This window comes from Stenotrophomonas africana (genome assembly GCF_013004645.1).
Classification (GTDB): domain Bacteria; phylum Pseudomonadota; class Gammaproteobacteria; order Xanthomonadales; family Xanthomonadaceae; genus Stenotrophomonas; species Stenotrophomonas africana.
This window is the reverse complement of record NZ_JABEME010000002.1, coordinates 343,579-401,249: the sequence shown is the minus strand read 5'-3', so window position 1 is coordinate 401,249 and position 57,671 is coordinate 343,579. Positions and strand designations below refer to the sequence as shown.

Sequence of the window (57,671 nt, the reverse complement as noted above, 5' to 3'; positions counted from 1 at the left end):
AAACAGGCGCGCGCCTTCGACCATGGCCGGTTCGATCTCCACCGTGTCCACCCGGCCAACGCGACCATCGCCCAGCAGCGTGTGCGTGCTGAGCCCGGAACCGAAGCCGATCACGCCGACGCGCTGGTAGTCCTCGCGCAGTGCCAGCGGCAGTGCCGCCAGCAGGATCATCGTCGACTCGTCGCTGGTCGGCACCTGCTGCATCGACACCGACATGGCCGCGTCCACCTTGCCGTTGGTGGCAATGGCGCGCATCTGGCCGCCCGCATGCGGATTCTCGTAGACCGCCACGGTCGCGGTCTGCCCATCTCGGGAGAACAGCATCCGCGCGGTATCGGCCAAGCGTACATTACCGTGCCGGTAAACGGAGGAATTCAGCACCAAGGGATCAAACCGTACCAGCAGCACCGCCGCGATCACTCCGGCGACGCCCAACGCACCGGCCCGCAGCAGCGGCGAACTCAACCCGCGCTCGTCCGCTGCACGCATACGATGCAGCAGCACCCAGCCCAATGCGATATCCACCAGTGCAGCCACCAGCAGGGCGTACTTCAAGCCTAACAGCGGCATCAACAAATGGATGGCTGCCAGCACGCCCACGATCGCGCCCAGTGTGTTGAAGGCGTAGGCCTGGCCGATCGAGCGTTCGCCGTGGCCACTGCGCAGCAGGGCCAGGGTCAGCAGCGGCAGCGTCATGCCAGCGAAGAATGCGGCCGGGAACATCACCAGCCCGGCAATCACCGCACTGGCCAGGTTGTACAGCACGTATCCGTCGGTGCTGCGCACGATGACCCGCATCAACCAGCCCACCCAGTCAAAAGCCTGGGCGTACACGAACATCGAGGCCAGCGCGGCCAGCCCCATCCAGACCTGCACCCAGCCGGCCACCCGCAGCGGTGATTGCATGTGGTCAGCACGGCGGCGCAGCCACAGCCCACCGAAGGCGATACCGAGGATGAAGGCCGCCAGCATCAGTTCGAAGGAATGCAGCGTGGTGCCCAGCGCCAGCGACAACATGCGCACCCAGGTGATCTCATAGACGAACGACGATGCACCTGTACCGGCGGCCACAAGTAGCACCAGCAGCACCGGCACCGCACTGCGGCGCAAGCCATCGGATCCCGGTGTGATCGCCGGACTGGCGATTACCGCCGGGGCACTGGCGTCACGGGCCAGGGGATAGACGAGGATGGCGACGACGATGTTGAGCAGGCCGGCACTGAGTACGGTGCCGGGCAGACCAACTGCGGGAAGCAGCAGGTAGGTGGCCACCAGCGCACCGGCCGCCGCGCCCAGACTGTTGGAGAAATACAGCCCGGCAAGCACTTCACCCTGCGCCATCGGCTGCAGGCGCATGTAGCCGGCGCTCATCAGCGGGAAGGTCGCCCCCAGCAGGATGCACTGAGGCAGCACCAGCGCGGTGGCCAACGCCCAGCGCAGCGCCGTTGAGGACGCCCCCTCCATGCCGGGCATCAAGTGCGTGTAGGCCCAGCCGGTCACGCCCTGGAACAGACCGTCGAAGCCGATGCCGAGTACACCGATCACCAGTTCGATGACCGCATAGGCCAACAGGGGGCGCTGCAGTAGTGCGCTGCGCCGGCTCACCAGCCACGCGCCCAGCGCCATGCCGCCCATGAACAGGATCAGCACCAGGGATTGTGCATGCGAGGAATGCCCGAGGAACAGCCCCAGGTACTGCGTCCAGATAGACTGGTAGATCAGCCCGGCGATCCCGGACAGGATGAAGATCAGCAGCAGCCATGGGCCATGGCTGTTGGATGGACGGTTCATTGCGGCTCCCCAGTCGCACGGTCAATCGTCAACAAAACACCAACGCTGCGCAACGTGCAAGTCCCGGATGGGTCAACGACGTGGGTCGCTTCCTTGCGCAGGCCTTGGCGCAGCCTTGAAACTTGGCTGTATCACTCCTCGATGCGCGGCCGCTCCTGCCGCCCCATCGGAATGGTCCGCAGCGCCGCGGCCGCTTTCATGAAGGGGCTGCACACCTGCATCAGGAACGCATTGTGCCCGGGCTCGTCCAGCCCGGTCGGCTCGCGGCACGCGCTGGGCACGTAGTACGTACCGAACGTCTGGTCGAACACCGAAAAGACCGTCGCGAAGTTCTTGCCGACTCCTTCGCCCTGGCGCACATGATGCCATCGGTGCATCGCCGGCGAGACCAGCACCCGCCCCAGCCACCCAAGTGTCCATGGCACGTTGGCATGGGTCAGCAGACCGTAGTAGTGCCTGACCAGTGCGTTGGCGTAGATCGCCCAGAGCGGCACGCCCAACAGCAGCAGGATGCCGATGTCGATCAGCGCAGCGTTGAGCCGGTTCAACGGGTGCTGGCGATATGCCGAGAACCAGGTCAGCTCGCGATCGCTGTGGTGCATGGCATGGATTGGCCAGAACCAGCGGGTGTGTTCGAGGCGGTGCCGGACATAGCTGATACCGTCGGCCACGAACACCACGATCAGCAATACGCCCCAGGCCGGCAGTGAACCCCACAGCTCCGCCGCCCAGGTCATTTGCCAGCCCCGACTGGTGCGGTACATCCAGATCAGCAGCATCCCCAGAAGCGGCATCAGCAGCACCACCTCCAGTGCCAGACACAGCAAGTTCACGCGGGCGCCCTGCGGCCACAGACGCCGCACCAGGCCCGCAAGGTTGCGGCGCTGCAGGATCAACGCGAGCAGCAGGAAGGCCCCGGCCTCGACGCTGACCGAGGCATAGGCTTCATGCAGTTGAGTGCCCAGGTCGAACTCCATTTTCGGCACAAGAACAGCCAATGCACCCACGGAGCTCCTCCACTTCAGATTTCCACGCATTCAACAACCAACAAATAAAAAGGCCCCGTTCTCACGGGGCCTTCTTCAATCACACTCAGCCGCAGCGCTTACAGGGAAGCGGCCGGCTTGCCCTGGCAGGAACCCGGGCGGAACTTGGTGTCGATCGAGCCTTCGCAGGTCCATTCCGGGATCACGCCATTGGCCACCTTGGTGGCGTCCGGGGTCAGGGTGATGGTCTTGCCATCAATGTTGGTGTCACCGATCGCCTGCGCGGTAGCAACAATGGCAGTACCGTTCCAAGCCAGCGACTTGACGTACTTGGTTTCCTGGAAGTCCGGCTGCCACTTGTTGTCCGGCAGCTTGTTGTTGCTGGCCACGTATTCCGACAGGTCGGTACGCAGGGAAGAAGCAGCCAGGATCACTTCCGAGACCTTGGCCTTCTTGGTGTAGTTCGAGTAAGCCGGCAGCGCGATGGCGGCCAGGATGGCGATGATCGCAACGACGATCATCAGTTCGATCAGGGTGAAGCCCTTCTGGTTCTTCATGGTGGTACATCCCCAAGATAAGTGGTGGTTGATGTCGGGGGTGGCGGCCGGCCGGCCAGATGACCGGATGAGCAGGCTGCCCGTCCCCGCGGGTGGATCAACGCAGGTTACGTGCCAATCTCCCATGGCAGCGTCTCCCCGATTTCCCCGCGCCAATGATGGCAGCAATTTCGCGGATGGGAACCCCCCAGAAGCGAATCTGCGATGGACGCGGCAATGTGACGCGGTACGTCACCTTTCGTCTCGTCAGGTCGAAAACCCTGCGCGGCGTCACGCCAGCAGGCTCCCCGGATGGCCGTGAACCGGCTACCATCGCCGGTCATGATGCCCGTCTGGGGATGGCGGGCCTTGGGGAGCCAACATGTCTGTCAGTCGCAGTGCGATCAAGAAAGAGCCCGTGGCGCGTAGCACCATGGAGCTGCAGCCGTTTGTCTGGGAGGGGACCGACAAGCGGGGAATCAAGATGAAGGGCGAGCAGTTGGCCAAGAACGCCAATCTGCTGCGCGCCGAACTACGCAAGCAGGGGATCAACCCCGGCCAGGTCAAGCCGAAGCCTAAGCCGTTGTTCGGCGCGGCCGGCAAGCCGGTGAATGCCAAGGACATCGCCTTCTTCAGCCGGCAGATGGCCACGATGATGAAATCCGGCGTACCGATCGTCTCGGCATTGGAAATCATCGGCAGCGGGCACAAGAACCCGCGCATGAAGAAGATGGTGGACGCAGTTCGCACCGACATCGAAGGCGGCTCATCGCTGCACGAAGCGATCAGCCGCCACCCTGTCCAGTTCGACGAGCTCTACCGCAACCTGGTACGGGCTGGTGAAAGTGCCGGTGTGCTGGAAACGGTGCTGGATACCATCGCCACCTATAAAGAGAACATCGAGGCGTTGAAGGGCAAGATCAAGAAGGCCCTTTTCTACCCGGCCATGGTGCTGGTGGTGGCCTTCCTGGTAAGCACCATCCTGCTGGTCTGGGTGGTGCCGCAGTTCGAGGAGGTCTTCAAGAGCTTTGGTGCAGACCTCCCGGCCTTCACCCAGATGGTGGTCAACCTTTCCCGGTTCATGGTGTCCTGGTGGTGGCTGATGGCCATCGTCCTGATCGGATCGGTGGTCGCCATCGCAATGACCTACCGGCGCTCGGAGAAGATGCAGCACACGGTCGACCGGCTGGTGCTGAAGGTGCCGGTAATCGGGCAGATCATGCATAACAGCGCCATCGCCCGTTTCGCCCGGACCACGGCGGTGACCTTCAAGGCCGGCGTGCCACTGGTAGAGGCCCTGGGCATCGTGGCCGGCGCCACCGGCAACAAGGTCTATGGCGAGGGGGTGCTGCGGATGCGCGACGACGTCTCGGTCGGCTATCCGGTCAACATGGCCATGAAGCAGCTGAACCTGTTCCCGCACATGGTCATCCAGATGACCGGCATCGGCGAAGAGGCCGGCGCCCTGGATGCCATGCTGTTCAAGGTGGCTGAATACTACGAGCAGGAAGTGAACAATGCAGTGGATGCCTTGAGCAGCCTGCTGGAACCGATGATCATGGTGTTCATTGGTACCATTGTCGGTGGCTTGGTCATCGCGATGTACCTGCCCATCTTCAAACTCGGCGCCGTCGTCGGCTAAAGGTATCAATGGCATTTCTCGACCAGCATCCCGGCCTCGGCTACCCCGCCGCGGCCGCCCTGGGACTGCTGCTGGGCAGTTTCCTGAACGTCGTCATCCTGCGGCTGCCCAAGCGGCTGGAGTGGCAGTGGAAGCGCGATGCGCGCGAGGTCCTGGAGGAACCGGACTTCTATGAACCACCCCCACCGGGGATCGTGGTCGAGCCGTCGCACTGCCCGCACTGTAAGCACAAGCTGAGCTGGTACGAGAACATCCCGCTGTTCAGCTGGATCATCCAGGGCGGCAAGTGCCGCCACTGCAAGGCGCCGATCTCGCTGCAGTACCCGCTGGTGGAGGCGCTGACCTCGGTGCTGGTGCTGGCCTGCGTCTGGCAGTTCGGCTTCGGCTGGCAGGGCTTCGGCGCCATCGTGCTGACCTGCTTCCTGATTGCCCTGTCCGGCATCGACCTGCGCACGCAGCTGCTACCCGACCAGCTCACCCTGCCGCTGATGTGGCTGGGGCTGATAGGCAGCATCGACAACCTGTACATGCCGGCCAAGCCTGCCCTGGTAGGCGCGGCGGTGGGCTACCTGTCGCTTTGGACGGTCTGGTGGCTGTTCAAGCAGTTGACCGGCAAGGAAGGCATGGGCCACGGAGACTTCAAGCTGCTGGCGGCGCTGGGTGCCTGGTGCGGCCTGAAGGGCATCCTGCCGATCATCCTGCTGTCGTCGGTGCTGGGCGCCATCATCGGCTCGATCTGGCTGTACAGCCGGGGCCGTGACCGCGCCACGCCCATCCCGTTCGGCCCCTACCTGGCCGTTGCCGGCTGGCTGTACTTCATGTGGGGTGCGCCGCTGGTGGAGCAGTACATGGTGATGAGCGGGCTGCGCTGAGGGGAGTCCCCATGAGCCGCTATGTGGTTGGCCTGACCGGTGGCATCGCCTCGGGCAAGAGTGAAGTAACCCGGCGCTTCGAGGCGCTGGGCATCGTGGTGGCCGACGCCGATCTGGCCGCCCGCGCCGTGGTGGCCGCCGGCAGCCCGGCGCTGGCCCGCATTGCCGAGCGTTTCGGCGCCGACATGCTGCTGGCCGATGGCGGCCTGGACCGGGCCCGCCTGCGCGCCCATGTGTTTGCCGACCCGGCCGAGCGGACGGCACTGGAAGCCATTACCCACCCGGCCATCCGCCTGCTGATGCAGCAGCAGTGCGAGCAGGCTGAGAGCCCCTATGCGATTGCGGCCATTCCGCTGCTGACCGAGGTGGGTGGACGGAAGGCCTACCCGTGGCTGGACCGGGTGCTGCTGGTGGATGCGCCGGAGGCCGTGCAGCACGCCCGGCTGATGCAGCGCGATGGCATTGATGCCGCACTGGCCGACCGGATGATTGCGGCGCAGGCCAGCCGCGCACAGCGGTTGGCGCTGGCCGACGATGTGGTGGTCAATGATGGGCAGCCGGAGGACCTGCAGGTGCAGGTGGAACAGTTGCATGCGCGGTATCTGGGGTTGGCCAGGGGTTGAGGCCTGGTTGCCGGCCAGCGGCCAGCACTACCGAAGCGTATCCACGCGTGGATCTGGGGATCTGCTGTAGAGCCGAGGCCATGCTCGGCTGCGACCATCAAGCCCAAGTGCGGCGCGGGCTTGCCAATGCGTGCGCGGGAACACGCGCGGGGCGCGGCAGCGATCACGGTGGTGTCGTGTTGGGCCAGTGATGCGATGCTCGCTTGCGGGGGATTCAGTGGCAGAAGCGACACAGGGCGCGATGCAAGGTCGGCAGGGTTCGTGCCGACCAAGGTCGGCACCCACCAAAGCAGGTGCCCTTTACAAGGGCTTCGGCGAGAACGTCAGGGTGGCGATCACGCCACGCTCGCCACCGGGGCGCACGCTCACCTGCCAGCCGTACAGATCGCACAGGCGGCTGACGATCGACAGGCCGATACCGCCGCCCTGCGAGTGCCCGGCATGGGTGCCGCGGTACCCGCGCTGGAACAGCTTGGCTGCATCTTCCTCGCTCAGGCCCGGGCCACTGTCGGTTACCGACACCGAATTGGTGCCGACGAACACGCGTACCTCGCCATCCTGCGAGTACTTCACGGCGTTGCCGATCAGGTTGCCCAGTGCCACCGACAGCGCCGCCTCGGGCGCATCGATCACCAGGTTGCGCTCGCCTTCCAGCGCCAGCTCAAGCGGCTTGCCGCCCAGCTGCGCGCGGTGCGCGTCCAGCAGCTGCTCGGCCACGCGGGCGACGTTGCTGGTGCCCTGCCCGCGCTCGTTGCGCGACAGCAGCAGCAGCGCGCCGATCAGATCGCTGCATTGCTGCTCGGCACGCTGGATGCGCTGCAGGCGCTGCAGCACCTTTTCGTCCAGGCCGGGCCGGGTCAGCAGCAGCTCGGTGGCGCCCCGGATCACCGCCAGCGGCGTGCGCAGCTCGTGGCTGACGTCTGCATTGAACTCGCGGTCGCGCTGCACCACCTCGGTCAGCCGCGACGAATAGTCGTCCAGTGCCTGTGCCAGCTGCCCCACTTCGTCGTCGGGGAAGCGCGGCGCCAAGGGTTCCGGATCGCTGGTGCCGCCGCGGTAGGCGCGCAGCCGCGCGGCCAGATCCGACACAGGCTTCATCACCTTCGATGCCGACCACCAGCCCAGCACCAGCGACAGCACGCTGAACACCAGCACCGACAGCACCAGCGCGCGGTTGAGCTGCTTGCCGCCGCGCACGCTGTCGGTCATGTCATAGGCGAGGAAGAACCAGGCGTCGTCAGCCTTGCGCACCGCCAGCTTGTAGGCGTACGGCTGCCCCTGCTCGTCGGTGCCGCTCAGGTTGTAGTTGCCATTCTGCAGGTCAGCCCACTGCGGCCAGGATTCGCGGGCCTTGTCGAACTTGTCCGCCGAGTAGGCGTACGCCCGGATCTGCTGCACGGGCACCGCCGGATTGCGCCCCGGATGCTCGTAGAAGCGGCGCGCGTACTCTTCGATGTTGTGGTTGATCACGTCTTCCACCAACTGGTTTTCCACCCGCATGCGGGCCCAGTTGGTGGCAAACGCGAACAGTGTTGTCAGGCAGAAGCCCAACAACACGAACGACACGATGATGCGGCTGCGCAGGCGCCGCCGATAGGGCGTGCGCCGGCGCTCCCCCTTGGTTGCCACCGAATCAGGCTTCCGGGGTGGCGATGCGGTATCCGATGCCATGGCGGGTCTGGATCAGCGGCACTTCAAACGGCTTGTCGACCACCGCACGCAAGCCATGGATGTGCACGCGCAGCGAGTCCGAGTCGGGCAGTTCTTCGCCCCACACGCGGGTTTCCAGTTCCTGGCGGGTCACCACGGCGGGCGCCGCTTCCATCAGTGCCTGCAGGATCTTCAGCGCGGTCGGGTTGAGCTGCAGCAGCTTGCCCTGGCGGCGCACTTCCAGCGTATCCAGGTTGTATTCCAGATCGCCGGTTTCCAGCACGCGGGTCTGCACGCCCTTGCCGCGACGCGACAGGGCGTTCAGACGCACTTCCACTTCCTGCAGCGCGAACGGCTTGATCAGGTAGTCGTCCGCGCCGGAATCGAAGCCGGCCAGCTTGTTGTCCAGCGAATCGCGGGCGGTCAGCATCAGTACCGGGGTCTGCTTGCGCGCTTCATTGCGCAGCTTGCGGCAGACTTCGATGCCGTCCATGCCGGGCAGGTTGAGATCCAGCACGATCGCGTCGAACTCGTGCACCACGGCCAGATGCAGACCGGTAACCCCGTCAGCCGCGAAGTCTACGGTGTGCCCCCGGTCTTCCAGGTAGTCGCCCAGGTTGGCCGCAATGTCGCTGTTGTCTTCGATTACCAGGATTCTCACTGTCACCTCTAATTGACGAATTTGCCAACGCGCTGGGCCTGGCCCATATCACGCTGTGCCTTGTCCTTCCGCCGGGCGCGCTCGGCAACGGTCATGCACTGCGTCGTAGCCCGGTTCGAACCCGTGGCCTTTTCACGTTGGCATATTAGACGACTATCTTCACGTGCCTGTGTCAAAACCGTGTTCACGATCTGCTGGTCGTTGAAGACATCGGTTCGTACCTGTTCAGGCATCGAATCACGGTTCGGATGCTGCTCGACGGCCGTACGCATGCGCACCAGCGCTTCGCGCACCCGGCTGCGGTCGGTCTGCTTCAGTTCGCTGTAGGTCTCGCCATCGTTGAGTTCGATTTCGATGCGCTCGATCTGCTGCTGCAGCGGCTTGCCCGGGATAAAGACCTCACCGGCCTGGTTCGATGCGGAGGCGGCGGTGGCCAGGGTCAGGCCCGAGATCAGGACCGCCGACATCAGAAGGGACTTCATGACAAACGAATCCTTGTTTGAGTTGAGTGCTGACTGTATTCGCACCACCTTCACGCCAGCAAGTGCCATGCGCAGGGGCGTCGGCCGGCCTAGTGGTTGGTGGCGGGGTTGAAGTTGTTGAAGGTGCGCTGGTCGTTCAGCAGTGCCTTGCCCTTTTCCTCGATCCGACGGCGCTCGGCCACGGTCAGGCAGCGGCTTTTAGGCATGTTGCTACCGGTGGTGCGGGTGTGCTGGCAGATCTGGCGGCTGTCTTCGTGCGCCCGGACAAGAACGGTGTTGATCCGCTCCTGGTCGTTGAAGACCTCCGCCTGGACCTGCGGCGGAAGCTCCTGAAGCGTGCGGTGGTCCCCCATGCGCTGGGTGATGCGCGCCAGGGCCTGCTGCACCTGGGCACGGTCGTCAGCGGAAATCTCGCTGTATTCGCCGTCATCGAGGGCCTTCTCAACCCGCCGGACCTGCTCGGCCACCGGTGCCTGCCCGTCCATCTGTATGGCGGTCTTCTCCGGCTTGGCGGAGGCAGCACCGGACAACCCCAGCAACAACGCGATCATCGTGATGCGGTACATCGCCAGCCTCCGGATCCATCCAGGAACGATGGGCGCCACTCTACGATCGTCACGTTGCCTCCACAAGGGGCCCGCGGCGGGCATAAAAAAGACCCAGGCGGTGCCCCCGCCTGGGTCTGAAGTTGTATCCCGATACCGATCCTGCTGAGAGGCAGAGCTGCGGTTCGCTGAAGGCTACGCCGGGGCCGATTAAAGGCGTGTTAAACTAGGCCTCATTCGCCCGTGAGAATCGCAAGCGATTGAACAATCAGGGCTTTTTAAGCTTCTCGACGTGCTCGATGATGCGTGTCGCCACGTCCACCCCACAGGCGGCTTCGATCCCTTCCAGCCCCGGCGTGGAGTTGACCTCCAGCACCAGCGGGCCACGGGCGGAGCGGATCAGGTCCACCCCGCATACCGACAGGCCCAGCGCCTTGGCCGAACGCACCGCCACCTGCTGCTCGGCACGGCTGGCCTTGGCGGCCACCGCCGTGCCGCCGGCGTGCAGGTTGGAGCGGAAGTCACCTTCCGGCGCCTGCCGCTGCATCGAGGCCACCACCTGGTCACCGACCACGAAGCAGCGCAGGTCGGCGCCCTTGGCCTCGCCGATGAACTCCTGCATCAGGAAATTGGCATACAGCCCGCGCAGGGCCTCGACGATGCCACGTGAAGCACTGGCCTTCTCGGTGAGGATCACGCCACGCCCCTGGGTACCCTCGTTGAGCTTCACCACGTGCGGCGGCGGGCCCAGCATGGAGAGCAGGTCGACGGTGTCATCGGGGTTGTCGCCAAACACCGTGACCGGCATGTCGATCCCCTTGGCCGCCAGCAACTGGTGCGCGCGCAGCTTGTCGCGCGAACGCAGGATCGCATCGGACGGGTTGGGCGTGCGCGCGCCCATCAATTCGAACTGACGCAGCACCGCGGTGCCATAGCGGGTGATGGAAGCACCGATGCGCGGAATGACCATGTCCACGCCGGTCATCGGCCGCCCCTTGTAGTGCATCGAGAAACCATCGGCGGCGATGCGCATGTAGCAGCGCAGCGGATCCAGGATGCGTACGGTGTGGCCGCGCGCGCGCGCCGCCTCGACCAGCCGGCGGGTGGAATACAGGGAGCTGTTGCGGGACAGGATGGCGAGCTTCATCGCGGCAGGATCGGGCGGCAGGCGCGCAGCATAGCGCGGGCGTGTGGCGGGTGGATGATGCCCGTCGCCGACGATCACGACCATTGTGGATGAAACTTCAGCTGTTCCGTTCAGCACTGGTCTGTAAGCCACGGGCCGCTTCGCCCAGCGCCGCGATGCAGGCGATCCGGATCGCCGATCCACTGAATTCCTCCTGATAGATCTACCCGATCAACTGCGCCGCTTGCGGGCCACCGGCGCGCCCGAGTGCTCGAACCGCTTCAACCTGTTCGGCCGAGCCGATGCCGGTGAAAAGAAAGATCCGGTGCAGCGCGGGACCACGTCATCCCTGCGATCCATGCCTCCGGACTCCCTGAAATGAGAGCAATTCGCTGGCGGAGGCCACAGCGGCGGGACATGCGGATTGTCTGAATCCGCGCGCCGTGCGCAAGCGAAAAACCCCGGAAACAACAATGCCGCCTCCGGGGCTTGGTCACCGCCGGCAGCCACCGAGGCTCCAGCGCTTCCTGGACGCGCTCCAGCTTCTTGCTTCCCGCTGCAGCCGAGCGGCGGGCCTGCTACAACTGCTCGATAGCTAGAGGCAATGCCGGCACCAGCGGCGGCAGTTCGGTCGGTGCACTGTCCTCCAGACGTGTTACCGCTTTCGGTCGCCTCAGCTCGGATTAGGGTCTGGCCGCGCACCACCGCTCGGCGTGGCGCTTGTTCTTCCCGATGATCGATCTTCAAGCGTGTAGAGCTTTCTTCTCCATCTCAGCCCTGCTCAACGCCGCCACGAAGGAATTCCCTACATTCCCATTGGACGAACGCCCATTGCCGAACCTTGCTCGTCATTGCGATAGTCGGTCTACAAAGAAGTGGCCAGCCACCGATCATGCAAACAAGAAGAGGCATCGATGGCTCAATTCCTTCCAGGAACCGAGTTTCAACCACCACCGATTGGATTGCATTCGATCCGAATATTGAGCGGCAAGTGTCAGCAAAGAAGCGCAATTCTCCATGGAGATTCCAATGTCACCCTCCACTCCAAAATACGGCTTTCGCTGCAGGCACATGCGCCTAGCCACGATTACACTCATCGCTGGGATGGCCACGGCCTGCTCGCTGCAGAACAACGATGCTCAACCGGGCAGTAGTGGATCATCGGCTGGAGAACCCGCCGCAAGCGCAGACACTCACGGCGTCAAGCCAACACTGATCGCAGTTCAGGCCGACCTCGAATCTGCCCAGCGACTGCCAGATGTTCCAGTGGCGGACCTATATGCGTCGCTTAGAAACAGAGCAGATGCAGGGGACTTGGAAGCGAAGCGACAACTTTTCCTGGTACTGAACGAGTGCCGCGTTGCAATGCAGCCTGACAGACCAATCGATTACTCCAGCAGCCAGGTTTCCCCGGATTTACTCAAGGCCAGCGGGAAAACGCGAGAGCAATTCCTGGCCGATCAGCAACTGAAATCCCTCAGTTCCGCAGAAGAAAAACTAAAGCGTTGCGAGGCCATTCCAAGAGATGCGCTGAAGGACACAGCCAGATGGCTGAAAGAAGCGGCCGAAGGGGGTGATACCTACGCTCGACTGGCCTACTACAATTACCTGGATCTTGTTGTTGGAGATCAACGAACGCAAGAAGCCTCACCCGAAAAAGTTGAAGAATTCAATACCGACTCCTTCCGCTACTTAAAAAGTGTAGCGGATGCTGGCAGTGCAGACGGCCTTTTCTCGCTCGGAACGGCGTATCAGCGCGGCATCATTACGCCGAAGGATCCTGTCCGCGCCTACGCCTACAAAAAGGCTGCGGGAGAACTGACGCCCATTGGTGGAAACGCTCAGGCACTGGATCTGATGGCTAGGTCCATGACTCCGTCTGAGCTTGAGCAAGCCAATGAACTAGCCATCTTGCTGGCACAAAGGAGCGGCAAATGGAGGCCTGGTTGACCGCAAGCATTCTGTTTACTTTCCTATCGGCGGCGACTGCGTATGTGCACGCGCAGGTGCCTGGCTCGAGAAAAATAGGCACTTATCCATGCACCAACTGCATGCTCGGCTACCCGAGAGTTGATCCTGCTACTGCCAATGAGCTACTGCTCGCTCAAGACAGCTTCAACCGGCTCGTTTCCATACAGCCTCTGTGGATCGTCCCCGGCGACGTTATAACAATGTGCAACGGAGCTGCCTGCGTTGACTACCAAGTGACCGTGGGCGGCGACGGTTACGTCGGAATCAAGTACGAGACCCAGACCAGCACCACCCCGGTGGCAAAGCAGGGGGGCTTTTGGCAAAGCTATTGGGGTTTAAGGAAATGCTTGTGCACGCTTTTCCCGTTTTCGAAAAGCAGATCGGGCGAAATTTTTTCCCCAAGTTCCGCTTTCACCCGCCCGCCCCTTGAGCCATGCAGCTCGGCTGAGCGTGGCCTGCGATCTCTTGCGCGGAGAAGCAAACCGCTGACACCTCAGCCAAGACGGTGACGACTGTAACGAACGGCAGTGCACGCTCACGCGCTGGACCTCACTCGCCTGGAACGCGCCGTGACACTGCACTACATTCCTCCTCCCCTGATCCGATCAGCGGGCGAAGCACAGATCTGGGGCACCCACGGCGTCGTGGTCTCGCAACCCCAACCACTGCGCTCCGAAGCATTTGAGCTGCGGCAGGCCTACGAGCCAAAGCTCCTGGAGCCGGACCTTCACCCGCTCCTGCTGCTTTCGTCACGACTGAATCGGGTTCACTCCCAAGCTTACAACGGGGACTTCCTGCTGCCCGTCAGCGCCGGCGAAAAAGCCCACAAGGCAATCGCGCCCCTGAGCCCAGCGGATCTGCGCACAACCGACGCCTTGATCGCCTCACTGACGTCTGCAGCAGGACTACAGGCACCTTCGCTTCGATCAGATCGTGCCTGGGTTGCAGGACGAGGCCCCAAGGAGGCGGTGCTCGTGCTGCCACCGGTCGCGGTCGTCGATCCGCTGCTCGCCAATCTCCTGGCCACCCTCTCCCAGCACCAATCCAACTGCAACGAGCACCTCGACGAGGCTCTGGCGCATCAACTGCTGACGATCCACCCATTGGCCGATGGAAACGGACGGATCACACGTTCCTTGCTGATCAAGCTCGCCGCTCGCAAACGCAGTTTGTTCCCGCTCTACATTTGCTGGCTGCTGATGTTTGACAAGTTGGCAACCGTTGCTTCGTGGAACGACGCCTCCCTCACCGGGCAGCACACGCCCGAGCCCGCAAGGATGGAGCGGTGGCTGGCAGCGGCGCGCGCCCTAGTCTCCGTGTGGCAAGAAGCACGAAAAGAATTAGACGTCAGGGCAACTGACGCCCTGCTGTTCACAGGAGCCGTGACCGAAGACGCCGTGCAGGCCGTCAGCGAGAACTGTTCCCCACCGCTGGCCCGGCGAATTGCCTCGACCTACGCCGCATCCTCCCTCCCCTCCCAAAGAGACCTCGAAGAAGCCATTCAAACATGCATTGGAACGTGCAAGAAGCTCGCATCGCCCGCTTTGAAGCCCCCAAGGACTGATGGTGATTCATGAAGAACAAACCGACGTTAACTCCCGAAGACATCTCCACATCGCAGAACCTCAAACGCCAGATCCGCGACATTCTTCGCATATCGCTGATCGTGGGCGGGTCGTTGCTCGCAGCCCAATCAGGCATGGCCGACACCACCAACGATCGAGGAACGACCAACCTTCCTCCGGTTGATGCGATACCGCCTCCTTACGTCCCCCCCATGGATCCCCCCTCACTTCCCGGAGTTGGGGGCTACGACCCAGGCGAAGGAGGTGGTGGTGGGGGCAACTCTTCTCCCCCCTCAGCAGACACTTGGAAACAGCGGGTTTGTGCAGAACACATTGCCAGGAAGCCCGCCTCCTGCCCTGCGCGCATCCCGTTCCCATCGGGGGCCAGCTACGCAAAAGATCGCTTACCTGGCGCTTCTTGGGGGGCAAAGTCCACTGTCCTGATGGCGATTTCCTTCAGCGAAGGCCGAACGCACGGGTTTGGTCGAACCGTGCCGCCTGATCCGAACGCTCAGGCTTCTATGAAGGACGCCCTGGAACGCCAGACCCAGAATTACGCCAACCTGACAAAGGACTTCGACAGCGCGACCGGGGAGTTTCGCTACGCGGTTATGCATGCATGCGAACAGCAGCTTCAAGCATCGAGTGCGACCAGGGCTGGCATCAACATCACCATTCCTGAGTCATACTGTCTCAGCATCCTTAAGGCGATAGACGATGAGGTGGGGGCTCCCGGTCTCGTTGAGACCTTCGTAGAGTGGGCACGTCGCTACGGCGTGCCCGTGGAGGAATACATCACGCCGCAAGGGGCAGGTGCGGTTGAGCTGGAGAAATCCCTGAAAGAGAAATGGAAATATGTCTCTGAAGATGCCCAGTGCTCAACATGGTGGACGCAACTGGACCAACAGCAATGTTCAATTCCTTGACAGGTGAGCGCATGAAAAACTTCGCAATCGTGGCCATGCTTGCCTGCGCACTTTCCGCTTGCGCGGACAAGTCCTCCCCCGCAGCGGACGTTCAAACGACTGAACAGAAAGCCCAGCAGGGCGACCAGACACCAAAAGGCGAGACGTCACGGCCCACGCCATCCTCCAACGCCGGCGTAAACGCGGCCGATCGATCTGCCGAAATTCAGCAGAGGCTGTGCCCTGCGGTGGATCCGTCCTGTGCGAGCGCCGGCCCACTGAGCGCCCGCTCTCCAGCCGAGGCCCAGTGGTTGATTCAGCATGGCTATCCCTCTGAACAGGAGAACGCCAAGTTGCATGCCGCCAGCCTGCAATCCCTCCAAGAGATGGCAGCGTCCGGCAATAGGCCGGCCGCCGTTGTCTACGCGGAGAGAATTGCTCTGGAAGCCGGGAAGTTCACGGAAGGCTCCGTGCTTCTCTATGAGCAAGCCAAATCAGGCAACCTGTTCGCCTACTACGGGCTTTCCAAGATCTACTATGACGACCCCAGCCACGGCTCCTTGGTGGATAGCGCCGCGTATCTCAAGGTTGCCTACCTGCTGGGTGACTCAAGGGCCTCGGAACTGCTGGATCGTCCGAAACTTGGCACCGCTGAACTGTTGTCAGCAGACAGGCGAGCGGCAGGGCTGCTGGAGACGTTCTCAGGCGGCGTGGAGCGCTCTCCTCGCCCGCTGGAGTAAGCATGGGCTTGTAGAGCGGTAACCGCTCTGCTCAACGCCAGCGCCAGCAAGTGAGTAGAAGTTCCAGTTCAGCTTCAGGAAGGCCCCCGCTCAGCTGGGGGCCTTTTTCTTTCCTCCACGCCGACCAACTTCCCGCAGCTTCTGCTCGGCCGAGCGCAACGCCAAGTCAAACTGCCCCGGTTGATAGCGCGGCAACACAACCGGAGGCGAGAACCTGCCCAACGTCGCCACGCGGTCCGGCAGGGTGGAGCGGTGAATGTAGTGCTTCTCCAAAACCGTCTGCCCCGCAGCATGTCCGGTGACCGCGCCGATGGCCGCTGGCGACGCACCTGCGGCGTCGAGGCGATCGGCCAAGGTGTGGCGAAAACCGTGAAAGCCCTGCCCCTTTTCCTCGACGCCTTGCCGCTTGATGTAGGTGGAAAACTGGCGTGACAGCTGCCTGCCAAATCCCAGACCGGTGCTGTTCGGGAGATTGGGGAACAACTGCACATGGCCTGCGGCCTTGGCCTCCTGCACGTAGTCCAGGAACCCGGCCCTCCAGCACGGGTTGCGCCAAGGGAATAAAACGGCGCGAATGCTTGCCCTTGATCCGTTGGCCCCTGGCCACCACCCGGACGTAGAATCCGGGAACGCCATCGACCGTTGCGATGTCATCCACTTGCAACTGAGCCACTTCGTTGACCCGAGCACCGCTGTAGAGCCCGAGCATCGGACCAAACCACCGATGCGGATACTTCGACGCCCAGGGAACAAACGCGCTTCCAAAAATGGCGCCCAACTCGCTGTCGGTGAAGGGAGATCCCCTGTCTTCTTCGTCTGGGGTCGCCACCGCTCGAACGCCTGCCAATGGATTGACCTCCACTCGCTTGGCCTCGACCAAGGAGATAAAGAACACCGACAGACGCTGGCGGTGCTTTTTGATGGTCCAGGCGGCCGGCTCGGGCTCATCGTTGGCCTTTGCCAAGGCCATCACCTCCAGCACCGGCATTCCTCGGTAAGCAGGCCGCTTGGATGCATTCGAAGGCCACCATCGAATTGCGCTGAAGAACTCGCGCACGTGATCTTGCGCAAGCTCGGACACAGGCAGATCTTCCCCTACCACGCCAGCAAACAACCGCAACGTGTGACGGCTCTCCAGAATCGTCTTTGGCTGCAACTTCGCGTTGGTCAGATCCGTCAGGTGGTTTTCGATGGCCTTAGACAGTGACAGTCCAACCGAACGACCTGTCGCCTCCCTCTTCGCATGCGTCTCCTGCTGCTTGAGCAGAAAATGCTCAGGAAGCAGGCCGATGCTTTCTACTGGATCGGCGCTGGCCATCTTTTCGAGGGTCTCGCGCCAGAACGCCATGTCTTCCGGCGTTTTGATCTCCACCTCGGTCACGCCCGCGCCGTTGGGGAACGTGATCCCTTTCAAGATCAGCTGTTGAACGCCATTCCGCCGCACCCTGCGTAACACCTCGTCGATGTCCACCGCCTGCCCCTGTCTCAATGCTTGGAATGCATGAGAGAGTGCCATGCCCATGCGGGCAGCGACCAGCCTGGCCACGTCTCCGAAGGGAGCGTGCAACGGACGAACGAGGAAGCGCGAGCCGACCAATGCTCGCAAGTCTTTCGGGACGAGAAAACGGGCATAAACCCCGCTTGGCCTGGCCAAAAGCAATGGCTTTGGCATGTTTGGCGATACCTCAAACGATACCCAGGAAGGTCGTTTGAGAGGCCGTTATCCAACCCCAAAATTCTCGCGCCTCCAGACACTTAGCGCGGATCTCGGTGCTGATTGGAGCGGGCGAAGGGAATCGAACCCTCGTCAGTAGCTTGGGAAGCTACAGCTCTACCATTGAGCTACGCCCGCGTTGCGGTGGAAAGTCTATGCGCTGGGGGCGGTGTTGCGCAATGGTGCCCCCGCATCAGAGCGGGGCCGGATCCCTTTCGGCAACGAAAGGGATCCGACCCCGCCTGGTTTCTGCTTAGAAGCTGCCGCTGAAGTTGGCGAACAGCGTCGCGTCCTGGGCACGCTTCTGCCCGGCCGAAGCGCTCAGGCCGAAGTTGCTCTGCAGGCCGAACAGCTCGGTACGGGCACCCAGCACCACGGTGGCGTAGTTCTTGTCGAAGTTCAGGCCCGGCACGCGATAGCTGCCCAGTTCCGGCAGGGTCTGCAGCCAGGCACTGGCCTGCTTGGTGTCTTCGAACTCGTGGTCGTAGGTCACCTGCGCGTAAGGCTTGACGGTGCCGCCATCGAAGCGGGCCTGCCAGCCGATGCGACCGACGGTCGAATCGACGTTCTGGCGGTCGTAGCCCAGTGCGGTGGCCAGCGTGCCGGCGGCAGCGCTTTCGGTGTAACCGTCGATCTTCACCTTCTGCCAGATCACCGAAGCAATCGGACCGTGGCGGAAGCCGCCTTCGGTGCCGAACTCGTAACCGGCGTTCAGGGCAGCGGTCAGGTTGCTGCCGTCCGGCGAACCACCGTGCTCGCGGGTGGCCGGACCCAACTGGACCTTGCGGTTCACGTCATAGGACAACCAGGTGTAGCTGACCTGGCCATTGACCCAGATGCGGTCGTGGTACCAGCCCGCGAACAGACCAGCGGTGGTGTCCTTCTGGGTGAAGTCGCCACGGCTGTTGCCGAAGTCGGCGTTGAGACGGCCGAAGCCGGCGAAGCCGCCGAACACCATGCCGTCGCGTGCCCAGTCGATACCGAACAGGCCGGCGGGCGCCAGGCCGTCGTACAGGTCGGCATGGTCATAACGCTGCAGGTCACCGCGCACGCCGCCCCACCAGGACAGGCCATCGGCCGGGCGACCCCCCAGGTGCATGCTGACCTGATCGGCACGCGAACGGCCGATGGTCTGTGCCGAGTGGCTCAGCACCTGCTGCAGACGCGGGCCTTCCAGCACGGAGACCGCATACTGGCCCAGCAGCTGATGGCCGGCGGTGGTCGGATGCACGCCGTCGGCGAACAGGTAGGTGTTGGCCGCATCCGGGCTGACGTAGCTGGTCGGGTTGCAGCCGATGATGCTCGCAGTGGAGTTGTTCGGATCGATCTTGCAGGCCGTACCGGTGACGTTGGTGAAGCCGTACATGCCCGGGTTGGCAGCGACTTCAGCCAGCACGGTGAAGGTATCGAGCGGGATGAACTCGATGCCGGCCTGCTTCAGGCCACCGTACAGGGCCTTGTTGTAGCCGGCCGACAGCGCCGTGGCGGTAGCGGCATTCGGGCCGCGGAAGGCCGGGGTCAGACCGACGTTGGGCAGGTTCGGCACCAGCACGTACTGCGCACCGGCCTGCTTCAGCGCGCCGACCAAAGCGATCTGATCGGTGACGGCCGCACCGATGATGGCCTGCGCCTGGGCCGGCGCAGCGGCGGCGGCAAACAGGTCATTGGCACCGCCCCAGACGGTGTACAGGGCATTGGCGTCAGCCTTGCCGCCATTTGCGGCGAGGTAGCGGGCGGCCTGCGACTTCAGCGAAGGGATGGTGCCCATCGCGCTCGGCACGTCCACGCCGACGCGGGCGCCGCCAGCAGCGTAGTTGTCGCCGTTCTGGCCATTGCCGTTGGGCGTGCCGTCGAGGCCGTAGTAATTGGCCACCTGTTGCGACCACACCCAACCCGGGTTGGTAGTGAACTGGCCGGTGACCGGACGTACGCCCGGATCCAGCAGCGGGCGGAAATAGCCGGCATCGGTGAGGCTGTCACCGAAGAACACGGCTCTGGAATACGGGGATTCGCCTGCCATGGCCGGTAGCGCGGCCAGCGCGATCGCGGCCGCCATCAGGGAGCGGATCGGGCGTTTGCTGAGCAGCATGTAAAGAACTCCTGTGGGGAAATCGTTGAGGACCCGGCGGACGTACGCCGGCGCACGGTGAATGGTTTCACCGCGCTGCCATTTGCTCACGCTGCGCCGCCGCATGGATTGTCGCCCGAGCACGGCAAAGCCCGCTGTGCCGGAGCTGGCGCCCGGTTCAATTTGCAAACGTTCCGATCCCGGCGGGCTATCAGCGACAATGTGCGGATGAACATCCAGCTCAACGGCGAACCCCGCACCCTGCCCGCTTCGGCGACCCTCCACGACCTGCTCGAGGCCGAGCAGCTGCTGCAGCGCCGGGTGGCGGTGGAGGTCAACGGCGAGATCGTCAGCCGCAGCCGCCATGGCGCGCATGTCCTGTCCGAAGGCGACGTGGTGGAGATCGTGCACGCACTGGGCGGCGGCTGAGACCTGTCCGGCTTTGCCGGCCTGCCGCCGGCAGTATCCACACCGATCCACGGCCTGCACGCCATTGCGTGATCCCATCTTCAGGCGGATAAGCGATAATCGCGCCATGAACGTTCATGTCTCCCCCGATTCGCTGGTGATCGCCGGCAAGACCTATGGCTCGCGGCTGCTGACCGGCACCGGCAAGTTCAAGGATCTGGAAGAAACCCGCCTGGCCACCGAGGCTGCTGGCGCCCAGATCGTCACCGTGGCCATCCGCCGCACCAACATCGGGCAGAACCCGGGCGAACCGAACCTGCTGGACGTGCTGCCGCCGGAGCGCTTCACCATCCTGCCCAATACCGCTGGCTGCTACACCGCCGAAGACGCCGTGCGTACCTGCCGCCTGGCCCGTGAGCTGCTGGACGGCCACAACCTGACCAAGCTGGAAGTGCTGGGCGACCAGAAGTCGCTGTACCCGGACGTGGTGCAGACCCTCAAGGCTGCCGAGCAGCTGGTCAAGGACGGCTTCGAAGTGATGGTCTACACCTCCGATGACCCGATCCTGGCCAAGCGCCTGGAAGAGATCGGCTGCGCTGCGGTGATGCCGTTGGCCGCGCCGATCGGTTCGGGCCTGGGCATCCAGAACAAGTACAACCTGCTGCAGATCATCGAGGACGCCAAGGTGCCGATCATCGTCGACGCCGGCGTGGGCACCGCGTCGGATGCGGCAATCGCGATGGAGCTGGGCTGCGACGGCGTGCTGATGAATACCGCCATTGCCGGTGCACGCAGCCCGGTGCTGATGGCCAGCGCCATGCGCAAGGCGGTCGAGGCCGGCCGCGAGGCCTTCCTGGCCGGGCGCATCCCGCGCAAGCGCTACGCCAGCGCCTCCTCCCCGGTGGATGGATTGATCGGCTGATGACCAATCCTTTCGACAGCGCCGGTTCCAAGGCCCCGCCCAAGCCCTTCACCGTGAGCGAGGGTCGCCGTGAAGTACGCAGCTTCGTGTTGCGCCAGGGACGTTTCACCCCCGCCCAGCAGCGCGCGTTCGACGAACGCTGGCCGCGCTTCGGCCTCGACTACACCGGCCAGCCGCGTGACCTGGACGCCACTTTCGGGCGCCCGGCACACAAGGTGCTGGAAATCGGCTTCGGCAACGGTGCCGCGCTGCGCTTCGCCGCCCAGCACGACCCGTCGCGCGACTACATCGGCATCGAAGTGCACGCGCCCGGCGTGGGTCGCCTGCTGAACGCGCTGGCCGACGACAACGCCGACCACGTGCGCCTGTACCACCACGATGCGGTGGAAGTGCTGCAGAACGAGATCGCCGACGGCGCGCTGGATGAAGTGCGCATCTACTTCCCGGACCCGTGGCACAAGAAGCGCCACAACAAGCGCCGCCTGCTGCAGCCGGCGTTCGCCGAGCTGCTGGTGCGCAAGCTGCGCCCGGGTGGCCGCCTGCACTGCGCCACCGACTGGGAAGACTACGCCGAGCAGATGTGGGACGTGCTTGATGCCACCGCCGGGCTGGTCAACCGCGCCGGCCCGCGTGGCAGCGTGCCGCGCCCGGACTGGCGCCCGCAGACGCACTTCGAGACCCGCGGCCAGAAGCTCGGCCACGGTGTCTGGGACCTGTTGTACGACCGCACCTGACGATCGCCTGAGGACGCCGCGCCCCACATGGATACCGCGCTGACGCTGACCAACGACATGAAGCTCGTGCTCGGGCTGGTCGGCTTCACGATGGCGATGTTCCTGTTCGAGCGCATCCGCGCCGACGTGGTCGCGCTGGTGGTGCTGGTGGTGCTCGGTGTCACCGGCCTGATCGCGCCGGAGGAAATCTTCGGCGGTTTCTCCGGTAACGCGGTGATGAGCATCATCGCCACCACCATCCTCGGTGCGGGCCTGGACCGCACCGGGGCGCTGAACCGGCTGGCGGCCTGGCTGCTGCGGCGCGGCCACGGTGTCGAGCAGCGGCTGCTGATGATGACCACCGCCATCGCCGGCCTGAACTCGTCCTTCATGCAGAACCCGTCGGTGATGGCGCTGTACCTGCCGGTCGCCTCGCGACTGGCGGCGCGCACCGGGCTGACGATGCAGCGCCTGCTGCTGCCGATCTCGGCGGCGATCGTGATGGGCGGCGCGCTGACCATGGTCGGCAATTCGCCGCTGATCCTGCTGAACGATCTGCTGGCCTCGGCCAACAACAACCTGCCCTCGGGCCTGGCCACCATCGAGCCGCTGCGCATGTTCGCGCCGCTGCCGATCGGCGTGGCCCTGCTGATCGCCTCGCTGCTGTACTTCCGCTACTACGGCGACCGCAAGCTGGTGGAAGAGGAAAGCCTGGTCAACGACGGCGTCACCCCGGCACGCACCGAGAGCTATTTCGCCAAGACCTATGGCATCGAAGGCGATGTGTTCGAGCTGGTGGTGACCGCCGAAAGCCCGCTGGTGGGCATGACCCTGGGCGAGGCCGAAAACCTGCACGATGCGCCGCTGCTGCTGGCCCTGAAAACCGGCAACGACACCCGCCTGGCGCCGCCGGCGGAGATGCGCATCTGGGTCGGCAGCGTGCTCGGTGCGATGGGCCCGCGCGAGCAGATCAACGACTTCGCGCAGAACCAGTTCCTGCGCATGTCATCGCGCCTGAAGCACCTGGGTGACCTGTTCAACCCCAGCCGTGCCGGCATTTCCGAGGCGGTGGTGCCGCCGACCTCGAACGTGATCGGCAAGAGCGCGGCCGACCTGCGCCTGCGCAAGGAGCGCGGCATCAGCCTGCTGGCGATCAACCGCGACAAGCAGGTGATCCGCGAGGACGCGCGCGACGTGCAGCTGCGCGCGGGCGACATGCTGGTCTTCCACAGCATCTGGACCGACCTGGCGCAGGCCGCCAAGAGCCGCGACTTCGTGGTGGTGACCGACTACCCGACCGGCGAACAACGCCCGCACAAGTTCAAGATCGCGATGGCGATCTTCGCGCTGACCATCCTGATCGCACTGACCAGCAAGCTGCCGGTGGCGCTGACACTGATGACCGGCGTGGCCGGCATGCTGCTGACCGGCGTGCTGCGCATGGACGAGGCCTATGCCTCGATCAACTGGAAGACGGTGTTCATGATGGCCGGGCTGATTCCGCTCGGCTGGGCGATGGATTCCAGCGGCGCGGCGGCGTGGGTGGCCGGCCATACCATCGACAAGCTGCCCACCGGCATCCCGGTGTGGGTGCTGGAGGTGGCGCTGGCGCTGCTGACCACGGCGTTCTCGCTGGTGATCAGCCATGTGGGCGCGACCATCGTGATGGTGCCGATCGCGGTGAACCTGGCGTTGGCAGCGGGCGGCAACCCGACCGCGTTCGCGCTGATCGTGGCGTTGTCCGCCTCCAACAACCTGATGACGGCCTCCAACCCGGTGATCTCGATGATCACCGGCCCGGCCAACTACACCCCGCGCGAGATGTGGCGGGTCGGCGGCCCGCTGTCGCTGATCTACACCTGCGTGGTGGTGCTGATGATCAACCTGATGTTCTGAGGGGCTTGATCGGCAGGGCTGCGCCCTGCACCTGCAGAAGCCGAAGCAACAGCAACAGCAACAGCGGGCATTCCGTGGGATGGCGGGGCACTGTGGGTTTGCGGGGACGCCGTAAACCCATCCATGGGGGCTTGGTCGCGGCATCCATGCCGCTCACACCCCGCAAACCCACAGTGCGCCGCCTTCGACAGTTTCACGCGGCGGGTGGTGGGTGCCGACCGTTGGTCGGCACGGATCTCGCTCTGTTAGCTGTCGACCTTGGTCGACACGGCTTTTATAGAGTCGAGCCGTGCTCGACTGCTTCTGGCCTCAAGCCAGACAGACCTGCCCATCGCGGATATCGACCGGCACCGCACGCAGGCGGTCCCCCTTGCACGGGCCAGCGATGCAGTCGCCGCTGTCCAGCGCGAACGAAGCGCCATGCGCGGCGCAGACCAGGTGGCCTTCGCGGCTCTTCAGGAACTGGCCCGGGGCCCAGTCCAGGCGGCGGCCGGCGTGCGGGCAGATGTTCAGGAACGCACGCACCTGCGCACCGTCGCGGTACAGCACCAGCGACTCGGCATCGCCATCAACCACCGCTTCGACCTCAGCAAACGCGCCATCGGCAATGGCATCAAGGGCGATCAGGGCAGCAGCGGCAGTCATGGCGAAGGCTCGGACAGTAAACCCGCATTGTCGCACGCCCACTCAGGTGACTGGCTGCAACATGAACACAAGTCATTGATTCGTAATAAGCACAGGCTATATTTAACGAGTTTTTCACTCAATGACAGTGGCGCGTCCCGATACTCTGGTTTCGCTGATCCCAGCCTATCGAGCCGCCATGTTCAATCGCGCATCCGCCTTCAACCAGTTCCGCACCCTGTTCGCGCCGCGCAAGCCGCGTCACCCGCTGGTGCGCGTGGCCGTGGGCCTGCTCGGCCTGGCGATCCTGGCCGCGATGGTGTTCATCGGCGTATTCGTCGGTGCGGCGATGATCCTGGTCGGCCTGGCGTGGAAGCTGCTGGCTTCGCGTAAGCCGGGTGTCGCCCGTCCGGTCGACCCGACCGTGGTCGAGGGCGAGTACCGCGTGGTGCGCAAGCCGGTGCTGCCGGCCTCGCGCTGACCTGCGCCATCCGCGCCCGCTGACGGCGGGCGCCATGCGTTCTAGACTGCGGGCACGCCCTTCCTGGATGCCCGCATGTCCGATGTCTCCGATGTGATCCCTGCCGTAACCCTGCCGCGTGTGCCGGTAGCCGGTGGCGGCAGTTTTCCCGTGCACCGCATCTACTGCGTCGGCCGCAACTTCGCCGACCACGCCCGCGAAATGGGCGCGGCGGTGCCGGCAGCCGATGATCGCGGCCGACCGATGTTCTTCAGCAAGCCGGCCGATGCGATCGTGGTCGGCCACGACGATGCCATCCCCTACCCACCGGCGACCGCCAACCTGCACCACGAAGTGGAACTGGTGGTGGCGATCGGCCGCGACGCGCCCGCAGGCGAACTGGCCGTGGCCGACGCCGACGCGCTGATCTACGGCTACGCCGTTGGCCTGGACCTGACCCGCCGCGACCTGCAGGCCGCGGCCAAGGACAAGGGCCACCCGTGGGATGCAGCCAAGGGCTTCGATGCCTCCGCGCCGATCAGCGAGATCGTGCACGCTGAGGAAGTGGGCGACCTGGCCGCGCTGAACCTGTCGCTGGAGGTCAACGGCGAGGTGCGCCAGCAGGCGCTGCTCGACCAGATGATCTGGACCGTGCCGGAGATCCTGCATGAGCTGTCCAAGCTCTGGCAGCTGCGCGCGGGCGATCTGGTGTTCATGGGCACGCCGTCCGGGGTCGCCGCCTTGAAGCCGGGCGATCGCTTCAGTGCGCGCCTGGAAAACGTGGCCGAGCGCCACGGCGTGATCGCCGGCTGACATCACCTGCGCTACCCTGCGCGCTGTCCACTTCCCCACCGGAGAAAAACAACAATGGGAATGCTCACCGAGTTCAAGGAATTCGCGATGCGCGGCAACGTCATCGACCTCGCCGTCGGCGTGGTGATCGGCGCGGCCTTCGGCAAGATCGTGACCGCGCTGGTCGAGAAGATCATCATGCCGCCGCTGGGCCTGCTGATCGGCAAGGTGGATTTCTCGCAGCTGGCGTGGACGCTGTCGCCGGCCCGCATCGGGCCGGACGGCAAGGAGATTCCGGCGGTGGTGATCGGCTACGGTGACTTCATCAACACGCTGATCCAGTTCGTGATCGTGGCCTTCGCCATTTTCCTGGTGATCAAGGTGATCAACCGCCTGTCGCGCAAGAAGGAAGCCGCTCCCGCTGCGCCGGCCGAGGAAGTGGTGCTGCTGCGCGAGATCCGCGACAGCCTGAAGAAATAAGGTATCGGGCGCCTACGGGCGCCCCGAATACCTGTAGAGCGGAGCCCACGCTCGGCTGCCTTCGTGCGTAGAGTCGAGCTTGCTCGACTGCCCGGAAAAATCAGTCGAGTAGGGCTCGACTCTACAGAAGCACACGAAAGCCCCGCCCCGGCGGGGCTTTCGCTTTGCCGGACGTGGCGGAAAACAGCGTTCGCGCCAGCCATGACCTCCCGCCCATGCGCGCGGCTGAACGACTGTTAAGCTCCAAGGCTTAGGTCCCTTCCCGGAGTTGTCCATGCGTCGCCGCGTCCTTGCCATCGCATCCTCCCTCGCCCTGCTGGCCGCCCCGGCCTTCGCGGCGCCACGCATCACCACCCTGCCCCCGGCCTCGCTGGCCACCGCCGCACAGCTGCGCGACCAGGCGCTGGCCGATGACACCGGCTGGAAGGTGGTCGAATCGCTTACCACCGAAATCGGTCCGCGCATTGCCGGCAGCGAAGCCGACGCCCGTGCGGTGGCCTGGGCCGAAGCCAAGTTCAAGGCGCTGGGCTTCGACAAGGTGTGGAAAGAACCGGTGACCTTCCCGAAGTGGGAGCGCCGCAGCGAACACGCCGCCGTGACCGGCAGGAACCCGCAGCCGCTGCAGATCACCGCACTGGGCGGCAGCCCGGGCGGCACCGTGGAAGCCGAAGTGGTGCGCTTCGCCGACCTGGCCGCGCTGCAGGCCGCACCGGCCGGTTCGCTGAAGGGCAAGATCGCCTTCGTCGATTACCAGATGCTGCCGTTCCGCGATGGCCGCGACTACGGCCGTGGCGGCGCGATCCGCAGCAAGGGCCCGTCCGAGGCGATCCGCAAGGGCGCGGTGGGCTTCCTGATGCGCTCGGCCGGTACCGACTCGCACCGCGTGCCACATACCGGCATCACCCGTTTCGATGAGGGCCTGACCCCGGTGCCGTCGGCGGCGCTGTCGGTGCCCGATGCCGACCAGCTGGCGCGCCTGCTGGCCCGTGGCAGTACCACGGTGAAGGTGGCGCTGGACTGCGGCTGGGATGGCACTGCCACCTCGTACAACGTGATCGGCGAGATCACCGGCCGCAGCCTGCCGAAGGAAGTGGTGGTGATCGGTGGTCACCTGGATTCGTGGGACCTGGGCACCGGCGCGGTCGATGACGGCGCAGGCGTGGGCATCACCATGGCTGCTGGTCACCTGATCGGCCTGCTGAAGCAGGCACCGAAGCGAACCATCCGCGTGGTTGCCTTCGCCAACGAAGAACAGGGCCTGTACGGCGGCAAGGCCTACGCCGAAGCGCATGCAAAGGACGTGGCCCTGCACCAGCTGGCTGCCGAGAGCGACTTCGGCGCAGGCCGCATCTACGCCTTCAATACCGGTTCGCCGAACCCGGAAGGCTCGCGCGAAGCGACCAGGCAGATTGCCGAAGTGATGAAGCCGCTGGGCATCGAGTACCAGGCCGACAAGGGTGGCCCGGGCCCGGACGTCGGCCCGCTGGCCGCCAGGGGCGGTGCGTGGGCGTGGCTGGCGCAGGATGGCTCGGACTACTTCCACCTGCACCACACCGCCGACGACACGCTGGACAAGATCGACCCGAAGGCGCTGGCACAGAACGTGGCCGCCTACACTGTGTTCGCCTACCTGGCCGCGGAAGCCGATGGCAGCTTCGGCAGCGAGGCCAAGGCGACCACGCCTCCGAACGAGTGATGCGGTAGTGCCGGGCCATGCCCGGCGAGCGCAACTGGAAGCGCGGTGCGAACCAAGGTTCGCACCCACCAAGGCGGGTCCTGAATCAGGAACCCTGCAGGATCAGAGCCCTCGCCTGCGGCGAGGGATCCAACCCCGATCATGCGACCCCGGATACGGGATCAGCCGCGTCGACTGGCCCACTGCGCCAGCAGCACGGCCGTGGCCGAGGCCACGTTCAGGCTCTCCACCGCGCCGCTGCCGGGAATCGAGACCCGCATGTCGCATTCGCTGGCCAGGCCGCGGTCCATGCCCTCGCCTTCAGCGCCCATCACATACACAAGGCGCGACGGCAGCGACGCGCGGAACACGTCATCACCGCCCTCGACCAGGGTTGCGGCCAGGCCGAAACCGGCACTGCGCAGCTGCGCCATCGCCTCTGCAGTCTCCGGCAGCTGCACCAGCGGCACCGACTCCGCCCCGCCTTCAGCCACGCGTGCGGCGGCACCGGACAGCGCCAGTGTGCTGCCAGCCGGCAGCAGCAGCGCCTTGACGCCGAAGTGCGCGGCCGAGCGCAGGATCGCACCGAAGTTGTGCGGATTGCCGACGCCGTCCAGCCACAACGCCAGCGCCGGGCCTTCGCCGAGATCCTCCAGCCACTGCGCCAGCGGCACGACCGGCGCGCGCAGCACGTCGGCCACCAGGCCTTCGTGGTGCGTGGTAGCGGCCAGCTTGTTGAGGTCACCCTCCTCCACCACGCGATAGCCCACGCGGTTGGCCACGCACCACTTCAGCACCGGCTGCATGCGCGGAATCAGCGCGTCCACCAGGTACAACTTGCGCAACGCCTGCGGCCGCTTGGCGAACAGGGCCTGCACGGCGTTCCAGCCATACAGGCGCAATTCGTCGTTGCCGCGCCCCGGTGGCGGCGGGGTGCCGCCCTCACGCGGTGGCAGCGGGGTGGCCCGCGGCGGTCGCGACGACGGGCGGCGGGCGTTCTTCCAGGGATCATTCACTACGGGACAACTCCAGCTTGCGTTGACGCCAGAAATCGGCGTTCTTGATGCCCAGGGCATCGGGGTCGAAGGTCGGATCGAGGCCGAGCTTCTTCTGTCGTTCGTAATCACGCAGGGCCAGCATGGCCGGCTTCTGGATGATGAGGATGGCAATGATGTTCAGCCAGGCCATCAGGCCCACGCCGATGTCACCCAGCGCCCAGGCCAGGGTTGCATTATGGAACGCGCCGAACACCACCATGCCGATGATGCCCAGGCGCAGCAGCAGCACGGTCAGCGGGCGCTTCTTGTTGTGGTTCACATAGCTCAGATTGGTCTCGGCCATGTAGTAGTACGCCATGATGGTGGTGAAGGCGAAGAAGAAGATCGCGATCGATACGAACGCCGAACCCCAGCCCGGCAGCACCGCTTCCACGCCGGCCTGCGCGTAGCCCGCGCCTTCCGGAATGCCGGCCAGGCCCTGGAAGATCGGCTCGGCGCCGGCCACGGGCGAGTACACGTTGTAGGTGCCGCTGGCCAGGATCAGGAACGCGGTGGCGGTACACACCATCATGGTGTCGAAGTAGATGGCGAAAGCCTGCACGTAACCCTGCTTGGCCGGGTGCGAGACTTCCGAGGCGGCTGCCGCGTGCGGGCCCGAGCCCTGGCCGGCTTCGTTGGCGTAGATGCCGCGCTTGATGCCCCACTCCACCGCCAGGCCCATCATCGCGCCGAACGCGGCGTGGGTGCCGAAGGCGCTGCTGAAGATGATGTTGAACATCTCCGGCACGCGGTCGTAGTTGATGATCATGATGACGATGGCCATCAGGATGAAGCCGGCGGCCATGAACGGCACCACCACTTCGGCGAAGTTGGCGATGCGCTTGACGCCGCCGAAGATCACCACGCCCAGCAGCAGCGCGACCACGATGCCGATGCCCAGCTTCAGCGCCTGCACCGATTCCATGCCGAAGGCCTGGCCATCGAGCGGCCCGCACAGCGCGGTGCCACGGCAGGCGTTGATGATGCTGTCGGCAATGGCGTTGGCCTGCACGCCCGGCATCAGGAAGCCGGCGGCGATAATCGTGGCGATGGCGAAGGCCAGCGCGTACCACTTCAGGCCCATGGCCTTTTCGATGTAGTACGCCGGGCCACCGCGGTAGCGGCCTTCGGCGTCCTTGGTCTTGTAGATCTGCGCCAGGGTGCATTCCACGTACGACGTGGACGCGCCAAGGAAGCCCATCACCCACATCCAGAAGATGGCACCGGGGCCGCCGAAGGCGATGGCGGTGGCCACGCCGGCGATGTTGCCGATGCCCATGCGGCCGGCCATCGACATGGCCAGGGCCTGGAACGAGGACACGCCGGCGTCGGATTTCTCACCCTTGACGGTGAGGCGGCACATCTCGAGGAAGCCGCGGATCTGCATGAAGCGCGTGCGCAGGCTGAAGAACAGGCCGGCGCCCAGGCATACGAAGATCAGTGCCTTGCTCCAGATGATGCTGTTGATGAAATGTACGGTTGCTTCCACGCGCGCTCTCTCCAGTCGGCGGGTTGTAAGGACGTCCCGTCGGCTGGAAGGGACCGGTCGATTCTCCCTGATCGAAGGCCGCTGCGGTAGCGCTGTTTTGTAGAGCCGAGCCCATGCTCGGCTTGGGCCCCCGAGGGCAGCCGAGCATGGGCTCGGCTCTACAGCGGCCAGCCCGCGTGTTCAGGGCAGCTGCGTGCGTACCCGGGCAAAGCGGCGCAGGTCGTGCAGGACGCCGCGCTTGTAGACCGCGGAGCGCTCCACGCCTTCTTCCTGAAAGCCGTTCTTCTCCAGCACCCGGGCCGAGCCGAGGTTGAAGTCGACCACGGTGGCCTGCAGCCTGAACAGGCGCAGTTCGTCCATCACCCACGGTGCGAACAGGCCGACCACGCGGGTCATCACGCCCTGGCCCCAGTAGGCCTGGCCCAGCCAGTAACCCAGTTCGGCGGTATGCCCACGTTCGGCCACGCCCTGTTGGGCACCGACGCTGCCGCAGGCCTGGCCGTCTATCTCGATGGCCAGGTTCAGGGTGCCGGGGGCCAGCACGCGGCCCGCGAGGAAGGCCTCGCCATCCTCGCGCGTGTACGGGTACGGAAAGCGATCACGCAGGCCCCGCGACACTTCGGCGTCGTTGGCATGGCGCAGCAGCGATTCCAGATCATCCGGGCGCCAGGCCCGCAGCTGGAAGCCGTCGCCCCGCAGCAGGGTGGTCGGATCAGGCATGGCCACCCACCGAGGGCGATTCCGCTTCCTGCTTCTCCAGTTCGCGCTTCACCGCTTCCGGCGAGCGGGTGTATGGGGCCAGCCGCGCGTAGAACGCCGGCACCACGAACAGCGACAGGAAGGTGGACAGGGTGACGCCGAAGATGATCACGATGCCGATCGTGCCACGGCTGGCCGAACCCGGGCCACCGGCCACCACCAGCGGGATCGCGCCGACGACGGTGGCGATGGAGGTCATCAGGATCGGGCGCAGGCGCACCATCGCCGATTCGATGATCGCCTCGCGCACGGTTCTTCCGTCGTCGCGCAGCTGGTTGGCGAATTCGACAATGAGGATGCCGTTCTTCGCTGCCAGGCCGACCAGCATGACGATGCCGATCTGGCTGAACAGGTTCACCGTGCCCCCACTCACCCACAACCCGACCAGTGCACCGAGTACGCCCAGCGGCACGGTCAGCATGATGGTCAGCGGGTGGATGAAGCTCTCGAACTGCGCGGCCAGCACCAGATAGACCACCAGCAGGGCCATCGCGAAGGTCAGCAGCACCGCGCCACCGGCGCTCTGGTATTCGCGCGATTCGCCCTTCCAGTTCACCTGCGCGTACTGCGGCAGCTCTTCGCGCGTGACCTGCTGCGCCCAGGCGATGGCCTCACCCAGCGGATAGCCCGGCGCCAGGCCGGCGCTGATGGTGATCGAACGCAGTCGGTTGAAGCGGTTCAGGGTGCCGGCCTCGGCCACTTCGCTCAGTGTGACCAGATTGGACAGCGGCACAAGTTCGCCGGAGGTCGCACGCACGCGGATCGCGGCCAGATCGGCCGGGCTGGCGCGGCCATCACGGCCGGCCTGGACCAGCACGTCGTATTCCTCGCCGTTGTCGACGAAGGTGGTGACGCGGCGCGAGCCCATCATGGTTTCCAGCGCCGAACCGATCGCGGTGACCGGCACGCCGAGGTCGGCCGCACGCTGGCGGTCGATGTTCACCCGCATCTGTGGCCGGGTTTCCTTGTAGTCCGAGTCCGGGCCGACCAGGCCGGGATTGTCGGCCATGCGCAGCAGAATGCGGTCGCGCCACTGCGCGATCTCGGCGTATTCCGGGCCACCGAGCACGATCTGGAACGGCTGCCCGCCACTGCGCACCAGGCCGCCACCGACCTGGGTACGCACGCGCACGCCACGGATGGTGTCCAGCTCCTTCTGCAGTTCGTTGGCGACTTCCGGCGTGCCTTCGCTGCGCTGACGCCACGGCTGCAGGAACACGCTGACGCGGCCGGTGTGCATTTCCTCGCTGGCGCCGAAGCCGCCGGGCACGCGCGGGTTGGCGCGCACGATCGGCTTGTCCGCGCCCACGTGCGGCGCCAGCAGCGCTTCCACCTGCTGTACCTGCTGCACGGTGTAGTCGTAGCCGGCGCCTTCCGGTCCATCGATCATGATCTGGAACGAACCGCGGTCTTCGGCCGGCGCCAGTTCCGACGGCAGCACCTTGATCAGCAACCAGCTGGCCGCCAACGCAGCAACCATCACCAGCAGATAGATCCAGGTGCGATCCACATGATGATCGAGCACCCGCCCATAGGCGCTCGCCAGGCGTTCCAGGTTGCGGTTGATGAAGCCGTGCAGCCCGCGCGGTGCCTGCCCGGTATGCGGCTTGAGCAGCTTGGAGGCCATCATCGGGGTCAGCGTCAGCGCCACGAACGCCGACAGCGCCACTGCGGCGGCCAGTGCCACTGCCAGTTCGCGGAACAGGCGCCCGGTGTTGCCTTCCAGGAAACCGACCGGCAGGAACACCGCCACCAGCACGGCGGTGGTGGCGATCACCGCGAAGGCGACCTGCGCGGTACCGCGCTTGGAGGCCACCAGCGGCGGCTCGCCCAGGTCGATGCGGCGCTGCACGTTCTCCACCACCACGATCGCATCGTCCACCACCAGGCCGATGCACAGCACCAGAGCAAGCAGGGTCAGCAGGTTGATCGAGAAGTCGAACGCATACAGCGCGATGAACGCCGCGACCAGGCACACCGGTACCGTCACCGCCGGAATCAGTGCGGCGCGGAAGCTGCCGAGGAACAGCCAGATCACCGCCAGCACCAGGATCATCGCCTCCACCAGCGTGGCGTAGACGCGGTCCACGGCGGCTTCGATGAAGGTGGTGTTGTCGAACGCAACGAAGATCTGCGTGCCCTTGGGCAGCGACAGCGCCACACGCTCGGATTCGGCACGCGCAGTGCGCGCCACGTCCAGCGAGTTGGCGGTAGAGGTCTTGACGATGCCCAGGCCGATGCCCGGCTCGCCGTTGCTGCGGTAGTACGCGCGACGCTCGGCCGAGGCCAGCTCGATCTTCGCCACGTCGCCCATGCGCACCACGTAGCCGTCGCGGCCCTTGCCCAGCGGGATGGTCGCGAAGTCTTCCGGCTTGATGTAGTTGCGCTCAACGCGCAGGGTGAAATCGCGGTCGGTCGACTCGATGCGGCCGGCCGGCAATTCCACGTTCTCGTTGCGCAGCGCGGTTTCCACGTCGCCGGTGGTCAGCCCGCGTGCGGCCAGCTGGTCACGGTCCAGCCAGATGCGCATCGCGTAGCGCTGGCGGCCACCGATGCGGACCTGGGCCACGCCATCGAGGCTGGAGAAGCGGTCGACAACATAGCGGTCGGCGTAGTCGCTCAGTTCCAGCGTGTCCATGGTCGAGGAGACCATGTTGAACCAGATGATCGGATCGGCATCGCTTTCGACCTTGGCGATTTCCGGCGGCCGCGCTTCTTCCGGCATGCGGTCGGCGACACGGCTGACCGCATCACGCACGTCATTGGCCGCCGCTTCGATATCGCGGTTGGAGGTGAACTCGATGCTGACCTGCGAGCGGCCGTTGGTGCTGCGCGCGTTGATCGTATCGATGCCTTCGATGCCGGCCAGCGCATCTTCCAGCACCTGGGTGATGCGGCTTTCGATGACCGCTGCCGAGGCGCCGGTGTAGTCCACCGATACCGAGACGATCGGCGGATCGATGGCGGGCAGTTCGCGCAGGGTCAGGCGGGTGAAGGACATCACGCCCAGCACCAGCAGCAACAGGCTCATCACCACGGCGAACACCGGCCGCTGGATGGAGACGTCGGACAGCTTCATCCGCCGTGGCCCTCGGCCGCGACCGGTGCAGCGGCGTCAGCGGGCTTTGCACCGCTGGCCGGTGCCGCATCCTTGGCCGCGACCTTCAGGCCTGGGCGCAGCTTGCCGGTGCCATCGACCACGATGCGCTGGCCCGCTTCCAGGCCCTGCTTGATCTCGACCACGCCGGCGCGGCGCGCACCGGTCACCACGTCCACGCGCTCGACGCTGTCGTCGCTCTTGATGCGGTACACGAACGTGTCGCGGCCCACCTGCACCACGGCGATTTCCGGCACCACCAGCGCCGGGCGCTCGGGGCGGAACAGGCGCACGTCCAGCAACATGCCCGGGCGCAGCGCGTGGTCGCTGTTGGCGAAATCGCCGCGCACGGTCACCGCACGGGTCGCCGGGTCGATGCGTGCGTCGATGGTGCTGACCACGCCCTCGAAGGTGCGGCCCGGCCACGCCACGCTGGTGGCGCTGACCTTGTCACCGACGCCCAGCGCGGCCAGTTCCACTTCCGGCACCTGGAAATCGATGTGCATGTGCTCGATGTCGTCGAGCGTGGCGATCACCGTGGTCGGCGTCAGCAGCGTGCCCGGGCTGACCTGGCGGATACCCAGGACGCCAGCGAACGGCGCACGCACGCGGCGGTCGCCGATATCCGCCTGCATCTGCGCCACACGCGCCTCGGCGGCATCGCGGATCGACTTCTGCGTATCCAGCGTGGCGCTGGACACCAACCGCTGGGAGGCCAGCTCGCGCTGGCGCTTGTACAGCTGGTCGGCCTCGTGGAAGGTGGCCTGCGCCTGCACCAGGGCCGCTTCCTGGGCCTGCCCGCGCAGGGTCACGATCGGTGCGCCGGCGGCGATGTGCTGGCCGCTTTCGAAGTGCACCTTCTCGACGATCTCGCTGACCTTGGCGGTGACGCTGATCGACTCGCGTGCCTTGGCCGTGCCCAGTGCCTGCAGGGTGTCGTTCCACTGCCGGGACTGCACGACCTGCGCGGTGACCGGCACCGCTTCTCCCTGCCGACGCGCGGCGGCCTCCTGTTTGCCTGCGCACCCGGCCAGCACGGCCAGGCTGAGGCCAAGGGCCAGGGTCGAAGCGATACGAGCCAACATGAATGGTCCTGATTGATCCACGGCCGCCGAGTGTAGGCAAGGGCCCGCAAAAGCGGTATGTGCCAAGCGTTTACCAGCGTGGAACCAGTGCCGTGATAGCGCCCGGAATCCGTTCCGTGCAAGGCGGGTCGTGGCGATGTCGGCGTGTGTCGAGGTGTATCCAGCCGTGCACCGCAGGCGTTGCCATCGTAGAGTCGAAGCTGCCCGGCAGAGGGCGTCGGGCGGGGACGGATCCTGGCGGGGATCCGGCCCCGGTTTTTTTACACCCGCCGGATCAATACCGGTAGTTCACCTTCATCCACAGGCTGCGGCCCGGCTCGTTGATGCGCACCGGATCGGCCGGGAAGCCGAAATCGGCGCTGCCGGCCAGGTTCAGATGCTCGCTGTAGGCACGGTCGAACAGATTGTCGACACCCGCGCTGAGCTGCAGCTGCGAACTGAAGCGGTAGGCCGCATTGAGCGCGAAGGTGGCGAAACCGGCACTCGGCCCCAGGTCCTGCGCGACCACATTGCCTTGGCCATCGGCGACACGATGCTGGTGGGTCACCGCGCGCAGCAGCGCACCGGCACTCCAGCGCTCGCCTTCCCAGTTCGCGCTCAGGCGTGCTTCCAGCGGCGGCATCTGCGGCAGCGGACGCTGCTGGTCGCGGTTCTCGCCCCAGGCGTAGGCCAGCGTACCGCCCAGCTTCCACTGCTCGGCCACGCTCACCTCCAGCCCGGCTTCGGCACCGGCGATGCGCGCATCGACGTTGCTGGCCTGGCTCATGCCCATCATGCCGCTGCCATGGTAGGTGAACAGGATGTAGTCCCGGATCTGCCCGGCGTACGCCGAAACCCACGCCTGCACGCGCGGTCCCTTGTACTGCAGGCCGACGTCGAGCTGGGTGGTGCGTTCGGGCTGCACGCCGGTGAACGCGTTCACTGCGCCAGACGGACCGTGGTTGGGCGAGAACAACTCCCAGTAGTCGGGCATGCGCTCACTGTGGCCGAGACCGGCATACCAGGTCAGGCCATCGGCCAGGTCCTGCTCGTAGCGCAGGAAACCGCTGCCGAGCCATTCCTTGCGGCGCTGGCCCGCAGTCGGATTGGGCATGTTCCCCATCATGCCGCGGATCGAGTGCCGCTCATCGCGCACGCTGGCGCGGTCAATGCGCAGGCCACTGATCCAGCGCTGGTCGGTGCCGGCGCCCAAGGTCAACTCGGTGAACACGCCATAGCGGCGGAAGTTGGCATCGGTCTCCCAGGCGGCCTGTCGGTAGGTGTCGCGGCCCATGCCCATGCGGCCACGATGGCGGCTGTCCTCGCCATCCACACCGGCCACCAGCAGCACGTCCTGCCAGCGCCACTCGGAACTGACCCGGCCGCCCTGGGTACGGCGATCCACGTTCGACGCCATCGGCATCGGCATCATGCTGTGCGGGTTCGGCGTGCGCAGCGTGTAGTTGTCCATCACGTGGTCGGCCTCGTTGTAGTACACGTTGGCCTGCAACGTGTCCCACGCACCGGGAAGATTTCTTTTTTCGAAGCGCGCGGCATAGCTGGTGCGTTCGAACGCGGCACCGTCCATGCCGCGCCCGGCGTAACGCGCGATGGCATCACCGGCACCGGCGGAAATCTCCAGCAGCGTGTCGGCATCCGGCGTCCAGCCAACGGCCACGTCGCCATTCCACTTGCGCCACTTCGAGGGCACCACATCACCGTGGCCATCCTTGTAGTCGTCAGCTTCGGAACGGTTGCCGCTGGCGCGTACATAGCCGGTCGGATTGCCCAGGGTCAGGTCCAGCACCTGGTCGTTGCGGTTGCGCGAGCCAACCAGCGCACTGGCGTCCGCCCGCAGGCCAGGCTCCTCGAAGCGCGGCGTATCGCGTTCGAAGCGCACGGTGCCGGCCGAGGCACCGGCGCCCCAGCGCACGCTCTGCGGCCCCTTGATGATGGTCAATCGGTCGAAGCTCTCCGGCGCGATGTAGGACAGCGGATTGTCCATGCGCGATGGGCAGGCACCGATCAGGTTGCCGTCGTTGCTGAGGATGTTCAGGCGCGAACCGAACATGCCGCGCAGCACCGGGTCACCGTTGGTGCCACCGTTGCGGATGGCGGAGAAGCCGGGAACGGTCTTCAGGTAATCGGCGCCATCGCTGGCGGGCACCGGCTGCCGTGGCAGGCGCGGATCGGTCACCCAGTGCAGCGGCGAGGACGGTGCGGCGGCGGTGACCACCATCGTGTCGAGGGTACGCGCCTCTTCGGCGGGCGCAGCGTGGGCCAGCGTTGCAGCCACGGCCAGGCCAAGGGCAACCGGCAGGCGCGCGCAGGCGCCCGCGGGGCGGGAAGTCATTTTCATCGGAACAGCTCCAAGGTACGCACGCGCGCACGGCGCCGGTCAGGCGTCGTGCGGCAGATTCGATAGGGACATCAGCGAACGATGGAGAAACGCGGCGGCCCACGCGCGGCATGCGCCGGCCAGCGCAGCGCGGGCAGAACCTGCTGAGACCACGGGAACACCAGGCGCGGCCGCCACAGCAGCGGCAACAGCAGCACCAGTACTGCCAGCCATGGCAGCAGGCGCATCGCCAGCACGCAGTACTCGCAGGCTTCGCCGTGCATGGCGTGGGGGTCGGGCGGACGGTCAGGCGCTACCGGTGAGGACCCGTGTTGATCGTGCCCGGCCATGGCCATGCCGTGCATGTCATGGCCCATGGCAGCGTGGTCCATGCCTGCCATCGCGACGTGCTCCATCGGCTGCGCCTGCAGCGCGCGACTGACCAGTGGCGCAAGCACCATCAGCAGCGTCGCCAGGACGGCGAGCTGGAGCAGAAGGCGCTGCGGGCGGGACAGGCGGGTCACCCCGCTAGTGTAGAGCCGGGTCCAGGGTTACCCGTGCGACGAACCGTCGCAGGAGGGGGTTTATCGGCAGGGCTGCGCCCTGCACCCGCTGCGAGCTGGAGCAACAGCAACAGCAACAGCCGAAGCAAAAGCGGGCTTCCTGTGGGTAGGCGGGGTGGGTCCGGTTGCGGGGGACGCCGTAAATACGTCCATGTAGGCTCGGTCGCCGCATCCATGCGGCTCACGCCCCCGCAACCGGACCCACCCCGCCTTCGACAGCTTCCTGCGGTCTGTTGGAACGGCTTTGGGGTCAGATCCGTTTTCCGAAGGAAAACGGATCTGACCCCAGATGTATTTCGATATCTGACAGCTTTCATCCACGCATGGCGTGGATCTACCGTGTCGACCAAGGTCGACACCTACCAACAGCCATCGAAATCTGTCAGAGGTGGGGCGGTGTGGGCAGGCAGGACCGTTGGCGCCATGGATGGCGCCATCAAGCCCCCAGGGATGGGTTTACGGCGTGTCCTGCCTGCCCACACCGCCCCGCCCCCACGGAAGCCAGCTGTTGCTGTTGCTTCGGCTTTTGCCATTGATTCGGCAGGTGCAGGGCTGCAAGCCCTGCTCGACCCACCTCACACCGTGATGGTCTGGGTCAGTGACTCCCACGTCGGTGGCACCGGCCACGCCGCCGCCTGGTTGCCATCCAGCACCCTGCGCAGGTCGCGCGGATCAATCTGCGGTGCCAGCACATGCACCAGCTCCAGCGCGTAATCACGCAGCACACGGTCGCGCGGCAGCACCGCCCAGGCAATGCACTCCGTGATCGGCTCCGGGGCCGGCCACGAGCGCAGGTCTTCATCGTTGGAACTGACCGCCATCTCCGCCAGCAGGCCTACACCCAGACCGGTACGCACGTAGGTCTTGATCAGATCCGCATCGAGCGCGGTCAGTGCCAGGTCGGGCGCCAGCCCATTGGCGGCGAAGGCGCGCTGCAGCGACGAGTTCGGACGGGTCGAGGACTCGTAGCTGATCAATGGCTGGCGGGCCAGCGCGGCCAGGTCCGGGGCGCGGCCAGCGCGGTCCAGCGGGTGGCCCTTCGGCACCACCACCAGACGCCGCCAGCGGAACAGCGGCACCGCGATGCCATCGGTGGGCTCACCGCCGGCGGTGCTGATGATGGCGATATCGGCATCACCCTGGTTCAGGCGATCCAGCGCATCGGCTTCGCCGGCCTGCTGCAGGTGCACGCTCACCTGCGGATAGGCCTGCTTGATCGCCGCCACCGCCGGCGGCAGCACGAAGCGTGCCTGGGTGTGGGTGGTGGTCAGGATCAGCTGGCCCTGGCTCTCGCGGCGCTGGTTGGCCGCATAGGTGCGGATGTTGTTGGCCTCGGCCAGTACCGCACGGGCGCGGGCAATGACCTCGGTGCCGGCCGGGGTAACCGACTCCAGACTGCGGCCCTTGCGTACGAACAACAGGAAGCCAAGCTCGTCCTCCAGCTGCTTGAGCTGCTTGGACAGGCCGGGCTGGGTGGCATGCACGCGCGAGGCAGCCAGCGTGATGTTCAGCTCGGCGTCGGCGATGGCAACCAGATAGCGCAGCTGGGTCAGCGTCATGGGAGGCAGGCGGCGTGGGGCGGAGGTCCACTCTAGGGTCATTTGCCGTCACCAGCTTATAACCAAAGGTTGTTTAAGAAAGGTATCTGGTCATTTCCGGGCGTCATATGCCGGCGCTACGGTCAGCCGGCAGCCGCTGGCCTGAACAGCCAGCCCTCCCCCTTCGCCCGCCGAAACCCGGCGCGGCCCCGTTTCCGGAGCGCTTCCATGGCCCTGTACGACTCCATCCTCGATACCGTCGGCAACACCCCCATCGTCAAGCTGCAGCGCCTGGCGCCACCGCAGGTCAGCGTCTACGCCAAGGTCGAGTCGTTCAACCCGGGCGGCTCGGTCAAGGACCGCCTGGCGCTGGCGATCATCCTCGACGCCGAAGCGCGCGGCGTGCTCAAGCCGGGCGACACGATCGTGGAGGCCACCTCGGGCAACACCGGCGTGGCACTGGCGATGGTCGCCGCCGCGCGCGGCTACAAGTTCGTGGCCACCATGGTCGAGACCTTCTCGGTGGAGCGCCGCAAGCTGATGCGCGCCTACGGCGCCAAGGTGATCCTGACCCCGGCCGCCGAGCGCGGCAGCGGCATGGTGCGCAGGGCACGCGAACTGGCCGAGGAGCACGGCTGGTTCCTGGCCAGCCAGTTCGCCAACCCGGCCAACCCGGCGTATCACCGCAACACCACCGCCGCCGAGATCCTGCGCGACTTCGCCGGCAAGCGGCTGGACTACTTCGTCAGTGGCTGGGGCACCGGCGGTACGCTCACCGGCGTGGGTGAAGTACTGAAGGTCGCGCGCCCGCAGACCCGCATCATCGCCACCGAGCCGGCCGGCGCCGCACTGCTGAAGGGCGATGACTGGAAGCCGCACAAGATCCAGGGCTGGACCCCGGACTTCGTGCCGGATGTGCTCAACCGCGATGTGGTGGATGAATTGGTGACGGTGGAAGATGACCGCGCCATCGCCACCGCACGCCGACTGGCTGCGGAGGAAGGCATCTTCGTCGGCATCTCCGCCGGCGCTACCGTGGCCAGCGCACTGGACGTGGCCGCACGTGCCGAACCGGGCTCAGTGATTCTGGCCATGCTGCCGGACACCGGTGAACGCTATTTCTCCACGCCGCTGTTCGCCGATGTGAATGAGGGTTCCGACGACGACTGGCTGGCCGGCCTGCCGTGACACCCGGGGTCGGCTCCCTTTTCCGCAGGGGAAGGGAGCCGCCCTCCTCCGCTTCAGCCTGCGTGAAGGCGTCGCCCGCCATCGTGCGTGAAGACCGTCGGATCGCAGCGCGTGAGACGGTCATGACGCAGTATCGATGCCCTGTCCCCTACCGTGGGAACAGCCGGCGCAGATGCTGCGCGGATCACCTCACAGGCAGGAGACGGACGCATGAAGATCGAAGTTTGGCAGGGCGACATCACGACCCTGGCGGTGGATGCGATCGTCAACGCGGCCAACGAAACACTGCTCGGTGGCGGCGGGGTGGACGGCGCGATCCATCGTGCAGCGGGCCCCGCATTGCTGGCCGAATGCGAGCAGCTGCCGGAGCTGCGCCCGGGCGTGCGTTGCCCGACCGGCGAAGTACGCGCCACCAGCGCTTACGCTTTGCCTGCACGCTATGTACTGCACACGGTGGGCCCGGTCTGGCACGACGGCCAACGCGATGAACCGGCGTTGCTCGCCAACTGCTACTGGAAGTCGCTGCAACTGGCCGAATCGCTGGGTGTGCAGTCGATCGCGTTCCCGGCCATCAGCTGCGGCGTATACGGCTATCCGCTGTACCAGGCCGCACAGATTGCAGTGACCGAAACACTGGCGTGGCAGCGCAGCCATGCACAGCCGATGCGCATCGTGCTGGTGGCGTTCAATACCGCTACGGCCAAGGCCTACCAGCAGGCGTTGAGCGCCGCCGGGCAAAGCGCGGACAACGAACCGCGCGCGTCGATGCTCCCACCTCTGGGCGATGCGGGCTTCGCCGCTGCGCACTGAACCGCAGCGCGGCAGGTAGAAGAAAAGGCCGGGCATTGCCCGGCCTTTTCCGTTGCAGCCTTGATGTCATCCACGCTACGCGTGGACCACCTCAACGGCTGGCAGCTTCCACCGCTGCAGCGTCATCGGCCACGGCGGCGGCATCGGCCGCAGCGCGGGCCGCAGAGGCCGCAGCACCGTCAGCACTGGCCCCATCCACCTGCACGCGCACTTCCACCATGCCTGCGCCATTGTTCAGGCTGGAAACGTCGACAGTGTAGTGACCGGCCGGCAGGGTCTCTTCCAGGCGCGAGTTGGTACCGTTGCCACCGTCGTCGTCGGTCAACTCGACATCGCCACCGACCACGCGCAGCACGGTATCGACCTGGCTGGAAATCGCATCCAGGCGCACGTCGGCCGGGCGGTCCAGGGTCAGCAGGAAGCGGCGGCGGCCATCGTTGTCGAGCATCGTGTACACGCTGCCCGACTTCGGCAGCGCCGTGCCATCGCGCTCGACCAGATTGCCGGGCAGCTCGATGCGGTTGGCCGACAGGGTGAACATGCCATTGACGCCGTCGCCCAGGCCACGTGCGGTCAGGGTGTACTTGCCCGGCTTCAGTGACAGGGTCAGGCGCGAGTTGGTGCTGTCCCCGCCATCGTCATTCTCGGCATCCACGCCCTGGCCCGACAGCTTCAGCACCGGATCGAAGACCTCCGACACCAGGCGGATCTCGTACAGGCCGGCCTTGTCGACCTGCAGGGTGTAGTCCTGGGAACCACCGGCCAGCATGTCGACGATCTCGCCACTGCCCGCGAGCGGCTTGCCGTCGTACGGCACCAGCTTCTCGGCGCGCAGGCGGTACGGACCGTAATCGGTCGAGCCGTTGGCGTTGACCGCCACCTGGTAGGTGCCGCCACCGTTGGCACGGAAGGCAAGCGAAACGTCGCCTTCGCGCTCGTAGCCGGTGTTGCTGCTGGCCACCAGGCTGCCGTTGTTGAACACGGCGATCGAGCCGCTCAGCGAACCGGTCAGCTTCAGCCCGACCAGCTGCTTGTCTTCCAGCTTGATCTGGTAGAGCTGGTGGTGGCTGCCGTCGTTGTAGTTGATACCGCTGCGCGAGGTGATCTCGCCGGACACCGGCTTGTCGAAATCGAGCGACGCGGCCTTGCCTGCGTCACCACCGCCACCGAGACGGTTGCACCCGCCGGCGACCAGGACCGTGGCGACGGCCAGTGTGAGTGCTGCCAAACGCATGTTGTTTCTCCTTGGCCTTCCATGTGGTTCCCGCGTACCGGCCGGGCACGCGGGGGCGGAAAAGATACCCGCAAAAGCAAACGCCGGCGTGATGCCGGCGCTGCCTTGTTCATCCAGCGATGGGACGGATCAACCGTTCCACTTGCCCAGCGCAGCCAGGCCGTTGTCCTTGGCGCGCTCGTACACGGTCTTCTGGGCAGCGGCGTAGTTGCCCTTCATGTCCTTGGCCCACAGCTTCAGCGCGGCCTGCTGCATGGCGCGGCCGTAGGAGAAGCTCAGCGGCCACGGCAGGTTGCCCAGCTGGTTCATCGCGTTCAGGTGCTCGGTGGACTGCTCGTCGCTCTGGCCACCGGACAGGAACACCACGCCCGGCAGGATCGCCGGCACGGTGCTCTTCAGGCACATCACGGTCGACTCAGCCACTTCCTCGACGTCGGCCTGCTCATCGCAGTTCTTGCCGGAGATGACCATCGAGGCCTTCAGGATGGTGCCTTCCAGCAGCACGTTCTGCTGGTACAGCGCGTCGAACAGCGAACGCAGGGTGGCTTCGGTGACTTCGTAGCAGGTCTCGATGTCATGGTCGCCGTCCATGATCACTTCCGGCTCGACCATCGGCACCAGGCCGCATTCCTGGCACAGGGCAGCATAACGGGCCAGCGCGTGAGCGTTGGACTCGATGCAGGTGCCCGACGGAATGCTCTCGCCGATGTTGATGACCGCACGCCACTTGGCGAAGCGCGCACCCAGCTTGTAGTACTCCTGCAGGCGCTCGCGCAGGCCGTCCAGGCCTTCGGTGACCAGCTCGCCCGGGCAGCCGGCCAGCGGGTGCGCACCCTTGTCCACCTTGATGCCCGGAATCATGCCGTGGTCAGCCATGTACTTGGCGAACGGCACGCCGTCCTTGGTCGACTGACGGATGGTTTCGTCAAACAGAATGGCGCCGGAAATGTGCTCGTTGAGCTTCGGCGTGGTCAGCAGCAGTTCGCGGTAGGCACGACGGTTCTCCTCGGTGTTCTCGATACCGACGCCAGCGAAACGCTTGGCGATGGTAGCGGTGGATTCGTCGATCGCGATGATGCCCTTGCCCGGGGCAACCATGGCCTGGGCGGTTTCAGCCAGCTGTTCGATGCTCATGTACTTCCTGTGGCGGGTGCGGGAAAAACGTAAGTATAGCCCCGCTACCCGTTGCCCCGACGTGGAGGCCAGGCTGGAAACGATTCCAATGCCCGCGCAGGACAATCATTGACCCATGCGGACTGGGCGTGGGTACCGCGCAAACCCGGATCCCGGGACGAGTGCCCCCTGAGTCAGGGGGCGGCCGTGCAGCGGCGGGGGTCTGGATGCTGGTAAGAAGGGGCCCACGATCTGCACAGCAGATCGTGGGGCGGCAGCGCGCATGCGATGGCGCGTACCTTACAGGTCGCCCAGCCCAATGGCGCGGCCGTCTTCGCCCACTTCCAGCAGGCGCAGGGTATTGGTGGCACCGTGGGTTTCCATGTGCTCACCGCTGGTGAACACGACGCGGTCGCCGGCCTGCAGCAGTTCGGCTTCCACCAGCAGGCGGATGCTGCCACGCGCCGCTTCGCGCGGGGTCAGGCCACGGCTGTCGAAATTGATCGGATAGACGTCGCGCATCAGCGCCATCTGCCGGCGTGCGCCGTCATGGCGGGTGACCGCGAACACCGGCGCCTTGGCGCGGAAACGCGACAGGTAACGCGCAGTGCCGCCGGATTCGGTCATCGCCACGATCGCGCGCACGCCCACGTGCTGCGACAGGAACATGGTGGCCATGGCGATGGCCTGGTCGGCACGTTCCAGGTTGCGCGGCGAAGCGTTGAAGTCGGTCTCGGTCTGGAACTGGCGCTCGGCACCCAGGCAGATGCGTGCCATCGCTTCCACGGCCTTGACCGGGTAGGCGCCGGCAGCGGTTTCGGCCGACAGCATCACCGCGTCGGTGCCGTCGATGACCGAGTTGGCCACGTCCAGCACTTCGGCGCGGGTCGGGATCGGGCTTTCGACCATCGACTGCAGCATCTGCGTGGCAGTGATCACCACCTTGTTCTGCGCCAGCGAGGCCTTGATGATCTTCTTCTGTAGGCCCGGCAGTTCGGCGTCGCCGATTTCCACGCCGAGGTCGCCACGGGCCACCATCACCACGTCGCTGGCCTCGACGATCTCTTCCAGGTTCTCGATCGCCTCGGTACGCTCGATCTTCGATACCAGCGCAGCATCGCAGCCATGCGAGCGGGCGATGTCACGCGCATCGTTCATGTCCTGCGCGTTGCGGCAGAACGACACGGCGATGAAGTCGACACCGATCTTGGCGACGATGCCGATCAGCTCCTTGTCACGCTCGGTCAGCGCGCCCAGCGAGAGGCCGCCGCCCTGCTTGTTCAGGCCCTTGCGGTCGGACAGCACACCGTCGTTGAGCACGGTGTTGATGATGCGCTCGCCCTGCACCTCCACCACCTGCAGCTGCATCAGGCCATCGTCCAGCAGCAGCACATCGCCCGGGCCCACGTCCTGCGGCAGGCCGAGGTAGCTCACGCCCACCTGGGTCGTATCGCCGGGACCGGCGTTGGAGCTGGCGATCAGGTCGAAGCGGTCACCCGCCTTGAGCTGCACCTTGCCTTCAGCGAAGCGTTCGATGCGGATCTTCGGGCCCGGCAGGTCGGCCAGGATGCCCACTTCCACGCCGACGCGGGCCGCAGCGGCGCGTACCTCGGCCGCACGCTTGGCCTGGCCGGACGGATCGCCGTGGCTGAAGTTCAGACGCACCACGTTGACGCCAGCGCGGAACAGATCCTCCAGCACGCCCGGCGGATCGGTGGCCGGACCGAGGGTGGCAAGGATCTTGGTGCGACGCTGACGCTCGAACATGGTGAAGGGGCCTCTCCCGTTAAAGAACGGAAATTAGCACATCCTTCACGCCCCATGTATACGGTTACAGCCTTGCGCCGCCTGACTTCGCGCGTCATCGAACGGACATCGTCCGGACATACGGTGGCGCAGGGTATTTTGTAGAGCCGAGCCCTTGCCCGGCTGGGCACTCGCCGGAGCAGCCGAGCATGGGCTCGGCTCCACAGGAGGCTAGGCCAGCAGCGTTTCCAGCTGCATCGGCTCACGGGCCAGCTGGCCGGCACCGGCTTCAGTGAGTTCCGCCTCGCCGCCAAAGCCCCACAGCACACCGACACTGCGCAGGCCGTGGTGGCGCGCGCCTTCGATGTCCATGCGACGATCGCCGATCATCCAGCACTGCGCGGGCTGCACCTGCAGCCGACGCAGCGCCTCACCTACCAGTTCCGGCTTGTGGCTGCGGGAGCCGTCCAGGGTGGAACCGACGATCTCCTCGAACAGCCCGCCGAACGGCAGGTGGGCGAGAATGCGGCGCGCGTGCGGCTCGTTCTTGGCCGTGACCACCGCCAGGCGGTGGCCACGACCATGCAGCGCGCGCAGGGTGTCTTCCACCTGCGGGTACACCGTGTGCTCGCGCCAGCCTTCGACGTCGAAGCGCTCACGGTAGTAGCCCACCGCCTGTTCCACCCGCGCCGGTTCACCGAACAGCGGCGCGAAGGTAGTCCGCAGCGACGGACCGATCCAGCCCAGCAGCGTCTCCTGCGGCGGCACCGGATGGTCCATCTTCTGCAGCGCATAGGCGATGCAGGCGGTGATGCCCACCTGCGAATCGATCAGCGTGCCGTCCAGGTCGAAGAACAGGACGTCCTTGCTGCGCGCGGCACTCATGCGCCGCGCGCGTCGAGTGCGGCCACTGCGGGCAGGGTCTTGCCTTCCAGGAACTCCAGGAACGCACCGCCACCGGTGGAGATGTAGCTGACGTCCTTGGCGATATCGAACTTGTCGACTGCCGCCAGGGTGTCGCCGCCACCGGCGATGGAGAATGCCGGCGAGCTGGCGATGGCGCGAGCCAGCGCTTCGGTGCCCTTGCTGAAGGCTTCGAACTCGAACACGCCGACCGGGCCGTTCCAGACCACGGTGCCGGCCTTCTCGATCAGCTGCGCGTACTGCGCAGCGGTCTGCGGGCCGATGTCCAGGATCAGGTCGTCCTCGGCAACGGCATCGACCGCCTTCACTTCGGCAACAGCATCCGGCATGAACTGCTTGGCGGTGACCACGTCGACCGGCAGCGGAATGTCGGCGCCACGCGCCTTGGCATCGGCCACGATCTTCTTCGCGGTGCCCAGCAGGTCCGGCTCGTACAGCGACTTGCCGACGTTGTAGCCAGCGGCAGCAATGAAGGTATTGGCGATGCCGCCACCGACGATCAGCTGGTCGACCTTGCCGACCAGGTTGGCCAGCAGTTCCAGCTTGGTGCTGACCTTGCTGCCGGCGACGATGGCCAGCAGCGGCTTGGCCGGCGCATCCAGCGCCTGCGCCAGCGCGTCCAGTTCGGCCATCAGCAGCGGGCCACCGGCAGCAACCGGGGCGAAGCGGATGACACCGTGGGTGGAGGCCTGCGCACGGTGCGCGGTGCCGAAGGCATCCATCACGAACACATCGCACAGCGCCGCGTACTTCTTCGACAGGGCTTCATCGTCCTTGCCCTCGCCGACGTTCATGCGGCAGTTTTCCAGCAGCACCAGCTGGCCCGGCTGCACGTCGACACCGTCGACCCAGTCACGCACCAGCGGGACCTCGCGGCCGAGCAGCTCGGACAGACGCTGGGCGACCGGCGCCAGCGAATCGGCTTCGCTCCACACGCCTTCCTTCGGGCGCCCCAGGTGCGAGGTGACCATCACCGCCGCACCCTGCTCCAGCGCGCGCTTGAGCGTCGGCAGCGAAGCGGTGATGCGCTGTTCGGAGGTGATGCGGCCATTCTCGATCGGCACGTTCAGATCCTGGCGGATCAGCACGCGCTTGCCGGAGAGGTCGAGGTCGGTCATGCGGACGATGGACATGGGCAACTCTTTGGCTCAGGGACGGGATGCCGGGCTACGGCAGACGGCCATTGTATCGGGTGGCGATGCCTGCGGCAGGCAGAGGCGTACGGCAACAGCGAACTGCAACAGCCAAAGCGCTGGCGCTTCTTGGTGCTGGGGGGGAGCCGGGGTGCTGTGGGATGGCAGGGGACGCCGTAAACCCGTCCATGGGGGCTTGGTCGCCGCGTCCATGCGGCTCACACCCCTGCCAGCCCACACCGCCCCGGCCTCGACAGGTTTCATGAGGCGGAGCGGATGGCAAAGGCAGGAGCAAGAGCGGTTTCTGGTGTCGGAAAAACTAATGTAGAGCCGAGCCCATGCTCGGCCGGGTCTACCGCGAGCAGCAGCCGAGCGTGGGCTCGGCTCTACAAGAAGCGCCCAGCGAAGCTGCTTTGCTTTTGCTCTTCTTTCTTCTCTTCCGTGGGTGGACGCAACCGGAAACTGTCAGAGGCCGGGCGGGGTGGGTTCGCGGGGGTGTCAGCCGCATGGATGCGGCTGCCAAGCCTAAAGGACGTACTTGCGGCGTCCCCCACGAACCCACCCCGCCCGGCCAAGCGCGGCTTTTGCTTTTGCTTTGCACGACCAACCCCACCCACGAGGGGCTGCGCCGTTCGCCGGAACCTACGCCGAAGGCGCCGGCTTCTGCCGCAGCAGGCTGACCGCCAGGCCGCCAACGACCAACACACCCAGCCCCAGCAACGCCCACAGCAACCACGACTTCCAATCGTGCTGCGGTTTCAGCGCCGCGTCGCCGGCCAGCGGCTCCGGGCTGCCTTCCAGGCGGGCCAGCGTCGGCTGCCACGACGGATCATTGCGCTGTCGCAGTTCCTCGATCAGCACACCAATCGGCGCTTCCATGCGGCGCGCGGTCGCGCTGCCCACCGCCAGTGCATACGGCGCTGCACCCTGGCTCAGGAACACCAGTACTTCCGGCTGATAGCCCAGGCGCAGGGTCGGTGCGGTCGCAGTTTCCGCCGGGTTTGCCACCAACTTCCAGTAGCGGTCGCGATGCACGCCGCCCAGCGGCTGGGCCGCTGATTGCTGGCGCTGGCCCTGCGCGCCCTGCTGCAGCTGGTAGGCAATCCACGGCGCACTGCGGCGCTGCCACTCTGCACTCTCGTCATCGCGACTGAACAATGTCCACTGCACCAGGCTGTTGTCGGTGCTGGCCACGTCGGCACGCGCCGCCGGGAACCGGCCATCCATCTCGAAGGTGTACTCGCCCTTGCCCTTCGAGGTCGGTTCCAGCGACAACCACTCCCATGGCAGTGTGGCCGGTGCCGGCGGCAGCTCGGCCAGCACACTGCGCAGCGTCGGCAGACGCGCATCGCCCTGTGCCAGTACGCGCAGGTAGCGTGCTTCGCCATTCACCTGCAGCCGGCGCTGCAGCAGGCGCTTGCCGGCGCGCTGCAGGTCCACCAGCGGAATGTCACGCCCGACCGCGCGCCAGTGCTGCAGATCGTCACTGGCATCCAGCTGCACCTGCGCCTGCAACGGCTGTCCGCTGTCAGCCCAATCCAGCACCAGGGCCGCCAACGGTTGCTCGCCGAGCACGCTGGCATCGATCAGCCAGCCCCCCTGCCCGTTCGTTGCCGCACCGCCGCTCACGCGTGCTTCGACGCGACGGACACGGCCATCGGTATCGCGCTCGGTCAGCAACTGCAGATCGTTGCGCTGTGCTTCGGCCAGCGGCGGCAACGCGAACCACGGCAGCTCACGCTGCACGGGCGGCTGGGCCAGCGGCTGGTCCGGCGCCAGCAATGCCGATGGCAACGATTGGCCGGCGGCGTTGAACACCTGCAGGTCACCGAGGTCTGCGGCACCGGCACGGCGATAGATGGCCGGCTCCAGAACCACCCTGTATGCACCGGACTGCGCGCTGGACAGCGTCAGCGGCCACTGCTCGGCGTACTGCGTGCGGTAGTCGGCGGCCTGCACCGCCACGGCGGCCAGCATGCCGAACATTGTCGGCAGCAGCGCCCTGCTCCACTTCCTCATTGTTTTTCCTCCACGGACGGCGCCGCGCTGGGCGGTGCCGGTGCCAGATAACCCACGACCGTGCACAGCAGGCCGTAGGCGATGAACGATGCGATGCCCAGCAGATTGCCCAGGTGCTGGCGATCGACAATGACCAGTTTGGCCAGTACCACGCCCATCAGCACGGCACCGACCATCCACAGCACGCGCTGGCCACGGCGCGATCCCCACACCCAGGCAATCACGCCGAGCACGCTCCACAACACGGTCAGGCTGGTCTGCGCCAGGCTGAAGCGCATCATCGACACATTCCACGACAGCCCGCCCCACTGGTGCACGCCATGCAGCACAACGCTGGTCAGCGCGACGAAGGTTGCCAGGGACAGCAGCGGCATGCGGATGTTCAGCAATGCCTGCGGTGCCTGATCGCTGTACAACCAGCGCGCCAGAAGCAGCAGGCTCAACCATTGTCCGACCTCGGCCGGATTCAGCACCGGCAGCCACAACAGCGGCGCGGCGTCGCCCGGCAGCAGCTGGCCGAACAGCCATCCCATCGACAGCAGCCCGAACAGCACGCACTGCAGCGGCTGGCGCACGCTGTCGAACGCTGCACCCAGCGGCCAACGCAGTGCATTCCAGCGCCACAGCGACAGCGCCGCCATCAGCAACCACGGCAGGGTCACCAGCAGCGTCGTCCAGCCCTGTGCCAGATCGGCCTCGCCACCGCCCCACAGGGCCAGCAGCGAAAGCAGCGACGGCCACAGCAGCCACCACAGGAACTGCGCGATGCGCGCCACCGTGTCGCCCCCCTGGCGCAGGCACAGCAGCGTGCGCACACCCAGCACCGCGAACACCGCCCAGGCCAGCGCACCGTAGCCGGCGAACGGCTGATGGTGCGCATCGCTCTGCAAAAGCGCCAGCGGGAAGCCCAGCGCCAGCATCGCCAGCGCGGTCACGCCCAGTGCGCGCGCCGGCTGGCGGCGCTGCATTTCGGCGGCCAGCCATGCGGTGACGGCAGCCAGCACCAGCAATGCATCCCCTTCGGTGCGGTACGGGAAGAAACGGGTGATCTCATGCACCAGGCCACCCAGCCACCACAGCAGGCCCCACAGGTAGTAGACCAGGGCGATCTCGTGGCGTGACCTGCGCTGGTAGCTCCAGGCCGACGCGAAGCCTGCCAGGGCCAGCAGCAGCGCGCCGATGGCAGTCGGGTTGATCAGGAAGCGCAGGTCCTCATGCCAGTGATCGCCGCCGGCCACGAAGGCGAACGCAGCGCCGATCTGCAGCAGCGCACCGGACACCTGCGGCAGCCAGCGCTTCTGGCGCAGGCCCAACCAGGCCAGGCCGGCGCCTTCCAGCGCAAAGACCGCGCCGGTGGCGCGCGCCGACAAGGCCAGCGGCACCGCCAGCGTGGCGAAGCCCACCGCCAGCACCGCATGCGACTGCGCCAGCACGGTGTACGACGCACGCGCGATCAGCGCCCGCGCCAGCACCGCATAGATCGCCGCCAGGCCCAGCGCGCATAGCGCCAGCGTCATCGGCTGCTCGTGCAGCATGCCGGCCTGCAGCGAGAACGCGACCAGCGGCGTGCCGAACACCAGACTGCCGTCGACCAGGTCGCGTCGCCCGGCGGGCTGCCGGCGTGCGTACAGCAGCGGGATCAACAGGTAGAAGGCGAAGAACAGCAGCAGGAACGGCTCGGTGCTGCTGAACTTGTCCGGCGCGTACTGCAGCACGCCCCAGAACGTACCGATGCCGAAGGTAAAGGCGAAGCCAAGCAGGTTCAGCGCTCGCCATGGACGGAACCAGGCGATGGCGAAGATGCCCGCGTTGAGCACCGCGTAGTAGCTGAACAACCCCACATGGTTGCCACTGCCGGTGGACAGCCACAGCGGGGCCATGAAGCCGGCCAGGATGCCCAGTACCGCCAGCGTGCGCGAGTTCTGCACCACCGCCAGTACACACAGCCCGGCCACCAGTGCAATGGAGCTGACGAAAGCGAAGCCGGGCGGAATCAGGTCGAAGCGTTTGAACGCCGCGAAGATGGTCAGCAGCAGCACACCGATGGCGCCGCCCTGCAACGCCAACGCAAACAGGCGCCGGCGCTCGCGCTGGTGCCAGCCGAAGGCCAGCAGGCCCAGCGCACCCACGGTGATGCCGGCCAGGCGCAGTTCGATCGGCAGCACCAGCCAGCCCTGGTCGCTGACGTACTTCAACAGCGCGGCAACACCGGCCAGCAGCACCAGCATGCCGATCTTGACCGGCACGTTGCCTTCGGTGAACCAGCGCTTGACCGCGCCAATGCCGCGCTCGATGAAGTTCGGCAGCGCCGGTTCGGAAGGCAACGGCGGCTGCATCGGCGCGGGTGGCACCGGCGGTGGTGCGATCGGGCGCGGCGCCTCCGCTGCCGTGGGCACCGCTTCGCGCACCGGCGGCGTTGGCTGAGGCGGAGGAGGAGGCGGTGCAGCCGCCGCCACCGGCCGCAGGAAGGGTGGATCGGCACTGGCCGCAGGGGGGGCCGCAGGCCGTTCAGGCGCGGGCGTGGCGGCGGCCGGCTTGGCAGCGACAGGCGCAGCGGCCATCGCGCTTTCCAACGCGGCGACGCGACGGCGCAGGCCGGCAATCATCACCAGTGCCACCACCAGCAGCAGCGGGATGGCCAGCAGGACCAGTACGACCAGGGCTATCAATGCTTCCATTGCGTGCTTCCATTGCGTTCCCGCGCCCCAGCGGCGGCGGTCGACCGGCCCATGCTACGACAGGGCCGGCCCCATAAACGACGAACCCCGGCCAGGCCGGGGTCCGTCTGCGATCTACGCCCGCCTTACTTGGCGGCGATGACCTTGGCCATTTCCAGGCACTTGTTCGAGTAGCCCCACTCGTTGTCGTACCAGGTGACCAGCTTGACGAAGGTGCCGTCGAGGGCGATGCCGGCGTCGGCGTCGAACACCGAGGTGCAGGTCTCGCCGCGGAAATCGGTGGCCACCACCTTGTCTTCGGTGTAGCCCAGGATGCCCTTCAGCGGACCTTCGCTCTGTGCCTTCACTTCCGCACAGATCTCGGCGTAGGTGGCTTCCTTCTCCAGCTCGACGGTCAGGTCGACCACCGACACGTCCGAGGTCGGGACGCGGAAGCTCATGCCGGTCAGCTTCTTGTTCAGTTCCGGGATGACCACGCCGACGGCCTTGGCCGCACCGGTGGACGACGGAATGATGTTCTCCAGGATGCCACGGCCACCGCGCCAGTCCTTGTTGGACGGGCCATCGACGGTCTTCTGGGTGGCGGTTGCCGCATGCACGGTGGTCATCAGGCCGCGCTTGATGCCCCACTTGTCGTTGATGACCTTGGCCAGCGGAGCCAGGCAGTTGGTGGTGCACGAAGCGTTGGAGATGATCGCCTGGCCGGCGTAGGTCTTGTCGTTCACGCCGTACACGAACATCGGCGTGTCGTCCTTCGACGGCGCCGACATGATGACCTTCTTGGCGCCGGCATCGATGTGCTTCTGCGCGGTTTCCTTGGTCAGGAACAGGCCGGTGGCTTCCAGCACCACGTCGGCGCCGACTTCGTCCCACTTCAGGTTGGCCGGGTCGCGCTCCTGGGTCAGGCGGATCTTCTTGCCGTTGACCAGCAGGTCGTTGCCCTGCACCGCCACGTCGGCCTTGAAACGGCCGTGCACGGAGTCGTACTTGAGCATGTAGGCCAGGTAATCCGGCTCCAGCAGATCGTTGATGGCCACGATTTCGATGTCGTCGCCGAAGTTCAGCACCGCCGAGCGCAGGACATTACGCCCGATGCGACCGAAACCGTTGATACCAACCTTGATTGCCATTTCTCAAGCTCCTGCAGCCGCGACGGGTGCGGCGGGATGGATAGGGCCCACAAGTCTAGCAAACCGCCGCTGGCCACCGTGGGCCAGCCGGGCCCCGCGGCGGGCTGCCGGACAGGATTTGATCCGGATCAAAGCGTTAGCGCGGCGTGAGGCCGAGACTGTCGCCATCCACCCAGCAACGAGAACATCCCCATGCGCAAGACCTCCCCCCTGATCGTGGCCAGCCTGGCCGCCGCCCTGTCCCTTGCCGCTGCCCCGGCCATGGCCCAGTCCAAGGGCGACTGGACCGTTTCGGCCGGCATCCACCAGGTGGCGCCGAAGTCGAACAACGGCTGGCTGGCGGGCCACACCCTGAAGGTCGACGTCGACAACGACGTCAAGCCGACCATCACCGGCGAGTACTTCATTGCCGACAACCTGGGCATCGAAGTGCTGGCCGCGCTGCCGTTCAAGCACGACATCAACATCAACGGCCTGGGCCGCGTGGGCAGCACCAAGCAGCTGCCGCCGGTGGTGACCCTGCAGTACCACTTCAACAGCAAGGGCAAGGTATCGCCGTTCGTTGGCGCGGGCGTGAACTACACGACCTTCTTCAGCGAAGACACCACCGGCGCGCTGGCCGGCAGCAAGCTGAAGCTGCAGGATTCGTGGGGTCTGGCCGCGCATGCGGGCGTGGACTTCGCGATCGGCGAAAAGGGCGCCCTGCGCGTGGACATGCGCTGGATCGACATCGACAGCAAGGTGAAGTTGAACGGCGAGAAGATCGGCACGGTCAACATCGATCCGCTGGTCTACGGCGCTTCGTACGTCTTCAAGTTCTAAAGCGGTGTATTGGGCGCGGGGGCTTCGCCCCCGCTCCCCCGCTACACGCAAAACCCTCGCAGCATGTTGCCCCGGTAATTGCCGGGGCTTTTTTGTTTGTGCGAGAAGCACCGGCTTCCGGAATTGGGCGGAGAGGGTGAGGTGATCGGGACACGCCGTAAATACGTCCCTGTAGGCTCGATCGCCGCATCCATGCGGCGAACGGTCCCGCCCCCCCCACCCTCTCCACCCTTCCCATCTGCGCGCGCCAGCTCAAGCAGAAGCAGAATCTGTACATTCGAGGCGTACTGGTGGCCTGCAATTGCAGGATGCAGATTTTGATCCTGCATTTGTCTTTGATCTTGCCTTTGACGTTTGCATCCGCCTCCGCGGCCATGTTTGGAGGGGAGCGCAGAGGGAGGGGCGGCGGGACCGTTGGCGCCATGGATGGCGCCATCGAGCCCCCAGGGGTGAGGGCGCTTTGCTTGCGAAGCACTGCTTCGCAAGCGCCCGAACGCACAGCCGCCAGCGGCTGGGCCGGACCGCGGAGCGGGGTTCACGGCGTGTCCCGCCGCCCCTCCCTCTACGCTCCCACTTCGGAACAGGAACGCGCCGCTCTTCAATCCACCTACCCCGCTAGAATGTGCGCATGAAAGCCCTGCACTCCCTGTTCCTCGCCGCCGCCCTCGCGCCGGCCCTGCTGTTCGTCTCCGCCCCCGCCCATGCCTGGGGTGCGCAAGGCCACCGCCTTGTCGCCGAAGTCGCCGACGCCCGCCTCACCCCCACCGCCCGCGCCGAAGTGGACCGCCTGTTGGCCACCGAACCGGACGCCACCCTGGCCAGCATCGCGCCGTGGGCCGACCAGCTGCGCGCCAAGGACCCGGGCCTGGGCCGTCGCTCGGCCGGCTGGCACTACGTCAACATCGCCGAAGACAACTGCCATTACGAAGCACCGAAGCACTGCAGGAACGGCAACTGCATCGTCGAGGCATTGAAGGCGCAGAGTGCCATCCTCGGCGACCGCAACCTGACCGATGGCGAGCGCCTGCAGGCGCTGAAGTTCGTCGTGCACCTGGTCGGCGACATCCATCAGCCGATGCACGCCGGCTACGCCCACGACAAGGGCGGCAACGATTTCCAGCTGCAGTTCGGCAACCGCGGCACCAACCTGCACTCGCTGTGGGACAGCGGCATGCTCAACACCCGCAAGCTGGACGACGCGGGCTATCTGCCGCTGCTGCAGGGACTGCGCGCACCGAAGCTGGCACGCCAGTCCAGCCCGCAGCGCGACCCGCAGACGTGGGCCGAGGCCAGCTGCCGCATCTCCATGCAAGCTGGCGTTTATCCGGCCAAGCGTAAAATCGGTGACGAATACACCGAGCGCTACCGGCCGCTGGCCGAAGCGCAGCTGCGACTGGCCGGTGAAAACCTGGCGCAGTTGCTGAACCGCGTGCTCGGCGCGCGCTGAGGAGAGCTCCGATGTCGGTCCAGGTGCAGTCGTTCTTCCACCGTGACAGCAACACCTTCAGCTACCTGGTCAGCGACCCGGCCAGTAGCGAGGCAGCGCTGATCGACCCGGTACTGGACTACGACCCGGATACCGACGCCAGCAGTGAAGCGCCGCTGCATGGCGCGTTGCAGGCCATCGAGCAACAAGGCCTGCAGCTGCGCTGGCTGCTGGAAACCCATGCCCACGCTGACCATGTGTCGGCCGGGCGCCGCCTGAAGCGTCGCTTCCCGCAGGCCACGCTGGCCATCGGCGAAGGCATCCGCGCGGTACAGGCAACGTTTGCACCACGCTATGGCCTGCAGCTTCCTGCCGCAGATGAAATCTTCGATCACCTGTTCAGCGACGGCGAAACCTTCGCTCTGGGCGAACTACGCTGTCAGGTGATCGCCGTGCCCGGCCATACCAGCGACAGCATTGCCTATCTGATCGACGACGCGCTGTTCACCGGTGACTCGCTGTTCATGCCCGACGGTGGCACTGCCCGCTGCGATTTCCCGGGCGGCGATGCCGCGCAGCTGTACCGCTCGATCCAGCGCCTGCTGGCCCTGCCCGATGCAACGCGCGTGTTTGTCTGCCACGACTACGGCCCGGGTGGCCGCGGCTTCGCCAACGAAACCACCGTCGGCGAACAGCGCGCGCACAACATCCACGTGCACGACGGTGTAGCCGAGGCGGAATTCGTCAGCGTGCGGCAGGCCCGCGATGCCACGCTGGAAGAACCGAAGCTGATGCAGCCCGCGGTGATAGCCAACATCCAGGGCGGGGCCTGATAGGCGCCGCGGTACCCGCCGGGCAAGGCCCGGCGCTACCGTTCCGTCGGGAATCAGCCCCGTTCACTTCCCCTGCGTGCGCACCACATGCTGGCCCTTCACGACCTCGAAGGTGAAGGCGTACTGCAGGGTGACAGCCACCGGTTCGACCCGCTCGGCACTGCGGCAGTCGCCGCGATCAGCCGGCACCTTGCCCGGTGCGAAGTGGCAGACCGCGGCAGACGAGTATTTCCACATGGCAACCGCCTCCTGCGCTGCCTGCAGCAAGGGCGCATTCTCCGGTGCCTCACCCGCACGGCATTCGCTGCGGTCGGTCAGCGGGATGCTGCGCTCAACGCTGCCCTGCGCATCCACCACCACCTGCAGGCAGACCGTAGTCGGCGGCAGCGAGGTGCGTGGATCACGCTCGCCCACTACCGGATCCGGTGCCGTATGCAGCTGCGGCATGCGGTAGCCTTCGCTGGCGGCCAGCGTGTAGCGCTGGATCTGGCCGGTCCCTCCCCCCGCATCGGGCCGCAGGCGCTGGTGACCGACATTCTCGCTGCGGGTATCGACCGTGGTCAGGCGATCCTGGGTTGCACACCCCACCAGCAGCGCCGCCATCATCAACAGCGGCGCGGACTTCACTTCGCGTCCTCGGTGTCATCCATGGCGAAGGTGATCGGAATCTTCACCGCCCCTGCAACCGGCTGGCCATGCTTCACCGCCGGCCGATAGGTCCAGCTGCGTGCGGCGGCGATCGACACCGCATCGAATACGCCCGGGTTGGTGGCACTGAGCACCTGGACATCAGTGGGATGCCCTTGGGCGTCCACTTCCACGCGCAGGTTCACTACGCCCACCTGGCGCTGCTCGACCGCGGACTTCGGGTAGGACGGTGGCG

Annotated in this window: 48 protein-coding genes, 1 tRNA gene and 1 pseudogene (2 of these 50 only partly in view); 20 read left to right on the top strand and 30 right to left on the bottom strand. The window is 65.8% G+C overall.

Going from position 1 to position 57,671, the window contains the following annotated elements; all coding sequences use genetic code 11:
- From HLA98_RS06020 to HLA98_RS06010, 3 genes are all read right to left on the bottom strand, one after another.
- Positions 1-1,791: the 5' portion of a fused MFS/spermidine synthase gene (locus HLA98_RS06020; protein ID WP_057499448.1), read on the bottom strand. Its footprint begins 1,266 nt before the window's first position; only the first 1,791 of its 3,057 coding nucleotides appear in the window; the start codon lies at positions 1,789-1,791; its stop codon lies off the left edge, out of view.
- Between the two features lie 131 nt (positions 1,792-1,922).
- Positions 1,923-2,798, bottom strand: coding sequence for a sterol desaturase family protein (locus HLA98_RS06015; RefSeq protein ID WP_160320739.1), 876 nt, complete (start codon positions 2,796-2,798; stop codon positions 1,923-1,925).
- 98 nt (positions 2,799-2,896) lie between these two features.
- Positions 2,897-3,334, bottom strand: a complete 438-nt coding sequence (locus HLA98_RS06010) for a pilin (protein WP_057499450.1) — start codon at positions 3,332-3,334, stop codon at positions 2,897-2,899.
- Positions 3,335-3,695: 361 nt separating this feature from the next.
- Between HLA98_RS06010 and HLA98_RS06005 the strand changes: the two genes are divergently transcribed.
- The 3 genes from HLA98_RS06005 to coaE are packed head-to-tail and all read left to right on the top strand — an operon-like array spanning position 3,696 to position 6,450.
- Positions 3,696-4,955: a type II secretion system F family protein gene (locus tag HLA98_RS06005; protein WP_057499451.1), complete on the top strand. Its 1,260-nt coding sequence runs from the start codon at positions 3,696-3,698 to the stop codon at positions 4,953-4,955.
- Positions 4,956-4,963: 8 nt separating this feature from the next.
- Complete coding sequence (locus HLA98_RS06000; protein WP_049447482.1) at positions 4,964-5,827, top strand: prepilin peptidase; 864 nt, start codon at positions 4,964-4,966, stop codon at positions 5,825-5,827.
- Between the two features lie 11 nt (positions 5,828-5,838).
- Positions 5,839-6,450 carry a dephospho-CoA kinase gene (coaE, locus tag HLA98_RS05995; RefSeq protein ID WP_057499452.1) on the top strand — a complete coding sequence of 204 codons (612 nt, stop codon included), beginning with the start codon at positions 5,839-5,841 and terminating at the stop codon, positions 6,448-6,450.
- 300 nt (positions 6,451-6,750) lie between these two features.
- On the opposite strand, the gene HLA98_RS05990 is transcribed toward coaE, so the two are convergent.
- The 5 genes from HLA98_RS05990 to rimK form a co-directional block, all read right to left on the bottom strand.
- A complete protein-coding gene (locus HLA98_RS05990) occupies positions 6,751-8,079 on the bottom strand; it encodes a sensor histidine kinase (RefSeq protein ID WP_080354893.1) in 1,329 nt (442 codons plus the stop codon).
- A gap of 4 nt (positions 8,080-8,083) precedes the next feature.
- Positions 8,084-8,761, bottom strand: coding sequence for a response regulator transcription factor (locus HLA98_RS05985; protein WP_005410804.1), 678 nt, complete (start codon positions 8,759-8,761; stop codon positions 8,084-8,086).
- A gap of 8 nt (positions 8,762-8,769) precedes the next feature.
- Positions 8,770-9,243 (bottom strand): hypothetical protein, encoded by a 474-nt coding sequence (locus tag HLA98_RS05980; RefSeq protein WP_049447485.1) that lies wholly within the window; start codon positions 9,241-9,243, stop codon positions 8,770-8,772.
- Between the two features lie 89 nt (positions 9,244-9,332).
- Complete coding sequence (locus tag HLA98_RS05975; protein WP_057499453.1) at positions 9,333-9,809, bottom strand: hypothetical protein; 477 nt, start codon at positions 9,807-9,809, stop codon at positions 9,333-9,335.
- Between the two features lie 247 nt (positions 9,810-10,056).
- Complete coding sequence (gene rimK / locus HLA98_RS05970) at positions 10,057-10,935, bottom strand: 30S ribosomal protein S6--L-glutamate ligase (RefSeq protein ID WP_005410807.1); 879 nt, start codon at positions 10,933-10,935, stop codon at positions 10,057-10,059.
- Positions 10,936-11,943: 1,008 nt separating this feature from the next.
- Between rimK and HLA98_RS05965 the strand changes: the two genes are divergently transcribed.
- From HLA98_RS05965 to HLA98_RS05950, 4 genes are all read left to right on the top strand, one after another.
- Complete coding sequence (locus tag HLA98_RS05965; RefSeq protein ID WP_129550645.1) at positions 11,944-12,864, top strand: SEL1-like repeat protein; 921 nt, start codon at positions 11,944-11,946, stop codon at positions 12,862-12,864.
- Positions 12,865-13,454: 590 nt separating this feature from the next.
- Positions 13,455-14,462: a Fic family protein gene (locus tag HLA98_RS05960; RefSeq protein WP_160320740.1), complete on the top strand. Its 1,008-nt coding sequence runs from the start codon at positions 13,455-13,457 to the stop codon at positions 14,460-14,462.
- Positions 14,459-15,376: a hypothetical protein gene (locus tag HLA98_RS05955; RefSeq protein ID WP_129550643.1), complete on the top strand. Its 918-nt coding sequence runs from the start codon at positions 14,459-14,461 to the stop codon at positions 15,374-15,376. The genes HLA98_RS05960 and HLA98_RS05955 overlap by 4 nt, the downstream gene beginning before the upstream one ends.
- Positions 15,361-16,095, top strand: coding sequence for a hypothetical protein (locus HLA98_RS05950; RefSeq protein ID WP_129550642.1), 735 nt, complete (start codon positions 15,361-15,363; stop codon positions 16,093-16,095). The genes HLA98_RS05955 and HLA98_RS05950 overlap by 16 nt, the downstream gene beginning before the upstream one ends.
- Positions 16,096-16,185: 90 nt before the next feature.
- On the opposite strand, the pseudogene HLA98_RS05945 reads toward HLA98_RS05950, so the two are convergent.
- The 3 genes and pseudogenes from HLA98_RS05945 to HLA98_RS05935 form a co-directional block, all read right to left on the bottom strand.
- Positions 16,186-17,767, bottom strand: a pseudogene (locus HLA98_RS05945) (site-specific integrase).
- 106 nt (positions 17,768-17,873) lie between these two features.
- A tRNA-Gly gene (locus HLA98_RS05940) sits at positions 17,874-17,947 on the bottom strand.
- Between the two features lie 115 nt (positions 17,948-18,062).
- Positions 18,063-19,898 carry an autotransporter domain-containing esterase gene (locus HLA98_RS05935; RefSeq protein ID WP_057499457.1) on the bottom strand — a complete coding sequence of 612 codons (1,836 nt, stop codon included), beginning with the start codon at positions 19,896-19,898 and terminating at the stop codon, positions 18,063-18,065.
- Positions 19,899-20,105: 207 nt separating this feature from the next.
- Here HLA98_RS05935 and thiS point away from each other — a divergent pair, with 207 nt between their 5' ends.
- The 4 genes from thiS (at position 20,106) to HLA98_RS05915 (ending at position 23,816) form a co-directional block, all read left to right on the top strand.
- The gene (gene thiS / locus HLA98_RS05930; RefSeq protein ID WP_057499458.1) at positions 20,106-20,306 is read left to right on the top strand and encodes a sulfur carrier protein ThiS; all 201 of its coding nucleotides are present in this window, start codon (positions 20,106-20,108) and stop codon (positions 20,304-20,306) included.
- 106 nt (positions 20,307-20,412) lie between these two features.
- Positions 20,413-21,207, top strand: coding sequence for a thiazole synthase (locus HLA98_RS05925; protein ID WP_049447493.1), 795 nt, complete (start codon positions 20,413-20,415; stop codon positions 21,205-21,207).
- Entirely contained in the window at positions 21,207-21,941 is a 735-nt protein-coding gene (trmB, locus tag HLA98_RS05920; protein ID WP_005410814.1) for a tRNA (guanosine(46)-N7)-methyltransferase TrmB, read from the top strand. The genes HLA98_RS05925 and trmB overlap by 1 nt, the downstream gene beginning before the upstream one ends.
- A 27-nt stretch (positions 21,942-21,968) precedes the next feature.
- Positions 21,969-23,816 carry an SLC13 family permease gene (locus HLA98_RS05915; RefSeq protein ID WP_049447494.1) on the top strand — a complete coding sequence of 616 codons (1,848 nt, stop codon included), beginning with the start codon at positions 21,969-21,971 and terminating at the stop codon, positions 23,814-23,816.
- Between the two features lie 309 nt (positions 23,817-24,125).
- Here HLA98_RS05915 and HLA98_RS05910 read toward each other — a convergent pair whose 3' ends face one another.
- Entirely contained in the window at positions 24,126-24,461 is a 336-nt protein-coding gene (locus HLA98_RS05910; protein WP_057499459.1) for a Rieske (2Fe-2S) protein, read from the bottom strand.
- Positions 24,462-24,639: 178 nt separating this feature from the next.
- Between HLA98_RS05910 and HLA98_RS05905 the strand changes: the two genes are divergently transcribed.
- The 4 genes from HLA98_RS05905 (at position 24,640) to HLA98_RS05890 (ending at position 27,868) form a co-directional block, all read left to right on the top strand.
- A complete protein-coding gene (locus HLA98_RS05905) occupies positions 24,640-24,921 on the top strand; it encodes a hypothetical protein (RefSeq protein WP_005410817.1) in 282 nt (93 codons plus the stop codon).
- A gap of 75 nt (positions 24,922-24,996) precedes the next feature.
- Positions 24,997-25,713, top strand: a complete 717-nt coding sequence (locus tag HLA98_RS05900; RefSeq protein WP_057499460.1) for a fumarylacetoacetate hydrolase family protein — start codon at positions 24,997-24,999, stop codon at positions 25,711-25,713.
- A gap of 54 nt (positions 25,714-25,767) precedes the next feature.
- Complete coding sequence (gene mscL, locus HLA98_RS05895; protein WP_049447393.1) at positions 25,768-26,172, top strand: large-conductance mechanosensitive channel protein MscL; 405 nt, start codon at positions 25,768-25,770, stop codon at positions 26,170-26,172.
- Positions 26,173-26,446: 274 nt separating this feature from the next.
- Positions 26,447-27,868 (top strand): M28 family peptidase, encoded by a 1,422-nt coding sequence (locus tag HLA98_RS05890; protein WP_057499461.1) that lies wholly within the window; start codon positions 26,447-26,449, stop codon positions 27,866-27,868.
- A 161-nt stretch (positions 27,869-28,029) separates the two neighbouring features.
- Here the strand turns inward: HLA98_RS05890 and HLA98_RS05885 are convergent, their stop codons facing one another.
- The 8 genes from HLA98_RS05885 to HLA98_RS05850 form a co-directional block, all read right to left on the bottom strand.
- Complete coding sequence (locus HLA98_RS05885; RefSeq protein ID WP_057499462.1) at positions 28,030-28,863, bottom strand: TrmH family RNA methyltransferase; 834 nt, start codon at positions 28,861-28,863, stop codon at positions 28,030-28,032.
- Positions 28,856-30,373 (bottom strand): alanine/glycine:cation symporter family protein, encoded by a 1,518-nt coding sequence (locus HLA98_RS05880; RefSeq protein WP_057499463.1) that lies wholly within the window; start codon positions 30,371-30,373, stop codon positions 28,856-28,858. Before HLA98_RS05880 ends, HLA98_RS05885 begins: the two co-directional genes overlap by 8 nt.
- Positions 30,374-30,553: 180 nt before the next feature.
- A complete protein-coding gene (locus tag HLA98_RS05875; protein ID WP_057499464.1) occupies positions 30,554-31,093 on the bottom strand; it encodes a GNAT family N-acetyltransferase in 540 nt (179 codons plus the stop codon).
- The gene (locus tag HLA98_RS05870; protein ID WP_057499465.1) at positions 31,086-34,211 is read right to left on the bottom strand and encodes an efflux RND transporter permease subunit; all 3,126 of its coding nucleotides are present in this window, start codon (positions 34,209-34,211) and stop codon (positions 31,086-31,088) included. Before HLA98_RS05870 ends, HLA98_RS05875 begins: the two co-directional genes overlap by 8 nt.
- A complete protein-coding gene (locus tag HLA98_RS05865) occupies positions 34,208-35,314 on the bottom strand; it encodes an efflux RND transporter periplasmic adaptor subunit (protein ID WP_049447385.1) in 1,107 nt (368 codons plus the stop codon). The genes HLA98_RS05870 and HLA98_RS05865 overlap by 4 nt, the downstream gene beginning before the upstream one ends.
- A gap of 274 nt (positions 35,315-35,588) precedes the next feature.
- Entirely contained in the window at positions 35,589-37,652 is a 2,064-nt protein-coding gene (locus tag HLA98_RS05860) for a TonB-dependent copper receptor (protein ID WP_057499466.1), read from the bottom strand.
- Positions 37,653-37,723: 71 nt separating this feature from the next.
- On the bottom strand, positions 37,724-38,155 hold the full coding sequence (locus HLA98_RS05855) for a DUF2946 domain-containing protein (protein ID WP_057499467.1): 432 nt from the start codon (positions 38,153-38,155) through the stop codon (positions 37,724-37,726).
- 614 nt (positions 38,156-38,769) lie between these two features.
- Positions 38,770-39,753: a LysR family transcriptional regulator gene (locus tag HLA98_RS05850; RefSeq protein WP_049447748.1), complete on the bottom strand. Its 984-nt coding sequence runs from the start codon at positions 39,751-39,753 to the stop codon at positions 38,770-38,772.
- Positions 39,754-39,960: 207 nt separating this feature from the next.
- On the opposite strand from HLA98_RS05850, the gene cysK reads away from it, so the two are divergent.
- Both cysK and HLA98_RS05840 read left to right on the top strand, forming a co-directional pair.
- Positions 39,961-40,920 (top strand): cysteine synthase A, encoded by a 960-nt coding sequence (gene cysK, locus HLA98_RS05845; protein WP_057499338.1) that lies wholly within the window; start codon positions 39,961-39,963, stop codon positions 40,918-40,920.
- A gap of 210 nt (positions 40,921-41,130) precedes the next feature.
- A complete protein-coding gene (locus HLA98_RS05840; RefSeq protein WP_057499337.1) occupies positions 41,131-41,730 on the top strand; it encodes an O-acetyl-ADP-ribose deacetylase in 600 nt (199 codons plus the stop codon).
- Positions 41,731-41,821: 91 nt separating this feature from the next.
- Here HLA98_RS05840 and HLA98_RS05835 read toward each other — a convergent pair whose 3' ends face one another.
- The 8 genes from HLA98_RS05835 to gap all read right to left on the bottom strand — a co-directional run bounded on the left by HLA98_RS05835 (position 41,822) and on the right by gap (position 53,707).
- Positions 41,822-42,964, bottom strand: coding sequence for an iron-sulfur cluster assembly protein (locus HLA98_RS05835; RefSeq protein ID WP_057499336.1), 1,143 nt, complete (start codon positions 42,962-42,964; stop codon positions 41,822-41,824).
- A 129-nt stretch (positions 42,965-43,093) separates the two neighbouring features.
- Entirely contained in the window at positions 43,094-44,098 is a 1,005-nt protein-coding gene (locus HLA98_RS05830; protein WP_049447752.1) for a class I fructose-bisphosphate aldolase, read from the bottom strand.
- 279 nt (positions 44,099-44,377) lie between these two features.
- The gene (gene pyk, locus HLA98_RS05825) at positions 44,378-45,844 is read right to left on the bottom strand and encodes a pyruvate kinase (RefSeq protein ID WP_057499335.1); all 1,467 of its coding nucleotides are present in this window, start codon (positions 45,842-45,844) and stop codon (positions 44,378-44,380) included.
- A 210-nt stretch (positions 45,845-46,054) separates the two neighbouring features.
- Positions 46,055-46,708, bottom strand: coding sequence for an HAD hydrolase-like protein (locus HLA98_RS05820; protein ID WP_057499334.1), 654 nt, complete (start codon positions 46,706-46,708; stop codon positions 46,055-46,057).
- Positions 46,705-47,880: a phosphoglycerate kinase gene (locus HLA98_RS05815; RefSeq protein ID WP_057499333.1), complete on the bottom strand. Its 1,176-nt coding sequence runs from the start codon at positions 47,878-47,880 to the stop codon at positions 46,705-46,707. The genes HLA98_RS05820 and HLA98_RS05815 overlap by 4 nt, the downstream gene beginning before the upstream one ends.
- A gap of 642 nt (positions 47,881-48,522) precedes the next feature.
- A complete protein-coding gene (locus tag HLA98_RS05810) occupies positions 48,523-49,899 on the bottom strand; it encodes a DUF3999 domain-containing protein (RefSeq protein WP_049447747.1) in 1,377 nt (458 codons plus the stop codon).
- The gene (locus tag HLA98_RS05805; protein ID WP_057499645.1) at positions 49,896-52,577 is read right to left on the bottom strand and encodes a DUF2339 domain-containing protein; all 2,682 of its coding nucleotides are present in this window, start codon (positions 52,575-52,577) and stop codon (positions 49,896-49,898) included. Before HLA98_RS05805 ends, HLA98_RS05810 begins: the two co-directional genes overlap by 4 nt.
- 125 nt (positions 52,578-52,702) lie before the next feature.
- Entirely contained in the window at positions 52,703-53,707 is a 1,005-nt protein-coding gene (gene gap, locus HLA98_RS05800; RefSeq protein ID WP_005414333.1) for a type I glyceraldehyde-3-phosphate dehydrogenase, read from the bottom strand.
- 192 nt (positions 53,708-53,899) lie between these two features.
- Here gap and HLA98_RS05795 point away from each other — a divergent pair, with 192 nt between their 5' ends.
- The 3 genes from HLA98_RS05795 to HLA98_RS05785 all read left to right on the top strand — a co-directional run bounded on the left by HLA98_RS05795 (position 53,900) and on the right by HLA98_RS05785 (position 56,788).
- Positions 53,900-54,529 (top strand): OmpW/AlkL family protein, encoded by a 630-nt coding sequence (locus HLA98_RS05795; RefSeq protein WP_057499646.1) that lies wholly within the window; start codon positions 53,900-53,902, stop codon positions 54,527-54,529.
- Between the two features lie 628 nt (positions 54,530-55,157).
- Positions 55,158-55,976: a S1/P1 nuclease gene (locus tag HLA98_RS05790; RefSeq protein WP_057500763.1), complete on the top strand. Its 819-nt coding sequence runs from the start codon at positions 55,158-55,160 to the stop codon at positions 55,974-55,976.
- Between the two features lie 11 nt (positions 55,977-55,987).
- Positions 55,988-56,788, top strand: a complete 801-nt coding sequence (locus HLA98_RS05785) for an MBL fold metallo-hydrolase (protein WP_057500762.1) — start codon at positions 55,988-55,990, stop codon at positions 56,786-56,788.
- 63 nt (positions 56,789-56,851) lie between these two features.
- Here HLA98_RS05785 and HLA98_RS05780 read toward each other — a convergent pair whose 3' ends face one another.
- Both HLA98_RS05780 and HLA98_RS05775 read right to left on the bottom strand, forming a co-directional pair.
- Entirely contained in the window at positions 56,852-57,415 is a 564-nt protein-coding gene (locus HLA98_RS05780; protein WP_057500761.1) for a hypothetical protein, read from the bottom strand.
- Positions 57,412-57,671, bottom strand: the end of a protein-coding gene (locus HLA98_RS05775; RefSeq protein ID WP_057500760.1) for a TonB family protein. It continues 940 nt past the right edge of the window; only the last 260 of its 1,200 coding nucleotides appear in the window; its start codon lies beyond the right edge, outside the window; the stop codon is at positions 57,412-57,414. The genes HLA98_RS05780 and HLA98_RS05775 overlap by 4 nt, the downstream gene beginning before the upstream one ends.

Coding starts and splice junctions, on each gene's coding strand:
- HLA98_RS06010 (WP_057499450.1), bottom strand. CDS start 3,334: ATGAAGAACCAGAAGGGCTTCACCCTGATCGAACTGATGATCGTCGTT.
- HLA98_RS06005 (WP_057499451.1), top strand. CDS start 3,696: ATGTCTGTCAGTCGCAGTGCGATCAAGAAAGAGCCCGTGGCGCGTAGC.
- HLA98_RS06000 (WP_049447482.1), top strand. CDS start 4,964: ATGGCATTTCTCGACCAGCATCCCGGCCTCGGCTACCCCGCCGCGGCC.
- coaE (WP_057499452.1), top strand. CDS start 5,839: ATGAGCCGCTATGTGGTTGGCCTGACCGGTGGCATCGCCTCGGGCAAG.
- HLA98_RS05980 (WP_049447485.1), bottom strand. CDS start 9,243: ATGAAGTCCCTTCTGATGTCGGCGGTCCTGATCTCGGGCCTGACCCTG.
- HLA98_RS05975 (WP_057499453.1), bottom strand. CDS start 9,809: ATGTACCGCATCACGATGATCGCGTTGTTGCTGGGGTTGTCCGGTGCT.
- rimK (WP_005410807.1), bottom strand. CDS start 10,935: ATGAAGCTCGCCATCCTGTCCCGCAACAGCTCCCTGTATTCCACCCGC.
- HLA98_RS05965 (WP_129550645.1), top strand. CDS start 11,944: ATGTCACCCTCCACTCCAAAATACGGCTTTCGCTGCAGGCACATGCGC.
- HLA98_RS05955 (WP_129550643.1), top strand. CDS start 14,459: ATGAAGAACAAACCGACGTTAACTCCCGAAGACATCTCCACATCGCAG.
- HLA98_RS05950 (WP_129550642.1), top strand. CDS start 15,361: ATGTTCAATTCCTTGACAGGTGAGCGCATGAAAAACTTCGCAATCGTG.
- HLA98_RS05935 (WP_057499457.1), bottom strand. CDS start 19,898: ATGCTGCTCAGCAAACGCCCGATCCGCTCCCTGATGGCGGCCGCGATC.
- thiS (WP_057499458.1), top strand. CDS start 20,106: ATGAACATCCAGCTCAACGGCGAACCCCGCACCCTGCCCGCTTCGGCG.
- HLA98_RS05925 (WP_049447493.1), top strand. CDS start 20,413: ATGAACGTTCATGTCTCCCCCGATTCGCTGGTGATCGCCGGCAAGACC.
- trmB (WP_005410814.1), top strand. CDS start 21,207: ATGACCAATCCTTTCGACAGCGCCGGTTCCAAGGCCCCGCCCAAGCCC.
- HLA98_RS05915 (WP_049447494.1), top strand. CDS start 21,969: ATGGATACCGCGCTGACGCTGACCAACGACATGAAGCTCGTGCTCGGG.
- HLA98_RS05910 (WP_057499459.1), bottom strand. CDS start 24,461: ATGACTGCCGCTGCTGCCCTGATCGCCCTTGATGCCATTGCCGATGGC.
- HLA98_RS05905 (WP_005410817.1), top strand. CDS start 24,640: ATGTTCAATCGCGCATCCGCCTTCAACCAGTTCCGCACCCTGTTCGCG.
- HLA98_RS05900 (WP_057499460.1), top strand. CDS start 24,997: ATGTCCGATGTCTCCGATGTGATCCCTGCCGTAACCCTGCCGCGTGTG.
- mscL (WP_049447393.1), top strand. CDS start 25,768: ATGGGAATGCTCACCGAGTTCAAGGAATTCGCGATGCGCGGCAACGTC.
- HLA98_RS05890 (WP_057499461.1), top strand. CDS start 26,447: ATGCGTCGCCGCGTCCTTGCCATCGCATCCTCCCTCGCCCTGCTGGCC.
- HLA98_RS05875 (WP_057499464.1), bottom strand. CDS start 31,093: ATGCCTGATCCGACCACCCTGCTGCGGGGCGACGGCTTCCAGCTGCGG.
- HLA98_RS05870 (WP_057499465.1), bottom strand. CDS start 34,211: ATGAAGCTGTCCGACGTCTCCATCCAGCGGCCGGTGTTCGCCGTGGTG.
- HLA98_RS05865 (WP_049447385.1), bottom strand. CDS start 35,314: ATGTTGGCTCGTATCGCTTCGACCCTGGCCCTTGGCCTCAGCCTGGCC.
- HLA98_RS05860 (WP_057499466.1), bottom strand. CDS start 37,652: ATGAAAATGACTTCCCGCCCCGCGGGCGCCTGCGCGCGCCTGCCGGTT.
- HLA98_RS05850 (WP_049447748.1), bottom strand. CDS start 39,753: ATGACGCTGACCCAGCTGCGCTATCTGGTTGCCATCGCCGACGCCGAG.
- cysK (WP_057499338.1), top strand. CDS start 39,961: ATGGCCCTGTACGACTCCATCCTCGATACCGTCGGCAACACCCCCATC.
- HLA98_RS05840 (WP_057499337.1), top strand. CDS start 41,131: ATGAAGATCGAAGTTTGGCAGGGCGACATCACGACCCTGGCGGTGGAT.
- HLA98_RS05835 (WP_057499336.1), bottom strand. CDS start 42,964: ATGCGTTTGGCAGCACTCACACTGGCCGTCGCCACGGTCCTGGTCGCC.
- HLA98_RS05830 (WP_049447752.1), bottom strand. CDS start 44,098: ATGAGCATCGAACAGCTGGCTGAAACCGCCCAGGCCATGGTTGCCCCG.
- pyk (WP_057499335.1), bottom strand. CDS start 45,844: ATGTTCGAGCGTCAGCGTCGCACCAAGATCCTTGCCACCCTCGGTCCG.
- HLA98_RS05820 (WP_057499334.1), bottom strand. CDS start 46,708: ATGAGTGCCGCGCGCAGCAAGGACGTCCTGTTCTTCGACCTGGACGGC.
- HLA98_RS05815 (WP_057499333.1), bottom strand. CDS start 47,880: ATGTCCATCGTCCGCATGACCGACCTCGACCTCTCCGGCAAGCGCGTG.
- HLA98_RS05810 (WP_049447747.1), bottom strand. CDS start 49,899: ATGAGGAAGTGGAGCAGGGCGCTGCTGCCGACAATGTTCGGCATGCTG.
- HLA98_RS05805 (WP_057499645.1), bottom strand. CDS start 52,577: ATGGAAGCATTGATAGCCCTGGTCGTACTGGTCCTGCTGGCCATCCCG.
- gap (WP_005414333.1), bottom strand. CDS start 53,707: ATGGCAATCAAGGTTGGTATCAACGGTTTCGGTCGCATCGGGCGTAAT.
- HLA98_RS05795 (WP_057499646.1), top strand. CDS start 53,900: ATGCGCAAGACCTCCCCCCTGATCGTGGCCAGCCTGGCCGCCGCCCTG.
- HLA98_RS05790 (WP_057500763.1), top strand. CDS start 55,158: ATGAAAGCCCTGCACTCCCTGTTCCTCGCCGCCGCCCTCGCGCCGGCC.
- HLA98_RS05785 (WP_057500762.1), top strand. CDS start 55,988: ATGTCGGTCCAGGTGCAGTCGTTCTTCCACCGTGACAGCAACACCTTC.